We start from the raw sequence: 57,671 nt of genomic DNA on the forward strand, positions 1-57,671 counted from the left end.
GGATATGGAGTAGCAATACCTACGCTAGGAATACTTATAGGTGCTGTGTTCATAAAGGTTGCTGTTGTTGTAACAGGAGGAGGCGGAGGAGGCGCACCACCACCATCATCAGTAATGGTTAGAGAAAAACCACCTGCAATACTGCCACCATCAAGAGTAACTGTATCAAAAACATATAAACTCCACACACCATTAGGGCTTTGACCGTTAAATTGAGCCATCATTGTTGCATAAGGAGCAGGAGGTGCTGGAGCAGGTAGAGAAAGTGTAGTTATTAAAGAAGTAGGCTTAAATGTGCCTGATACTACTTGAGTGCCAGATACAGACATTGCAGCATCATCATCAAGTGTTAAATTCACGTTGGTAGCAGGGTTAATACCACCTACAGCTGAAATAAGAGCTACCTTTTGGCCTGTTGGAGATACTAAGATTACATCTATGTCAGATACAAAAGTATGGCTAAGGTTAGTTAATGTAGCTGTTACTTTAGTTATATTACCTGTAAAACCACTAACATTAACAGTTGCTGGATATGGTGTAGCTATACCTGAAGTAGGAATACTAATATTTGCATTGTTGCTAAATGACATTGTTACGCTGTTAGGATATTCCTCAACAGGTGAAAGGCTAGATTTAGTATTTTTTCGGGCTAGTTCTACTACAGGATCTTCAATAGCTACGTCTTCACCTGTCAGCCCTTGTTCTAGCTCTGATAGAGCCGTGCTGTTGCTAGCAAAGTTATCTGGTTTTTGAGGAACAGCAGCTTCTTTTTGTCGTTGAATCTCGGCTCTAGATTGTTTTTGTCCTTGTTGTGTGCTTCCTTTATCAGCACTAACTATGGATAATTTTGTACTTAATGGGAGAAAACCTGTTGCTGAAAACAACAAGGCTAAAGCAAAAAAAGTTATGGCAAACTTAGTAAGTCGCCAGGGCAATTTAGTCTTCAAAGAGAACCTCCTAATTTTAGTAATGTATAGATTTATTTATTATAGATTGTTAGAGTTTAACCCAACAAAGTCATAGAGTTAGTTTAGTTATTTTTCGATAAAATCCTATTAGAGACACACTTAGACTAGAAACTAAGTTTTGAGTCTGATATTTTTTTTACATTGGAAAAGATTTAGGTTCAGAAAAATTTAACACAATTTTAATATAATTTTAATTTTTAGCAATGTATTGTTATTAAAAATTAGGATAATTTTATCTAATAGCAATTTTATTATTAAAAAATTATTAAAAAGTAGTATAGATTTTGTTTGTTTAGAACTTTGCTTAGTAGTAAAAACGTAGCATAGAATGACTACTTTAAGTTTTTAATTTGCCTTTAAGTATTACATAGCTAATTAGTAAAATATCTAGCTATATTTACTTTATAGCATTAATTAAAATTAGAGATGTAAAGCATTTATTTTGAAATATTTAGTAAGCAATTCAATATTATTAAAGGGTGAACACATAAAGCTTTTAAGTAAACTAAAACTCTTGGGCATAAATCCTATCTTTATCTATCTTTATCTAACTTTTATTAAAAGCTAAATTAATGGAAAACTATTAGACAAAATAAGAGCAATATGCTAAAAATCTCTGATCCAACTTATTTAAGATACTGCTAAATTTACTAAACTAAATATATAACCAATTATATAACCAAAATAGGTTGTCTTACTTATTTGGATTAAGTTAAGTCTTTATAAATAATCACAAATAAAAACAATAAATGCACCTAGGCAATTAGAGTAGTAGCAAATCTGCTGCTATATAATTTGGAGTTATAGTTTTACAAATAATTTCTTAAAATACTTACTTATAATGTTAGGCATTAGTAGTTTTTCTGGAATTAAACATTTTTTGATATTGAAAATTTTTATTGGATTAGAAAAGATTTTAGGAGGCTTTTATGAGTTTGAAAAAGAAATACATTGCAAGTTTTGTCGTTTTTGCAATGTTAATGTTTTTAGGTACTTTAGTACCACAAAGTTTAGAAAACTTTTTTGTTTCTGGAACAAAAGTAGCGGCTCAAAGTCAATCCAAACAAGCTACCTTGGATCAAATGAGAACCCTACAACAATCTATTAATTCACTTAAACAACAAGCTTCTAAAGATGCTAGTGTAAAACCACAATTAGAATCTTTAATAGATCAATATAACGCGCTAAAAGCTAGTTTAGGTGGTGATGAGCCTGTAGCAGTAGGCCCTAGCCCTAAAGTAGGTACTATTCCTAGAAATGAAGCGGCTCCAGCTTGTGATGGTGTTGTAACTACCAATTTTCCTAACAATACACCTGTAACTATTCCTACAGGCCCGGCTGTTGTTACTTCCACAATTACTGTTAGCGGTGCTGCTCCATATCTTTTTGATGTTGACCTAACAACATTTATTACACACACATTTAATGGAGACTTAGACATCACATTAACATCACCATCAGGAACAGTAGTAACAATAACTACTGATAATGGTGGTGGTAGTGATAATGTATTCAATGGGACACTTTTTGATGATGATGCTAACCCTATGGGTCAAGTTCCTTATACAATAAATAATGGTGTTACTACAGATCATTCTTATGTAAATTTAGTTACAGCTACTCCTTTAACTCCTGAAGAACCATTAGCCGCCTTTATAGGAGAAAATCCAAATGGTGTTTGGACTTTAACCATTTCTGATGATGCTGCTGGTGATGGCGGTGCATTAAATAGTTGGAATCTAGATATTTCTACGTTGCCTGCTACACCAACACCAACAACTACATCTTTTACCAACAATACACCAACAAACATATTAGATGTAAATACAGTAACTTCAACAATTAATGTTACTGGTGCTGGTACAACTGTTGGTAAATTAACTTTGCAACCATTTATTACACATACATTTCCAGGAGATTTAGACATTACATTAACATCCCCATCAGGAACAGTAGTAACAGTAACTACTGATAATGCTGGTACTAGTGACAATGTATTTAACGGCACACTTTTTGATGATGATGCAAACCCAATGGGTCAAGTTCCTTATCTAAATAATAGCACTGTTACTTCAGGCCCAGGTATTGTTACAGATCAACTATACGCACTCAATGTAGTTGTAAATAACTTAACACCTGAAGAACCATTTGGAGCCTTTATTGGAGAAGATCCAAATGGAACTTGGACTTTAACCATCTCTGATGACTTAGGTGGTGATATTGGTGTATTAAATAGCTGGATGTTAAATATCACTACCATTGACGTTAATTGTGGTGGTGCAACACTTGAGCATTTAACAGTATATGCAGCAGATACATTAAATAACAGGATACAAAGAACACTTGATGATGGAATGAGTTGGCAAGCAGTAGGCTTTGGCCCAGGTGTTGGATTAGGTCAATTTAATGCACCTCAAGGTGTTTCTTCTGATTCAACAGATATGTTGATTTTTGTTGCTGATACAAATAATAACCGCGTTCAACGTTCAACCGATGGTGGAATGAGTTGGCAAGTAATAGCTGGCCCAGGTACTGCTGTAGGTACAGTAAATGCACCTCAAGGTGTAGCTTATGATGAACAAAACGATGTTTTATATGTAGCTGATACATTAAATAATAGAATCCAAATGGCTACTTCTGCTAGCACAACTCCTTTATTTGGAGTATATGCTGGTGCAACAGTTGGAACAGCTTTAGGTAAAGTCAATCGTCCTGCTGCTGTTGCAATAGATATAAATGGTGGAGTTTATGTAGCAGATACAAATAACAACCGTATCCAATTTAATACTACTGGGGCACCAACAGGTTGGGCAATATTTGCTGGTGCAACTGCTGGTACTGCATTAGGTAAAGTTAATAGTCCACGTGGTATTTATGTTGATACTGCTGGCAATGTTTATATTGCTGATACACTTAACAACCGTATTCAAATGAATGTTGGCGGTACAGCTATGGGTTGGATGACATTTATGGCACCTGGTACTACATTAGGCACTGTCAACGCTCCTCAAGGTGTTGTACTTGCTGCTTCTGGTAATGTCTTTATTGGCGATACTAAGAATAACCGTATGCAGAAAAAACCTTTAATGGGTGGCCCTGCTACTTTAGTTGGCGCACCTGGTACAGGCATTGGTAACTTCAATGGGCCAACAGGCGTTAGATAAAAACTAACTAATTAACAAAATTCTCTTCTAAAACTAAAGCTAGTAGACACTTAAAATGTTTGCTAGCTTTTTCTTATTATGGCAAAACTAGATGTAGTTGTAGCTTGTAAACCAAGCTTTATTACTATTAAAAGTCTACAAAACTTAACTAATACCAGATCGAAGTAGTACAATCGCATCAACAAATATATAACTGATTGTAATAAAATAAGTTATATGTAATTTTGTGTAGCTAGCCTAATCCAATCTGGTATAACTATGTTCTAATGGTAGAAGTTTTATCCCACAGTACATCTAATTTTGACCAAGAAGGCTTGTTTGCCTAGTTATTCCAAGAAATTAAAAACATTTTGTCATCAATAGAATCTTTAGAAAAAATTCCTAATATTCTATAATCCACCTTTTAGAAAATACCCGCAAAAATTCCCTATTTTTATTTATCAGTTTTAAGGAGACAATATTTTTATGAATGGTTTAATGATGGACATTCAATTGTCTGTGCCTATGATGTTGGAAAGGGCCAAACAATTTTTTCCTAAAAGAGAAATTATTACTCGTCAAGCAAATGGAGTACATCGCTACACTTATCAAGATTTTTATCAACGTGTCTTACAATTAGCTTCACTATTGCAAAAAATGGGTATCAAACCAGGTGATAGAGTAGCTACTTTTGCATGGCACAATTACCGACATTTAGAGCTTTATTTTGCTATTCCTTGTATTGGTGCAGTTGTTCACACTGTCAATATTCGTTTAGCTGCTGATCAAATCACCTACATTATTAACCATGCTGAAGACCAAGCCTTATTTTTTGATCCTTCATTAACACCACTTGTAAAACAATTTGCTCCACATTTAACAACTGTAAAACATTTTGTTGTAATGTGTGAAAATGCACTTGAAGAACTCAATGCTGATTCATATGAAAAGTTGTTAGCTGAGCAGCCAAAAGATTTTGTTTTGCCTAAAATAGAGAATGAAAATATGGCGGCAGGGCTTTGTTATACTTCTGGAACTACAGGACATCCAAAAGGGTGCTTTATTCACATCGTTCTGTTTACCTACATTCAATGGCTATTGCAATGGCTGATAATATGGGACTATGTGAAAGAGATGTTGTTTTTCCTGTTGTTCCAATGTTTCATGCTAATGCTTGGGGGCTTCCATATGCCGCTACTATGGTAGGGGCAAGTCAAGTTTTCCCAAATCACTTTATGCAGCCCCGTGATATTATTCAATTAATTTCAGAAGAAAAAGTGTCTCTTACCGCAGGAGTCCCTACTATTTGGCTAGGGATAATGGCAATACTTGACCATGAAAAATTTAATTTAGAAAACCTGCGTTGTATTGTAATAGGTGGTTCTGCTGTCCCTGCTTCAATGATTGAATATTTCCAACATAATTACAATATACCTGTTATACAAGCTTGGGGTATGACAGAGCTTTCTCCTCTAGGCTCAATGGCTAAACTAAAAAGCAGTTTGTTAAGCTTATCGCCAGAACAACAAATGAGTTATAGAACTAAACAGGGTATTCCGTCTGCTTGTGTTGAAATTCGTGCTGTAGATGATGATGGAAAAGTTGTTCCTGGGATGGAGAAACACGGGGCGAACTCCAAGTTAAAGGCCCTTGGGTAGCAAAAACTTATTATGAAACTACTGAACGAGCAGAAGCTTTTGTTGATGGTTGGTTCTCAACTGGCGATGTAGTGACAATTGACCAAGAAGGCTATATTGCTATTGTAGATAGAACTAAAGATTTAATTAAAAGTGGGGGTGAATGGATTTCTAGCGTTGACCTAGAAAATGCTCTACTTGGACACCCTAAAATTCAAGAAGCTGCCGTTATTGCTGTAGCTCATGAAAAATGGGTTGAACGGCCTTTAGCCTGTGTTGTTCCTAAACCCGCTTTTGCGCAAGATTTTGATACAAATGAGGTAATTAGCTATTTAAAAGAAAGATTTGCTCCTTGGTGGATACCAAATGCTGTAGAAATTATTAAGGAAATACCTAAAACTAGTGTAGGTAAATTTGATAAAAAACGTTTAAGAGTAATGTATCAAGATTTCCAATGGCCTGAAGGAAAATAGCCTTTTATGGCAAAGAAAAAAGGTATAACTCAAGTAGAGAGTTATGATAATGATAGTGTATGGAAAGAAATATTAGAAAAATTCTTAAAAGAGTTTGTGGAATATCTCTTTCCAGAAGCTTATTTGCAAGTAGATTGTGGAAAGGGTATGAAAGGTATTTATTAAAGCGAAGACTTATTACAACGTAAACAAAGTTTTTTGACATTTTTATTTCTTAAAGCCCCAACGGGGCGATAGATATGTAGTCTACGGTTTCAACCCCATGTATTATTAATTATTTTGTTTACAAAGTATTTATTAAAATAACAGAACTAGACCAATTAAAAATGTTACGTAGAAAAGCTATTTAAATTGCATCACTAAGAGAATTTTATAAGCAAATTCCAAAAGATCAATAATTTACGAAATAACTAGTAAAACTTATGGCACAAGAAATATATATAAGTACGGATGTAGAAACAGATGGGCCAATACCAGGTGTTAATTCAATGCTTAGTTTTGGTTCAGCCGCTTATTTAGCAAATAAAACTTTAATTTCAACTTTTACGGCTAATTTAGAAACCTTGCCTGGTGCAGTTGCAGACCCTAACACTATGGCTTGGTGGCAGACACAGACAGAAGCTTGGGAGGCTTGCCGCAAAAATTTACAAAAGGCTGAAATAGCGATGAAAAACTATCTTGGCTGGTTAAAGAATTTGCCCGGTAAACCTGTTTTTGTTTCTTACCCTGTTGCTTTTGATTTTATGTTTGTTTATTGGTATTTGATTAGATTTACTGGAGAAAGCCCATTTTCCCATTCTGCACTAGATATAAAAACTTATGCTATGGCGATGTTAAAGAAAAATTATCGGGACTCTACTAAACGTAATATGCCAAAAAACTGGTTTGATAGGCTTCCTCATACCCATCAAGCCTTAGATGATGCTATTGAACAAGGTGCTTTGTTTTGCAATATGCTAGCAGAAAATATTAAGCATAAATAAAAACAGCCTCAAGGTTTGAGGCTGTTTTGCTAAATACAAATTTTAATTATATTAACAAATAGTTATTTATTTGGGTTTCGAGGATTTTTAGGCAAATCTTTGATTAATTCTTGACGCTGCCTTATTAAAGCTTCTCGTTGTTGTTTAAACATTTCATTCATTGTTTTTATATTCTCAGCATTTATCTTTTTGTTACGTTCTTGATCTTCTGCTGTTTCTCCTAATACTTGGTTTCCATTTGGAGAAGCACCAGCAGTATTTGCTTCATTTAAGTTAACTAGAGTAGGGTTATTTACATTATTTAGCTCATCATATTGAGCTTGTTGGTAAGCATTATTTTGATAAGCATTACTATTTGCGTAAGAAACACTAACTCCACTTGCACTTTCTTCTTTCATTTTTACGGGCCAACGTACTCCTAAAGCTTGTTTAACATCTTCTAGTTCCATTGTTCCCTTATTGATGGAAATTACTTTCCACTTATTAAAAATAGTGTCATCAACTTTAGCTATAGTAGTTTTAGGGTTATTTGGATTACCACCATTTTCTGCTAACACTGTAGCAGGGTTGCCTTTTGGATCAGTAAAATGACCTATAATCTTAAACAATCGATTAGGATCTTCTGGCTCAAGTACACTAATTTCTAAGGGCTTGGAGAAAAACGATACTTCTTGCCCAGGAACTTTTAGTTCAAAACGTAGCCGCCCAGCCCTATCAAAATAATTCGCTGGAACTAGAGCTTTTATTTCTGAATCGCTAACCAAAATTGTTTGAGCAAAGTTTGGGTTTCCGTTTAAGTACAAGCGCATATTTAATGAAAAATTACTACCACGTACTACAACTTCAAAAGGTTTAGTTTTTGCATAAACAGATGTTGGGCTAACAGAATTTAATACTATTGTTGGTGGCGGTGGTGGCGGTATGGGTGGTGGTGGTGGTGGTGGTGGATAATCAAAAAGATTACGTCCTACTTCTGAACCAGAATTAAGTTTATTTGCTAGAGCATCAACATCTAATGAGACAGGTACATAACCAGCAGTGCTAGCATTTTTATCTTTAGGATTTTGTTCTGTTAAGACTTGATTCCAAGGAACACGCTTAGACTTGTCAGTTTGTGCTGTTGTAGTTGCTTTTTCTGTATTTGGTGCGATGCTAGATGCTGCAAAGAAATATTGATAAGCTAAAATTAAAACTACTGCACCACAAAGAATGCCCAAAACTTTAAGCTTTTTTTGAACATCTTGTTCAGCAGAGGGTTGATTTTTTTTTGATACGCTCATAATTTTTGATTATTGCAATGGTTTTATTTGATTAATATAAAGTTATAGTTATTTGATAATAACTATCTAGATTAGTAACTGCAACTGATTTGTTCTTTGGTCTTGCACGCAATAAAGCTTTGTAAGTTCCAAAAAAGATCTAACTTTAAGCTTAAAAATCATTGTTTACAACACTCCATGCAAGGACATAGCAAACGTAAGTGTTTCCATGTATAAATACCTGTGCTGTGATTATCGCTAAAATAAAACTGCACTCCATATCTACCAACATGTTTTGCATTGTTGATGGATATATCTAAAGGAATTGTTTCTTCGCGGATAATGCGTTTTCCTGTTACTTCATCAATACAACCTGCACAAGTACATTCAAAGCGTAAATATTTAATAGGGAATATACTTATGTGATTATCATCCCAATAAATAGTTAGTTCGGTAGGAGAAGATTTTTTAATTTCTGTTGGTATAGACATATTTTTCCTAAATATTTGCTATTAAAGCTATTTATTTGCTCTGGAAGTAACAATTTCATTTGCTGCTGCCCATTGGTTAATATCTTGACGGTTAATTACTGCTGCCATTAAATCAGGAAATAAGTCTGGAGTACAAGCAAAAGACGGTACACCAAGCCCAGCCATAATTTCAGCCGTTTTATGATCATAATAAGGCGCACCCTGATCATTTAATGCCAGCAATGCAACAAATTGTGTTCCTGCACCAACAATATTTGCTACACGTTTTAGCATCTCTTGTTGGTTTCCTCCCTCATAAAGATCGCTAATTAAAATTAAAATGGTTTCTTCAGGTCTACGGATTAGGGTTTGACAATAGCCTAAAGCCTTGTTTATGTCTGTTCCTCCGCCTAATTGTACACCAAATAAAATGTCTACAGGATCTTGTAAATTATCAGATAGGTCAACTACTGCTGTGTCAAACACTATCATTTTAGTTTGTATCGCAGGAAGCGAGGCTAGAACTGCTCCAAAAATCCCAGAATAAACGACTGATGTTCCCATTGAGCCGCTTTGATCAACACAAAGAATAATATCACGTAAGGAATTACGCTTGCGGCTATAGCCAATGCGAGTTTCTGGAATGATAGTTTTATAGTCTTTTTGATAATTTTTTAGATTATTTCGGATAGTGCGATTCCAATCAATTTCGCTATGACGAGGGCGACGATTACGACTAGAACGGTTAAGGCTTCCCATCACAGCTTGACGCATATTATTAGCTAGTTTGCGTTCTAATTCTTCAACTACACGACGAACAACTACGCGAGCAGTTTCTTTGGTTTTGCCTGGCATAACATTTTTTAGTGCAAGTAAATTAGCTACTAAATCAACATCAGGTTCAACACCTTCTAATAGCTCAGGCTCAAGTAGCAATTGTGTTAAATTTAGTCTTTCTAGTGCATCTTTTTGCATTACTTTAACCACACTAGATGGAAAATACTGACGGATATCACCTAGCCAACGAGCAACTTTTGGAGAGGATGAGCCTAAGCCGCCTTGACGCTCTGAGTCATATAGAGCGTCTAAAGCTTTGTCCATACCAAGATCCTCTGCTCCTAAAGGGCAATCCGTTCCATCTGCCTCATTACCGCCTAAAATTAACCGCCAGCGTCTTAATTTTTCGTCAGTTTGTTGCATAAAATCCTTTTATTTATAAACCTAATAATTTAGCAATTAAAGGTAGAACGCTTTCTGCTCTAGCTTGGTCAAAGTTCGTTGGAGACTCTATTTTTAGCTTAACTTGTTGGGGAGACGTTCCTTTTTTAGCTAATTCTCCTATTTGCCTACGTTCTGCTTTGGGGAAAGTTGAAAAAGTGCGTCTTAGAAGTGGCAAAAGCTGGGTAAAAGTATCTGTATTTAGCGAACAAACCCAAGCGTCTAGCACTGCCCAAAGTTTTGAGTCATGAATTAAGAGTAAACCGCTATCTTTTAAGAAACCTTCTACCCAAGCAGCGGCTTGTACAGGGTCACTTGCTCTAGAAAGAGCTAAATTCATATATTGGGCTGTTTGGTCAGCGGCTATTTCCCTCGCTTCGTAGAGCAGACGACAACATCGCCCAGCTAATAAACCGTGTAAAGAGCGTTTATTAGCTAATTGTTTTAGTACATCATGCCAAATTTTTGTGTGTTCTTTATTTTGCAATAAGTTAATTGTTTGGTTGACTTTAACTATATGCTCAAACATTGCTACTGCTGCATCGTCGTTAAGCGATGAGCAAGCATTAGGTAGACCGATGCAAATTCGGCTAATTAGTCCATCAACTATGTGAGAAACACTGTCCGAGTCGGTTTTGCGAACATTTCCATAGCGCATTACTTGAGCAAGTGCTGGCAATGCTCCCATTAAATGAGTAACATCACTAGTTAAAGAAGCCTTGTCTTCAAGATTTTTAAGCACCTGCTCAACTGCTAAAGGTAGATCGGCTAGGAGTGTATGATCTACTAATTTAGTAAGCTCTACTAGATCGCTAGCTTTGCTAGCTTGGTCACAAACATAAGCATTAGCCGCATTGCTAACAGTATTTCCCCAAACACCTACTTCAATTAGTCGAACTGTAAATTCAGGTTGCCATTCTAGCTTCCAAAGTTCGTGGAATGTCCCTTTTTTGTTGTATTTATTATTTTGTATTTGACCCCAACCAATATTTAGCATTGATAAACGGTGCAATAAATGACTACGGGCTAGGTCTATTTCTTTACGTAGGTCTAGGTCTAAATCTTTACTTGAAGCTTGCATAGCTAAACGCAGACGTTTTTGTTCTTTTAGCAAGTCTTGCTGAATTGGCACCATTGGAGTTTCTGCTGGAATTTCTCCAAGCTGTTCCCCAATTATTAATTGTTTTTGAATTAAATTAAGTGGTAAATCACTCCCAAAACAAAATATGGCTTGGATTGCTTCACCAATCTCCAGAAGGCTAGGCAATGGTCGATCTCTCATTGATGAAAGGGCTTCAGCTAAACGGACGGCTTCAATAACATGTGCTGCGGAAACATCTAAATCTTCTTTTCTTAGCAAATGAGCAACTTTTGTTAACCAACGAATAGTTACTTGAGTTGGAGAAAGCTTGTCAGACATCCATAAATGATGATACCAGCCAGGCGACTCAATCCCTGCACCATAACCAGAATGATAAGAAAGCCGTCCATGTGTCCAAGGTATCCAAGTAGCCTGTACTTTTACTTTAGGTAAACCTTTTAAGAGCGCAGCATCTTCTTTAGAGTTTTTAGCTATTTTAGGATTGTCTAAGTCTTTTAATGCTGGAGCATGCCAGGCACCACAGACAACAGCAATTTTTTTAAAGCCTTCTTTTTGTGCTGTGCGGATGGTTTGACGCATATAAGCTTCCCGATGTTCTTCACCCATTACTAAGGGTGGGGGAGTTGTAGAAGATTCATTAGGAGGTTTTTCACTTTTAACTTGGTTTTGGTTGTCGGCTTCTTTTATTTCTAATGGGTTTTCTGTTGGGCAAGTTGCGACTTCTTCTATGAATTTAGAATTGCGCATTTCAGTCATAGCTTCTAGTACAGCCTCAAAAATATCATTGCTACTATCTCGGCGATGCTCAACCATATGTTCCCACCAACGCTCACCATCTGAATAGCCTGCGGCTTGAGCTAGCCAGCCTAACGGATCATGCCGTATTGTGGATAAAGTAGCTAAAAGTTGCTCTACAGGTGCGACGGCTAAACGATGTGTTTGAGGTAAATCCATAAAACGTAGAGGAATAGTATGTTCTAAGCCATAATTTATAGCTTGCCATTCAGGGGAAAATACTGCAAAAGGGTAATAGACAGCTTTGCTAAGTTCTTCAGGCACATAGATTAAGATAGCCGCTGGAGGCTTCATGTCTTTATGTGCTGCTAAATGTAGGACTTCTTCGGCATCTGGTGGGCCTTCAACTAAAATTATGTCTGGCTGCAAGGTATTTAAGGAGTTTAACAAACTACGTGCTGACCCTGGGCCATGATGACGAATGCCAAAAATATGCAAACTCATTGAAAAAATCCCCTAATCAAAATTTAGGAAATGTCCCGACAGGCTCTATAAAGGTCTGTCCATCCGTCACGCTCTTTTACAACCGTTTCTAAATATTCTAACCAAACAACTTGGTCTTGGACGGGATCCTTTACAACTGCACCAAGTAGCCCTGCTGCAACATCGTTTGACTGCATTTGTCCATCGCCAAAATGAGCCGCTAGAGCCAGTCCACCGTTAACAACAGAAATTGCTTCTGCTGTACTCATTGTTCCACTAGGCGTTTTAAGCTTGGTTTTACCATCAATGGTTTTTCCGTCTCGGAGTTCTCGAAAAACCGTAACTATTCGGCGGATTTCTGACAGCGCAGGAGCTTCGGCAGGAAGTTCTAAGGCTCGCCCAATGCTTTCAACGCGACGTTGGACTATTTCAGCCTCTTCTTCAACTGTTTCTGGCACAGGTAAAACAACCGTATTAAAGCGACGTTTTAACGCGCTAGAAAGCTCATTAACTCCACGATCCCGATTATTTGCCGTTGCAATAACATTAAATCCTTTGTTGGCTTGTACTTCTTCATTAAGTTCTGGGATTGGCAAAGTTTTTTCTGACAAAACGGTTATTAAAGTGTCTTGAACATCGGCTGGAATACGGGTTAATTCTTCAATTCGGGCGATTCTTCCTTGCTCCATTGCTCTGACTAGCGGGCTTTCAACAAGTGCAGCGCGAGAAGGGCCTTCAGAAAGTAGCTTGGCATAATTCCAACCATAGCGAATAGATTCTTCGCTTGTGCCAGCCGTGCCTTGAATTAGTAACGTAGAATCACCTGATACAGCAGCAGAAATATGCTCAGAAACCCAAGATTTTGCTGTCCCCGGAACACCTATTAACAATAATGCTCGGTCAGTAGCTAAAGTTGCTACAGCAATTTCCATTAGGCGACGACTTCCAATATATTTAGGAGAAACTTCAAAACCGTTTTCTAATTTGCCGCCTAAAAGATAAGTAGTAACGGCCCAGGGAGAAAGTTTCCAGTTAGGTGGACGTGGGCGTTTATCAGCTTTTGCTAGGGCAGTTAATTCTTCAGCAAATTGTTGTTCTGCATGTTGACGTAAGACATTAGTCATAAGTTAAACTCCTTAAACATATTGAGACGAAATTCTAAAATGTCCTTAAATTCTTCTATAGCTTTTCCCCAAGCTTTCCATTCTTTATCAAATATTTCATGTTTAAATAGCTCGGATGCTTCCCTAGATGATTTGGTAGGAGGTAAATAAATAGCATAGGTATTAAACCAGTGTAGCAAAGCATAACTGGGTTTTTCATTTTCTCTAACGGCTGCTAGTGTAGCTCCTAGTAGTTTTTTTGATAAATCTTCACTCCAATAAGTACCAGGTTTAGGTGTTAGCAAATTAATAAGGAAAATATTTTCATCTCCAATCACAGGAATATGATCTAACACAAAAATAAGAACAGTTTCTTTTTCTTCATTTGATAAGTTTGAAAAAGTGTTTTGATGAATAGAACGATTAATATTTTTTTTCTTTGTGAAAAGATATTTTAAGTGGGTGGTTAGCAAATCTAAATTTGGATGGTCGCTTAATGCCTGCAACAGGCCACTTTCCATTTGATGGTGCCAATCGCTTTTTTCCATCAAATTCATTAATTCTAGCCAGGAAACATTCCATTCTTTACACCAAAAATCAGGAATAACTTTAGTAAATAGAGAATTTAGCAAAGTTCCTTTGCTATTGTTATCTTCAATATGGGGAAAATCTCGTGTTAGTTCCTTGGTTATGGGAGGGACTTCTATATCTAGGACGGTTTTTTTCTTTTGAACTTTTAGTTGTATAAAAGAGCGAGCATATTGCTGCATACGGCCTTGAAATTGGGAGTTTGGCAGACAGGCAAGTAGTTGAGTTGCTTTAACACGAACATCTTTGCTACGGTCGTCTAAAGCAGATTCTAAAAATTGTTCATCGTCATCACTTAGATTTGTTTCTAGTATGGAAATAAACTTTGCTCTAGTATTTGCAGACTCTTTTGACCAGGTAGTTAAAAGTAGTTCACGGGCTTGCTTAGGGTTATTTTTACGCAAAGTTTCTAATAGTTCCGTTCTAGTGTTTTGATCTCCTGTTTTCCAAATTTCTTCTGTGTTATTTTCAGCTAAATTTCTTTGTTGGGCATATTCCCAATTAGGGTTAAATTGGGCTAACCATTGACCACGTTTACCTATTATTTGACGAATAATAGAGTAAAAATCCTTTGAGTACCTAGCATAATCTAACAAGGGAAATAATATATCTGGTGGGACTCGCTTACCAAGTTTTACTAGTAGATTTATAGCTTCTGGAAATACATTTCTATATTTTCCTCCAAGTGCTGGTAGCAAAAGTTCATAAGCAGCTTTACATACAGGCAAATCGTCTAAATCAGCAGGTTCAAGCTTATTTAAGGTAGTTTTAGTAGGTAGTTGACCAACTTTTTGATAAATAGAAAGAGTTGCGGCTAAGGAAAGCAATTTTTGCTCAGTATCATTGCTAGAATTAATTTGAGTAAGAAGGGAATTTAAGTTTTCACTACTAGAATTAATAGATATTTCGTTTTGGTGTCTTTGAGTTCCAATAAGTGCTGTTGATATAAGATCTTGCCACATTTTATAAACTCCTTAGCCAACAAAATAAATTTGATTTTCTGCCCAAACGCTTAAAGGCCAAATTCTATCTTTATACCATTCCCCAAAAACTTTGACGGGATGACCACCACTAATTGCTAGTAAAAACCAAATATTGCCATAAATTTTATTAATACTTAATTCATAGCCTAAATTATCACAAAATAGCCATTCATCTTCTTTAGGTAAAAGAGTTAGATTTTCTATTGCACAAGGAAAACGTTCTAGCCAAGGGTTTTTCGCTAAAGCATCAGCCCAACTATTAGTAAATTCTAAAATATTAGAAAATAGTTTAATTTCACTTGATGAAATAAAGGTTTGGCGGTTTTTAATTAAAGCTCTTAATGGGAATGCTCCAGGAAAAAACACTAGTTCAGCAGGTAAAATTGTCCCAGAAATAAAGCTAGTGTCTATAGGTTGATTACCAAAAACAAAGTTTAGTATTAAGGCAAACTGATTAGTTTGTTCACCTTTTAACCAAATACGCTGTGATCTAAGCGTAGGGGTTAAAGAATCGCTTTCTACTCTTTGACCAAGTATTAGCCAATTATCAAAAACTCCTGGTTGATTAAGCAATTCTTCTTGGTTTTGCGTCCAACCAATTAGGGAGCGAATATCTTGCTGATTAGCAAGGGGTAGGTTTTCTATATTTTTATAACCTTCAATAATTAAATGTAAGAGAGATAATTTTTCTAATAAACGTTCTTGCCAGGCCACACCTGAAGTGGGAATATTTGCCATTTCTCGAAGCATTCTAGCTAGTCCTGGGGCTTGAGCATCTACCATTCTAGCTGCTGGAGTATCCCAAAAAGAATATTTTTGGCTCTGAGTAATGCTTAATCCTTGACGGATAAGGTCTTTTAGCCAAAGCTCTAGTTCTTGAATACCAGCTTTTACTTTTGCCTCGCGTTCGGCAGCACGAGCAGCTTGCTTTTCAGGGTCAGGAGCTTTTTTTGGTTCTGTAGTCTGTTTTTCAACCTTTTTAGATTGTTTTTCAGCCTTTTTAGTGCGCGATTCTATCCATTCTTTTACCCAAAGAGGTTGTTCTTTTTCAGTAAAAGAACTTTCCTGGCTAATAAGCATTAAAAATAGGCCTAAACAATGTTTACAAGGGAATTTATGACTAGGACAACTACACTTAAAAGCAGGTTCGCTTAAATTAATTTGCACTTTATAAGGAGCTTTGCCGCTTCCTTTACATTCACCCCAAGCAAAAAGCTCGTCATAACCTAAAGTTTCCCATTTGCTTTTGTTGGTTAATCCCTGTCCAGCTTTTGTTGAGCTTGCATCAGGGCTAAGTGCAATAACTTGATCTTTAGTCCAATTTATCGCCATTATTTCTCCATAGTTTTGCTAGCAAATATCGCTAGCTATCATACACCATTAAACTACCAAATAAAAACAAAATTTTAGCTTAAACCAGAAAATTATTTTGTTTATATTTTGTGAAATTAAAAAAGGAAAAATTAGGGAATTTTTGTTTGACAATAAAAATTTAGCGAGTATTATGTATGAAATTGATTTTGATTTTCAATATCATAACTAATGAAGAGATCTTAAATTAATTCAGCAGACATTATTTTTGATTTTCCTTAGTTTTCCTCCAGATTAGCTCTAAATATACAAGTCAAGCCATCACAAGCAAGTGATGGCTTTTATTTTGTTTATAAAAGTTAAAAGGATAACAGTTACTCGCCAAAATATTTCTAGCTAGTTATAATAAGCCGTCTAAATATTTATCTATAAAAAATCACTAAAAACTAAGAACTTGAGGGCCATATTTATGCGATTGCTAGCATTTTTACTGTCTATTATTTTAATTAGTAATATTATTTTAGTTACTACTGATATTTCAGTTAAAGCAGATGAAAAGAAATTAAGCAAAGATTATGCAAAGACAGCTTCACAAATCATTGGTAGTGCTTTGGTTGAAGGCCAGGCTTATGAAAAATTAGAGTATTTAAGCGATAGTATTGGACATCGTTTAAGTGGTTCACCAGAGCTTAACCAAGCAATAGCGTGGGCTGTTAAAGCAATGAAAGCAGATGGACTAGATAATGTCTACACAGAAAAAGTAATGGTGCCTCATTGGGTACGCGGTGCGGAATCAGCCGAAATAATAGCTCCGGCTAAGCATAAACTAACTATTTTGGGGCTTGGTGGAACTGTGGGAACGCCTAGCGAAGGCATTACGGGTGAAGTAGTTGTAGTAAGAAATTTTGAAGAGCTAGACAAGTTAGGAACACAAGTTAAGGGAAAAATTGTTTTGTATAACTTTCCTATGCGTAAAGATTTGCCTACAGGTCAAGCCTATGGTGAAGCTGTAAGATATCGTGGGAACGGAGCTATAAACGCTGCTAAATATGGCGCGATTGCAACACTTGTAAGGTCTGTTACTACAGTTAGCTTAAATACTCCTCATACAGGAGCAATGCGTTATCAAGATGACGTAACCAAGATACCTGCTGCCGCTGTTACTATTGAAAATGCTGAGCTTATGCAAAGACTCTTTTTACGTGGTGAAAAAATTGTTGTTAACTTAAAACTTGGAGCGCAAACTTTACCAGATGCTGAGTCTGCTAATGTAATAGGTGAAATAAAAGGATCTGAAAAGCCAGATGAAGTAATTTTAATTAGCGGACATTTAGATTCTTGGGATGTTGGGACAGGCTCAAATGATGATGGTGCAGGTTGTGTAATTGTTATGGAAGCTGCACGCATTCTAGCACGGTTGGGTTTACGTCCTCGCCGGACAATCAGAGTTGTCCTTTATACTAATGAGGAAAATGGCTTAAATGGTGGAGTTGCTTATGGAGATGCACATAAGCAAGAGTTTGATAAACATATTGTGGCAATGGAAGCTGATTCTGGTGGAACTCGTCCGTTAGGCTTTTCTTTTCAGGGTAAAGACGAAGCTTTTAATATTATTCAAGATATTGCTGGACTTTTATATAATATTAAGTCTGATAATGTTCGACGTAGTCAAGGAGTAGGAGCAGATATTTCTGTTTTGACTGGTGCTGGTGTACCTGGGCTAGGGTTATCTAATGATAGTAGCCATTATTTTGACATTCACCATACACAAGCAGATACATTTGAAAAAATGGATAGAACAGATTTAGCCTTAAATGTTGCTACAGTGGCAGTTATGGCTTATGTTTTAGCCGATATGCCAAATGCGCTACCACGATAATTTTTTATGAATGTTACTTCAGCAAAAATTAAGCAAAAAGCTTATGAATTAGGGCTTACAAAAATTGGTATTGTACCTGCTCAAAGGCTAGAAAAAGAAGGTAGTTTATTGGATGAATGGCTGAGTCGTGGCTATCATGGGAAGATGGGCTATTTAGCTAGAAATGCAGAAAAATCAACTGATCCTAAGTTGTTACTTCCTACAGTTGAAAGTATTATTGCAGTAGCCTTAAATTATTATACTCCTGATAAGCATAGTGACGATGTTAACGTAGGAAAGATTTCTCGTTATGCTTGGGGAGATGACTACCATGATGTGTTAGGCGAAAAGTTAAAATTGCTTTTAGAATGGATTAAGTCAGTAGAACCAAGTGCAGAGGGAAGATATTTTGTTGATGCCGGGCCAATGATGGACAAGGTTTGGGCGGTAAAGGCTGGAATAGGATGGCTAGGCAAACATACCAATGTAATTACTAAGGATTATGGTTCTTGGGTTTTTTTAGGTGAAATTTTAATTAACTTAAAGTTAGACTATGAAGAAATGCAAATTCCTGATTTTTGTGGTACTTGTACACGTTGTATAGATGCTTGTCCAACAGGTGCAATAGTTGAGCCATATTTAGTAGATGGAAGTCTTTGTATTTCTTATGGGACGATAGAGCTAAAAGATCCTATTTTGCCAAAACAAATAGCTAATAATCTGCAAAACTGGATTTTTGGTTGTGATATTTGCCAAGATGTATGTCCTTGGAATCGGTTTTCTAAAGAAACTAGTACAAAAGAATTTTATCCAAGAGATGGTAATGTCTCGCCACTTTTATCAGAATTAGCAGAGCTTACAGCAGTGGAATTTAAAGAACTCTTTAAGGCAAGCCCAATTGTAAGGCCAAAACATGCTGGATTTTTACGTAATATAAAAGCTGTAGAAGAAAATAATAAAAAGCACGAAAGCTAGGGGATAAATTTTTGTCTAAGGAAAATAAATGAAAAGTTTATCTATTTATTTGATTTTGTTTAGTTTAATAAGTTTTCTACTGGTTACTCCAAATGTTTTAGCAAGTGGAGAAGACAAAACAGATATTGTTGCTCTTAGCAACAGCCAAGTTACAGATATAAACGGCAATCAGGTTTTGTTAGGTAGCATTTGGCAAGAAAAGCCTATAGTTTTAGTTTTTATTCGTCATTTTGGTTGACTGCTTTGTCGTGAACAAGTCACGCAGTTGCGTGAAAAAGTAGATGAAATTCATAAATTAGGTGCAGAGTTAGTTATTGTTGGTAATGGGCGAGTAGAATTTGCTACAGCTTTTCAAAAGAAATTAAAATTAGAGACACCTCTTTATGTTGATCCTTCTTTAGCTTCTTATAATGCTGCTGGATTAAAACGAGGGAAGTTAGCAACAATAGGCCCACGCAATTTTCTACCAGCATTAAAAGCTTTATTTACAGGTAATTTTCAAGGACGTGTTCAAGGTGATCCATATCAACAAGGTGAGCCTTTATAATTTTGCCTAGTAATAAACTAGTCTACTCTTATATTAGTAAACGTTCTAGTGATAGGCCACCAATAAAGAAAATTCTGAAAAATTAGAGGAGGAGAAGCGAAAAACAGTTAATTAACCTTAATTCTTCAATATTAATCAAGGATGTTTGCGTAAGTTAATTTCTCCATGATGAGAATTAATATTTAGCATTGCACCTCCGCCAGCATATTTTCCTGATATACGCCTTTCGTGTGGGACGGAATCTGTTAGGCTAAAGCCACCTAAATGAACTTTTCCTGGTGAAGCTGTAGCTGAAAGAGTAAAAGAATTACTAGCAGGAATAGTAATGTTGATAGAATTTTCTATTGAAGAAAAATTATAAATGCCTTTTTTATCCAAGATACCTTTGTAAGAAATAACACCTCTAGTAGTTTTAGCAACGATATTATTGCTAGTTAAGTCCTGAAGGGTTATTTCGCCTTCTGTAGTTTGTGCAGATATTGGGCCTGAAACAGACCAAACTTCAATAGGCCCATTTAAGCATGTAAGATCTAATGTACATTCTTGAGGGATATTAACTTCAAAGCGGGCTTGGCCTATTTTAGCACAATGGACTTCAATTTCGATGCTGCTACCTTGTTGACGTTCTGATACTTCTACATGTTCATCTAAAAAGGCTGAAAGCTTTATTTCAGCCTTTTCCCAAGTTGTTACTTTAATAGAACCTGTTGGATTATAAATATCGAGAGAAGCATTTTGAGGAGAAACCTTAAAATGCTTTGAGTAACTCTTAAATGTAGTAGCAGAAATATCTGGAGAAAATAACACTACTACTAACAACCCGCTAAAGAACACAATTGTAGTTATGTTACTAATAATATTAGATTTCTTACTCATTGCCTTCTACTTATGTAAAAATAGAAATTGTTCTAAAAGTCTTATTTTTTCTTGGTATGCTGTAACCATTAATTCATGCACAATAGGATCTGATGGATTTTTTTGTGCTAATTGGCGACATTCTTCTATAGATTGGTCAATTGCTTCTAAATTACGATCATAAAGCTTTTGTACTTGAGGATCCCAATCTTTATAACGTTCTGTAATTGTGTGAGACAATCTATCTATTTTACCAGTCAACTCCATTTCTGTAGTATTACTAGTATAAGTTGTAGGTTTTGCTATAACAGTACCTTGAGAAGGAGTACTTGCAAGGTTTTGAGGGGAATAAACAAAATTACTTGCTAGTAATACTATTGTTGCTAAACCTGCCAAAGAGCCTGTTAATTGTGGTACAGAGATACTAAATTGGAATCTGTGGTTCCAAAATTTTGACCAAGCACTTTGTGTTTTAGGAGCAGTTGGAAGAGAAAGTTCTTTAATTTCTTTTTCTATATTTTTCCAAAGGTCTGTTTTTGGGACTAATAAAGGAAGTTGTTGACTAATACCAACAATTTGTTTTAAGTCTTGATAAGTCAAACTACATTCTTGACAATCTTTTAAGTGATCGCTAACCAGAGGTCTTTTATTTGGTTTGAGATCCCCATCAATATATTCTGAAAGTAAATCTTGACAGTCTAAACAGTTCATCTTACACCTTTTTTGAGAGTAGTGACCGTAATTTCATTCTTGCTTTATGAAGCTGTGATTTTGATGTACCAACCGTGATATTTAATAATTTAGCAATTTCCTCATGTTCGTAACCTTCAACATCATGTAGTACAAATATTGTGCGATAGCCAGGTGGTAGTTCTTTGATAGAACGCTCTAGTGCAATTGAATCTATAAAAGGAGGAGTTGCTAAACTACCACTATTTTGTTCAACATCAATAGGTAACTCTCCATCAGAAGTAGTAGTTTCTAGTTTGATATCTTTTTTGCGCAACCTCATCAATACCTGATTAACAGTCAATCGATGTAACCAAGTTGAGAAGGCTGCTTCTCCTCGATAACTACCAATACGACGAAAGAGTTGAATAAAAACATCTTGAGTTAAATCTTCTGCTTCGGTTGAGTTGCTAGTCATTCGCAAACATAAACTATATACACGTCGATGATGACGTTGATAGATTTCTTCAAATGCAGCAGTATCTCCAAGAGCGGCTGCACGAGCTAGATCAAAATCCGAAGTCAGTTGGTGAGTATTTGTCACAGGTTTGTTCTAGTCAACCTGCCCCTGAAAGATATACTTACTAACCGCACAAACCTGTGATGCTCACTTTTACAGGGATGGTTGCCTATTATAAAAAAGTCTTGGAATTTCTGATCAGTATTTTAATCCTTAAATACTTTCAAAATCAATGTATTGTCCATTTTATTATTGTAGATAGTTAAAACCTGCAAGCTGTTTTCCAAAATAGCTTACAAGTTTAATCAATATATCACCTATTTGAATCTACTAGGTTTACTAATTATCATTATCTCTTTCTTCTCTACTAGATTTATTAGGTATATTATCCTGGCTATTAATAATAATAGGTTTTGTAATTTCTATGCGTAAAATAGTACCAGGAAAGAGTTTAATATCATTTCCTTTACTAAGAAGCACCCCAGCTAAAGCACCTCCTAAAGGCGCAGAAGCGGCAGCACCTAAAGAGCCAGTGCCAACTAAAATAGCAGGATAAGTTGCACCTCCAAGAATAACCCCTCTAGTTGCATTATCAACGCTTCTACCTCCTGCACGTCCACCTTTTACAGTTCCTTCATCATTAGCACTTAATTTACTTTCATTAGCATAATCATCTATTGCTTTTATTAGTGTAGCTACTTCTTGTTCTCCATCAGCAACAACTATTTTATCAAAAACAATTGCTAAAGAGGCTTGACGTTGACCACGTTTAGCCGGGGATATTTGGGTTATTTTGCCACGAAATTCTGTCCCTCGTTTTAGAGCTAATTGACCATTAATAAAAATGGAGTTTACAAGCCTAGCTGATACTTCATCCCCTACTTCGTTAAGTTTAGAACTAATAGGGGTATCTAGTTCTAGTTTAGTTAAAGTTCCAGCAGAAACCGTAACTGCATTGTTAACAGAAGTGTTGTTGTTAGTTCCTGATTGGGCAAAGGTTGTAAATGAGAGTAATAAAGCTAAAATTAAAACCTTAAGTAATTTCATAATTAACCCCTAGTTAAGTTTATTTATCTGGACTTTCGCGCAACATACTAGCTGTTTGTCTAATTCGGTGTTTATCTAGTAGGTGACGTAAGCTTCTAACAGACATCCCTAATAACTCTGCTGCACGGGTTTGGTTCCCATTAGTGCGCCGCAGTGCCTCCAAAATAAAAGATTTTTCTATTTCATTAATATAAGTTTCTAAATTTATCCCATCTTCAGGCAGTTCTAAAAAAGATTGTATTCTGACAGGGCTATACTTAAGAATTTCTTCTCTTAATCTTTCTGTCTGTACTTGTTTAGTAGGTTCTAATGCTACAGCTCTTTCTATAACGCTTTCTAGCTCACGAACATTTCCTGGCCAATGATAATTCATTAAATAGCTCATTGCTTCTTCAGTAATAGTTTCAATTTGACGGCCCGCTAAACGGTTAAATTTAGCTAAAAAGTGTTGTGCAAGTGTAGGAATATCTTCCTTTCTTTCTCTTAAGGGAGGAAGCTTAAGCATAATAACATTAATACGATAGTAAAGGTCTAGACGAAAAGATTTCTCCTCTACCATTTGCATTAAATCTCGGTTGGTGGCTGCTACTACACGAGTGTCAATAGAGATTTCTTCTGTGCCTCCTACACGTCTTACAGCATGTGCTTGCAATACTCTTAAAAGTTTAACTTGCATTGTAGGGCTAGTTTCTGAGATTTCATCTAGAAAAATAGTTCCACTATGAGCAGACTCAAAAAGCCCTTTTTTGTTGGCCTGCGCACCAGTAAAAGCTCCTTTTACATGACCAAAAAGTTCTGATTCTAAAAGAGGTTCTGTTAAAGCTCCACAATTAATTGAAACAAAAGGAGCATTAGCACGACGGCTATTATTATGAATAGCACGAGCAACTAATTCTTTTCCTGTTCCTGATTCGCCTTGAATTAACACTGTACTAGCAGTAGGGGCAATGTCCATAATCATTTTATAGACTTCCTGCATACAACGTGAATGACCAATAATATTATCTAGTCGGCCTTTTTCCCTAAGCTCACGTTTTAATAATGCGTTTTCTTGTTGCAGTTTACTTTTTTCTAAAGCTTTTTTAACAACAAGTTTTAACTCATCTATATCAAAAGGCTTTTCAACAAAATCATCTGCACCTAACTTAAAAGCTTCACGAGCCTTATCAATAGTGGCATAGGCTGTCATTAAAATTACCATAGTGTCAGGTGAGGTTTCTCGGCATTGCATCAGCAATTCCATCCCACCTAGATTAGGCATTTTTACATCAGAGATTACTAGATCAAAATAATTAGTGCGTATTAATTCTAAGGCACGTATCCCGTTTTCAGCTACACTAACATTATAGCCTTCCCTACGGAAAACTCTTTCTAATAACTCTCGCATGCTTAGTTCGTCGTCAACTATTAATATTTTTGGCATAAGAGAAATTATAGCCTTTCTAATAACTATTGTGAACGTAGAAACTAGAGGATTAATCTAAATTAGGATTAAATTTACCGCTAGATGAAAATATATTTTGTTGTGGTAATAAATCAATAGGTATTTTATTAGTTATATTTTGTGGTAAGGTTATAGTAATTTTAGCTCCTTGATTAGGGTGGCTTACTACGTCTATTTTACCATTATGGTCGGAAATTATTTGATAGACAATTGCCATTCCTAGACCAGTACCACCAGGACGATTAGAATTAAAAGGTTCAAAAATTCTTTCCATTTCTTCTTCAGACATACCAACGCCTGTATCAGTAAAAGTAAGTATTATATCTTTCTCTTTATTTTGGTTTAGTTCAATAATTAACTTTCCACCTTCAGGCATTGCTTGTAGGGAGTTTCTTGCCAAATTCCATATTATTTGACGTAGTTGGTTAGAATCAGCAACAATTGAAATAGATGTTTCAGGACATTCAACTAAGATTTCATGCTTAGCTGAAGATTCATTACTATAACGAATTAAGGCAACAGTTTCTTTAATCCAATTAACTAAATCAAATTCTGCAAGTTTAGCAGGGCTGGGCCTGGCATAGGCTAAAAAATCACTAACAATTTTATCTAATCGGTCAGACTCTCTTAAAACAATTTGCATTAGTTGTGCTTGATCTTCCGATAAGTCTAATTCACTACGTAAAACTTGGATAGAGCCGCGCATAGCTGCTAAGGGGTTACGTATTTCATGAGCAATTCCAGCGGCCATTTTACCCATAGCTGCTAAACGGTCACGGCGGCGAATTTCTTGCTCTAATTTAATGATTTCTGTTAAATCTTGGAAAGAAAAAACTAAACCATTAGGCTTGCCATCTTCACCTGATAAAGGTGAGGCTGTAATCCCTAAATACATCTGTCTACCTGTGGCAGATAAACAACTAGAAGTAAAACGAATAGGTTTAGAAGTATTAAGTAGTTCTGGAGTAAAATTTAAGTAATTTGATAGATCTCCAAAAACTTCAAAAAAGGTACGTTTGATTACCTGATTGGCTTTGTGTTGTGTGATTTCTTCAGCAGCACGATTAAATGATAAGATATTGCCTGTTATATCAGTAGTAACTAAACCGCTATGAATGCTTTCAATAATTCTTTCATTAAAAGCTTGTAGATTAGCTAAGTTTTGTGTTGCTTGAGTTAATGCTAAATGACTAAGTTGAAGGCGTTCAGCTATTTGGCCTCCTAAAATACCTATTACTAAAATTGCTAAAATATAAAGAGGCACACTTTGATCAGGGCTTAGTGATGGTAAATTACTGTTAAATATTTGATAGTATAATATGCTAGTGACAGTTATATAAGAAATTACACATAATACAGATGTGATTAACACGGCTAAACGCGGTAGAACAGTGCTTGCAGCCAATACAATTACTAGATAAAGAGCAGCAAAAGATTTTTCTGTTAAAGATGTTTCATAAACTACCCACCTAACTAAGGCAATATCCGTAAATATTTGTATGTAGGCTTGTAATGTATAACGGGAGGAAAATTTTACTAGGAAGCTATATATTATTGAAAGTAGGGATACTACTAAAGTAGCCTTAACGAAAACCTTAACAATTAATACCGATGGTGAAACAATATTAATAATTGCTGCTGTACCAAGAAGTATTAATATTACTGTAAGACGAGAGGCGATTAACCAAGTTAATCTATTACGCATCTGAACATACATTTCAAGTAAAAAGTAGTAGTTAGTAAAACTTTTTATTAACTACTACTTTATAAGTCATTTAATTAGTGTTTACCTGCTAGTTTACCAATCAAGACAAAGAGTGGTAAATACATAGATATAACAATACCACCAATAGTTACACCTAGGAAAACAATCATTATAGGTTCAAGCAAAGTTAATAGATTAGCAATAGCAGCATCGACTTCTTGTTCATAAAAGTCTGCAATTTTACTTAACATTGCGTCTAATGCACCTGTTTGCTCACCAACGCCTATCATTTGTGCAACCATAGGAGGGAATATTCCTGCTGCTTTTAGAGGTTCAACAATAGTTTGTCCTTGTTCAATACCAGCACGAATCTTCATAATTCCTTCTTGAATTATTACATTACCTGCCGTACGTGCAGTAATATCTAAAGATTCTAAGATAGGTACACCTGAAGAAAGTAGTGTGGCTAAGGTACGTGAAAATCTTGCTACACCGACTTTTCTTAAAATATCACCAAAGAGTGGAAACTTAAGCAACATATTGTCTATTACACGACGACCATTAGTAGTTTCATAGTAGGATTTAGTAGCATAGGAAATACCCCCAATAACTATTAATATTACCCACCAATAGCCAGCCATAAAGTCACTAATAGATATAACAATTTCTGTTGGAAGAGGTAAAGATTCACCCGGGCCAAGTAAGCCTTCAAATATGTTTTTGAAAGCAGGTATTACCACTACCATAATAATTGCTACTACTACTACAGCCAAGCCTATTACAGCTAAAGGGTAGATTGAAGCTGAGATAATATCACTTTTTAATTTAACAATTTTTTCAATATAAATGGCTAAACGTTGTAATATTAAGTCCAAAATACCGCCGGTTTCACCTGCTGCCACCATGTTAACATAAAGTGTTTCAAATACTTTTGGATGACGTGAAAGCGATTCTGCCAGTGTCATACCAGCTTCTACATCTGAGCGCACTTGCAAAATAGTTTGCTTAAAAAAATTGTTAGTTTGTTGATTACCTAAAATGTCCAAACATTGTACTAATGGTAGTCCAGCATCAATCATTACAGAAAACTGTCGGGTAAAAATAGCTAATTCTTTAGCATTTACTTTTTGTCTTTTACCTAACTTAGGTATAGCTACTTCTTTACCTTTTTCCTTAATACTATTAACAACAATTTGTTCACGTCTAAGGAGGTTTTCTAGTGTTTGCCGGTCAGGTGCAAAGCGTTCGCCCACCACCACTTCGTTACTTCGGTTACGTCCTTTGAAGGCATAAACTGGCATAATTTTTAATACTCCTTTTTTCTATGGTTAATATGATGGAGCAGCAATTTTATTAACCATCAACTAGTGTTTAAGCTAAAAATTTTACCTGACAGGTGGTCGCCCCATTGGCGGCATAGGCCTGCCGGGAGGTTGTCCTGGTACACCGGGACGTTGTGGGCCACCTGATTGTGGGCCACCTGCATGAATTAATCCAGTACCACGGTTAATTAATTCTTGTAATTCATCTTGGTTATGTGAGCGTTGCATTGCCATTTCCAAAGTAATTTGACGTTGAAAATAGGCTGTTGCAAGAGCTTGATTAAAAGTTTGCATCCCGTATTTTTCTTGTCCGGTTTGCATCATAGAATATATTTGATGGATTTTATCTTCACGAATAAGATTACGAATAGCAGCATTAGGAATTAGTATTTCCATTGCCATCGCACGTCCTGCTCCAGAGGCTTTTGGCAGTAATGACTGACAAAGTATGCCTTCTATAACTAAACTAAGCTGTGTTCTCACCTGCGATTGTTGGTGTGCAGGGAAAATATCAATTACCCGGTTAATTGTTGAATAAGCAGAATTAGTATGTAGTGTTGCAAAAGTTAAGTGTCCTGTTTCTGCAATACGTAATGCAGTTTCTACAGTTTCTAAGTCTCTTAACTCACCAATTAATACTACGTCAGGATCTTCGCGTAAGCTAGCTCTTAAGGCATTACCAAATGAATGTGTATCAGAGTGAACTTCTCGTTGATTAACAAGACAGTTTTTATGCGGATGGAGAAATTCTATAGGGTCTTCTATGGTAATGATATGTTCATGGCGATCTTGATTAACTTTGTCAATCATAGCTGCCAAAGTAGTAGATTTTCCAGACCCAGTAGGCCCAGTTACTAGAATAAGACCACGAGGTTTTTCACAGAGCTTTCTTACTACAGGGGGTAAACCTAAAGCATCAAAACTTTTAATTTCATAAGGGATAGCACGAAAAACTGCTCCAACTGCTCCCCGTTGATTAAATAAATTGGCCCGGAAACGGGATAGACCTTTAATACCAAAGGAAAAATCTAGCTCTAATGTTTCTTCAAATCGATGTTTTTGAGCGTCTGTTAGTACAGAATAAGCTAGTTGCTTGGTATCAGCAGGGGTTAACTCACCATAATCTAAAGGCCGTAAATGACCATCAACTCTTACTTGAGGAGGGGAATTAGTAGTGATATGTAAGTCAGATCCCCCTAATTCAGTCATTTTCTTTAAAAGTTCACTGAGGACTAGGTTCGCCATAATATTTTCTCCAAATATTTTCCTCTAATTTTTAGCTATTAGGACAGTTAAAGTTTTTTATTTTAAGAGACAAGAAACTATTATGAGTTTTAAGAAATGATAACTACTTAATAGTAACTATTTATTGTTATAAAATTTTGGGGTGTCCCCAAATTATAGCAAAACATTGATGAATTAAGTTTATGAGAATTATTTAACTTTACAACTAAATAATAAATTAAGTAAAGATGCTTATAATTTATATAAAAGTATTAACATTACTTAACAGTTTCTCTAACTACTTCTTCAATAGTAGTGATTCCTTGACGAATTTTACATAAACCACTACCTCTTAAGGTAATCATTCCATCTTCAATAGCTTTTTTCCTTAATTCTAAAGCAGAAGCACCGACTAAGATAAGTTCTCTTAGTTCATCAGTAACTTCCATTACTTCATAAAGACCTACACGGCCTTTATAACCTGTGCTATTGCAAACGCCACAACCTACACCACGATAAACTTTTATTTCACTAGCTTCATCAGGAGAAAAGCCAATATCTATTAGGGCTTGGGGTGGAGTGGATACTTCTTCTTTACATTCCTTACAAATGCGACGTATTAGACGTTGGGCTTGAATTAAGTTAACCGAAGTTGCAACTAAAAAGGGTTCAATACCCATATTCATCAAGCGGCTAACGGTTGAAGGAGCGTCATTAGTATGAAGTGTAGATAAAACTAAGTGACCAGTTAAAGAAGCTTTAACTGCAATTTCTGCTGTTTCAAAGTCTCGAATTTCTCCTACAAGGATAGTATTTGGGTCTTGACGAAGGAATGAACGAAGTGCAGCAGCAAAATTTAGCCCTATTTGTTCTTTCATTTGTACTTGGTTAATGCCAGGTAAGTTAAATTCTACAGGGTCTTCTGCTGTCATAATATTTGTATCAGGTGTATTTAATGAGGATAGAGCAGAATAAAGAGTATTAGTTTTACCTGAACCCGTTGGGCCTGTTACAAGAACCATACCATAAGGTTTACTAATTTGGCGTTTGAAGCGATCTAAACTTTCGGGTTCAAAACCAAGTTTGGTCATATCCAACATCAGTTTATCTTTGTCTAGCAATCTAAGAACGATTTTTTCGCCCCATAAAACTGGTAAAGTGGAGACACGGAAATCTAGTTCTCTAGAACGTCCATCAAGTTTTACTTTAATTTTGATCCGACCATCTTGAGGAAGACGTTTTTCGGCAATGTCTAATTTAGACATAATCTTAACACGTGAAGTGATAGCATCACGCATTTTCATAGGTGGACGCATAATGTCATAAAGAATTCCGTCAATTCTAAAACGTACACGAAATTCTTTTTCATAAGGCTCTATATGAATATCCGAAGCACCTCGGCGTAGAGAGTCAACTAAAAAAACATTAACTAGTTTAACTACTGGAGCATCAGAAGAGGCTCTTTCTAGGTCATCCAGGTCGATTTCTTCTTGTTCTTCTAAAAGCTCTAGGTCATCAGAATCATCAAAGCTTACTTTTTGTGAGTCTTTGACAATATCTTCCATTACTGCACTAAAGATATCTAATGATTTTGCTGAACCATAATATTTTTCCATTGCTTCTTGCATTGCTGCCTCAGAAACAACTACAGGTTCAACCCCAAAGCCTGTCATAAACTTAATATCGTCAATAGCAAAAACATTAGTAGGATCAACCATTGCTAGGGTTAGAGTTGCACCGACCCTAGAAAGAGGTAAGACCATATATTTTTGTGCTACTTCTTGAGGGATTAGTTTAACGGCAGATTCATCTATTTCAAAAAGAGATAAATTAACTGAAGGCACACCATATTGTCTTGATAATACAGCAGTGATTTCTTCATCGCTCAAGAATCCTAGCTTAACTAAAGTTGAACCAAGCCGGCCACCATTAGTTCGTTGATAATCTAATGCTTCTTTAAGTTGTTGAGGCGTGATTAAATTTTCTCTGAGAAGAGTTTCTCCTAATTTAGCTGACATTGTTGTAACTTTACCCCCGATCACTAGTCAGGATCGATTGTTGATTAGATATTGGAGATTAAATTTTGGAATAATTGAAAACCAAACTGAGCAGATTCTAACCTATTCTTTAATTTCAAGCAATGTCTATTAAGTTGAAGATTAAAATAAGGATGGTTAACAAATAGCAGGAAGGAAATTTTAATAAAATAAAGTCAATAAAAGCTAAATAAGTGAGGAGAAATACTCTCCTCACTTATAAACTTAAAACTATTTACCTTTTTTACCTTTATCTTTATCTTTGCCTTTTTTAGGTGGTTCGATCTTCATTGTATCTTGAAGATAAGCAATATAACCATTAACTTCTGTTTTTTCTGCTCCTTCTGGGAGTTTATCTACAATTTGTTGATAGATAGACATTGCTTCTTCTAAACGGGATTTATCTTGAGGGGTAGCAATGGAAGTAGTAGTAGCTAAAATAATATTAGCTTTTCCTTTTAGTGCTTCTGTATTGTTAGCATCTGTTGCTAATACTTTTTCATAGGTAGAAGTAGCTTTATCCATATCTCCTTGAGAGTAATAAATATCTGCCACACGGTTAATCATTTTAGTTTTTTTCGCAACATCTGCTTCTAAATTTGAGCCATTAGTATAAGCACTAATAGCTTTGTCTGCATATTCAGTACCACGAAATTGCTTAAAGAGGATATGACAAGAATCAGCATATATTTTTAAGTAGGAAGCATTATCTGGAGCTAATTGAGTAGCTTTTTCCGCATATTGTACAGATTCTTTGAAACAACTTTGGGCTTCATCTCTCTTTTTAGCATTAAAGCGAACTGCACCAAGATTAAAAAGTGCTTGAGCTAGTTGGGCATAGACTACAGATTGAGCATCATCTATAGCCATTGCTTCCTTAAATTCTTTAATTGCATTTTCATAATCGCTTTTTTGTGAGAATGCAGCACCAGCTTCTACGTGTTTTTTGACGCTTTCAAAATCAGCTTTGATTTTGGCATTTTCTTTTTCAACTTTAGCAACTTCTTCTTGTTGTTTTTTTAATTCTTCTTCAGAAGCTTTGCGGTTAGGTGTGCCGCCGCCTGCGGCAGCAAAAGTTCCACCCTTTTTGCCAACTTCAATGGCTTCGGATTGAGCTAATCTACGACCATCACCAGGTACTAATTCAAAGTTTTGATCTAAAGGTTGATCTGCAGTTATTCTAAATTTACCTGAAGTAATAGCACCAAGTTCAGGGCCAGATACAGAAATTATATAATCACCAAAAGCTGGTAGTGAGTGGTAGTATTCCCCTTTTTTATCTGTTTTAGTTTGAAACTTGCTAGAAATATCAATTCGGTAAATATCTACAATTAGTCCTTCTGTAGGTTCTGATGGGCCGCTAGCCGTTTTTTTAACTTTTACTACTCCTTTTACCGCCCCTTGTTGAGCAAGAGCAAAAGTGCTGACAACCAATAGAAAAGCTATTGCTGAAATACATTTAGCAATTTTGGAAACCATTATTAAAACCTCCAAAAATATTGAAAAAATTGGCTTGTATGTGAGATTAAAGTGATTTTTAATTGGCAGTCTAACTAGTTCTTAAGTTAGTGTCAATCTTGATTATCTCTTTGAAAACATTACTCAAATATCATCACGACGCGTTGTTATACGACATGGAGGAAGGCTAGCTAAAAATAACCTTCCATAGTTTTTAGTTCTTAAACGTGGGTCAAGTATAGAAAGTACCCCACGATCTTCCCGGCTACGAATTAAACGCCCAAGACCTTGCTTAAGCTTAATGATTGCTTGAGGAACAGAGTAGTCAAAAAATGAGTTTCCACCTTGTTCATCAATATATTTTTGTCTAGCTAGCACAACAGGATCAGAAGGCACGGCAAAGGGTAATTTATCAATAATTACACAAGAAAGAGCTTCTCCTTGAACATCAACGCCTTGCCAAAAGCTACTAACTGCAAAAAGTACACAGTTTGGAGTTGATCGAAAACGTGCTAATAATCCAGCCTTTGAACTTTGTCCTTGTATTAGTGTAGGAAATGGGATTTGAGGTTGTACTCTTTGATAAACTTCCCTCATTTGGTTAGTGCTTGTAAATAAAACAAAAGCTCTGCCTTGAGTTAAATGCAAAATTTCTACTATTTCGTTAGTTATTGCATCAGTAAACTTAAAATTATTTGGGTCTGGCATTCCTGATGGCAAATATAATAGGGCTTGAGAAGCATAATCAAAGTGTGAATCTATTTTTAATTCTTGTGCTGGCCCAGTTCCTAAACGACTACGAATAAAATCAAAACTATTATTTGAGGTTAAAGTAGCAGAAGTAAGAATTACAGAGTCCACTTCTGCAAAAAGTCGCTCAGAAAGGATAGTGGAAACATCTATTGGAGTTGCTTGTAAAAAAATTCCTCGTCCACGTCTTTCATACCAGTAAACATAAGTAGGGTCATTTCTGCTAACAATATATTCTAGGGCAAAACGAAGCTCTTCAGAACGTCTTACTAAAGTATCACGTTCTGGAGGAGGATCTTTAATATTAAGTAATGTAGCTATTAGACGTTCTAAGGCATTGTCTAAAGCGATAAAGCTTTCTCCTGCATCTGTAGGCTGTTTAGTTCCTGTAGTGGTTTCCTTAACAAAAAATTCTAAGGGGAAACTTTGACGGCTTTCTTCTGGAGTTTTACGATAAAATACTGTCCAAAACTTCTCTGCTTGTTCTGCTAGCCTAGACATAGCTTTAAGCAAGCTACCAGCATTGTCATGATCGGTGACAGGAAGTTTTTGTAAATCTGTAATTAAATCATTGAAACTATAATTACTTACTCCTGTGCCAAAATATTCTGCTGCAATTTCTTCTATCTCATGTGCTTCATCAAAAATAACAATAGAGTAATCTGGTAAGATACTACCATAATCATTATTTCGTAATGCTAAATCAGCAAAAAAGAGATGATGATTGACTATAATAATGTCTGATTCTTGAGCTTTTTGGCGTGCTTTTGTAATAAAACAAGATTCAAAGTCAGGGCATTTTTGACCAATACAAATATCGCTACGTGCGTCTAAATGATGCCAAAAATTAACATTTTCTGGTAAATCTACTAGCTCAGCGCGGTCACCTGTTTCAGTATCTAATGCCCAGCGACGAATCCCATCAAATAAATCTAATTCTTCTAATCCTTGTAAAATAGGGGTTTGTTCTGCTCTTTTTAGTCGATATAAACAAAGATAATTAGAACGACCTTTTAAGTAACTAACCTTTAATTTACGTCCCAGGGTTTTTTCTAGGAAGGGAATATCTTTGTAATAAAGTTGCTCTTGTAAGTTTTTTGTTGCAGTGGAAATAACTACTTTTTTATTTAATGCAAGTGCTGGTACAAGATAGGCTAAGGTTTTACCTGTTCCTGTTCCAGCTTCGCTTAGCAGACATTTGCCTTTATTCATTGCTGAAAAAATAGCTTTTGCCATAGTAACTTGACTAGGGCGGTATTCATAATTGGGATGATATTTAGCAATTAAACCTTGTGGGCCAAAAATTTCTTCCATAATTTATACTACTAAAATATACTATAATAGGGTTTTAGAAAGTTCTCCAAAAAATTTTGTGACTAATAATAGCATTAGAAAGAAAATTTGGGGATAGTTTGGACGAAAGATAGAAGAAAATTTATGATATTGACTCATCAGAAAAACTATCCAAAATTACCCAGCTAGGTATACCACGTTTTTGTATTAGCTCTATTATCAGAAAACCTGTTAAAAGACGGCAAGTTTCAAAAGAATTTAGTTTGCTTACCAAACAAATATCTCGAATTGTAATGCCTGGCTCAACTGCATGAAAAATTTCTAACTCATTACGAGTTAGTTTTAATTGTGACAAACGTTTTTCCCAATCTTCTGAACGTTCTAGTTCTTCATCTAATGAATCCACTTCTTTACGTATATGATCCCAACTACGGATTAATTTAACACCTTGTAAGACAATATCTAGTGTAGAAATGCCTAGATTTGGTAAATCTTTGGGTGGGAGTTTACCATCAGCAAATTCAAAATGGCCTGTTTGCCAACGAAAAAGACTATAAATAATGCCTAATACTTGGTAAGTCATTTGTTGGCTTAATTGTGTTTCGGTAATTTTATTAGTTTCTAAAAGTATTTGTCCAAATCGCTTTCCTTGTCTAACCTGTACTTGTGTATCAAGATATTCTTCTACAGTAATAGTACCTGATCTAAGTAAGACTTCTCCTAAACTGTCTTCTCTAACATTTGAGTAGGCAGAAATAATTTGACCATTATCAAATAAAATCGCTTTGCGTATTTCATTTAATGTGATCATTAATGTTCCAACAGCATTGTTAGAATGGAGTTGGTAAAGCAATTGTGGTAACTGACGATCTTTAAGGGTTCCAATTAGCACAAGCTATCCTAAGCATTTTGTGGATTTTTTATTTGCGGGCAAACAATAATAGATAACACTTTTTTTATTACTAATTCAAGTCTGAGTAGGAAATAAATATCTTAAGTACATAAAAAGTATTACTCCATATTACTAGATACTCTTAAAGATAAGAAAAATAGCATAATTGCACTTACGCAATAATAAGAGTGAGTTTCAAACCATTGGTGTAGTTGACTACCAACAATAGGTTGTATTGTTAAGCTAGTGAGAAGAAAAAAAACTAACAGCCCTATTATTGAAAAAGTTCTATCAAGTTTTGATTGGGAAAAAGTCTTTTCTCCTAGAATGGCTAAAGGTATTGTCAATAAAATAAAATGTGCCTTCCAGCTTAAATTAGAAAGTAGCAGCATTAAAGAACAGCAAGCAGCTATTTCAGCTATAATAATTTCTTGTTTTTGCTTTAGTATTTTATAACTATAGTAGCTTAGTAAGCTAATAGCTAGAACAAGAAAAATTAAACTTGTTTGATTTTTGCTTAAATCAAAGTAGTTTACATTAGGGTAATAACTAGATTCTGTGTTAGTACTAGTAAAAAGTCTTTCTATAGCACCTCTTAAAGACTGATTTCCAGCATATGCCCAGTTAAAGCCTTCTGCATTTAAGATAGTTCGTTTAAACCAGCCTATTAATAAAGGTTTAGACTGATTTCCCAACGGTATCAAAGAGATAGAGGTTAAAATTAAAAAACAAATTATTAGATGAATTAAATCTCTCCAACGACGTTTTAATACTAAGTAAAAGGCTAATAAGGCAGGGGTTATTTTAATTGCAATTGCTGTAGCTAAAGCTAGTTCACCCCACCAGGCTAAGTTTTTCTTTTTAGCTAATATCCAAAATAAAATAAGCAATGTTACTAGTATATTAACTTGTCCCCAAAGTAAATTATCTAAAATAAGTCTTGCTAAAGCAATTAATAGCAAAGAGCTAATAATAATTTGTTTATTAAGGTCAGAAGATACTAGCTTACTACTAATAAAAATTACTGATAGAGAAAATAAAATATTAAGCCAATACCAAATAGTAGCAGCTAAAGGTAGAGGGAGTATTGCTAATGGAATAAGTAAAAAAGCAAATAATGGTAAGTATAAATAAGGGGTTTTGATTGCTATTGGATGATTATAAGGGTCGCCAAAATTACATAAATTTTTTGATGCAGCATAAAAAACCGTAAAATCATTTCCATATAGGTTATCACTATAACCTGCTTTAGCTATTATATTTGTACTAAGTAGAATTGATAGTATAAGAAAAGAAGCAACAATAAAAAAGAAGGTAAATTTAGAAGGAAAGTTTTTCATAAAACAAAAGATCCGTGAACAGGTTTCTGCACGGATCTTTCAATTTTTGAGGTGTTATTTTTAACGACGACGAGCGCGGTAACTGCTCTTATACTTAGCTTTAGAGGATTTGCTCTAAGAAGATTTACCATAAGATTTCTTTTTTGTAGATGTCTAACTTTATACTGACCACCGCGGCGAGCAGAATGCTTGACATAGCGAGCTTTATAACGAGATGACATTTCATCGCCATCAGGTGAGCCAGGACGCAAATAATTTTCTACAGGTAGCTGGCTAAAAGCTACTTCAAATTCACTTAAAGAGCCTTTTGGAAGTTTTAGGGAAAAACCCTCTGATGGGGTGACACCTCTTTTTAATTCTGGGTTTAAGTCACGAATAGTTTCATAAGGGACATTAACTAATGAAGCTGCTACACGCAAATCTAAAGCAGCTGTTAAGTCAAAAGTGTCATAAGATAATTCTATTTCTGGTTCAACATTAAAACCATATTTGGCAGGATTTTTAGCAATAGTCATAACTGCTAAAATTGCAGGTACATAATTACGGGTTTCTTGTGGTAGAAGTCCTCTATCATAAACTTCCCAAAAATCAGCATATCCACAACGACCAATAGCGCGATCCATACCATTTTCACCGCAATTATAAGCTCCCATTGCGAGTAGCCAATCACCTGCAAAGAAGTTATTTAAGAATTTTAAGTAGCGGGCTGCTGCACGGGTGGCTTTTTCTGGTGCAACGCGCTCATCCATAAGAGCAGTTTGGCGTAGTCCAAAGCGTTCTCCAGTTGATGGAATAAATTGCCAAATTCCTTTTGCTGCTGCTGTTGAGAGTGCTTGAGGTGTCCAAACAGATTCTACTTGAGCTAACCAAATAATATCTAGTGGTACGCCTTCTTCTTTAAAGATTCGTTCTGCCATTGTACGATAACGACCAGAACGACGAAGGCCAATTTCCATAGTATTTCGACCTTTACCTTGAGTAAAGAAGTTAATGAATTGTACTACAGAAGGATGAGAAGTAAATTGAAAGTCAAAACCTTTAATATCAATATTTTCGCCTAAGCTAGAAACACCTTCAGAATCTAAATCTATTTTTGATAGTTCATCTAATGGGGAAGGTTCATATAATTGATAGTTAAAACCTAGGTCTGAGCTTTGGCAAGCAATTAATTGATGTTTGTAAACACGTTCTACTAATTCTAAATAAAAGGCGCGGAAGTTTTGGTCATTATGTGCGCCACTATTGGCTGTAAGCATTATGTCTACAGCATGGTCAAAAGCTAGACGAGCTTGCTCATATTGTTTGGTGGCTAATAGCTCTTCTCCCAAGCGATATTGTTGTTCAGCGGAATTAATAATTTTTTGAATTTCAGGGTTTATAGATTTTATTTCTACAGTCTTTTTTAATTGGATAGGAGAATTTGTTATGTTGTTGGTTTGAGCTAGGGAGTTTGTAGAAAATGCTCCTAGCGTCAAAAAAGTAGCACCGAACAAAAAGAGCTTCTTAAATAGCATTGCAGATTTCCCCTTATTTTGAACTTCTTAAGTTTTACTGTAAAAAAGTTGTGGCTTTAGAAGTAGTTTGACGACTACTAGCCTATGCGGTTGGGTATTCTGCTTATAACATAGCAAAATAACCTTTGTCAAACTTAAATTTGCAGGTCAGATGTCTAGTTTTCTACTAAAGTTTGCCCTAACTTTAATAAAATCAAAAAATTATTTCTAAAACACGTTTTCCAGATTTTTGGAAAATTCAAAATTTTGGAGAAATAAAAAATTCTAACAGGTAGATCTTATTAAAATGTTTTTAACTTAAGTTAGAAAATTTTTAATTGCTATAGCTAATTTAATTGCTCGGCTAACGCAATCTCCTAAAGATACACCTTGAAGATAATTACTAGCTAAATATAACCCTGGTTTACTATTAAGCTCTGATTCAATGGTGGATAATCTAGTTAAATGACCTAGAGTATATTGTGGTATTGCTTTTTGGTATTTATAGACATTAATTATTTTAGGAGTATTTTTAAGATTTAAGATAGATTTTATTTCTTGACTAACAATTTGTCCTAGTTCTTTATCTGTTAATTCTATAGCCTTTTCATCATGTGAGCCGCCAATAAAATTTGTTAAAAGTATTTCTTTATTTAGAGAGCGGTTTGGAAAAAGGCTTGAATTCCAGATAGATCCTAATAATCTAATACCTTGATTTCTTGGGACTAAAAAGCCAAAACCATTTAGATCTATTTCTAGAGGTAAACTTAAATGTACAACGGCAATAGGGGCATATTTAATTGCTAAAAGTTCATTAGCTAAAGCAGGAATATTACTTAGCCATTTTGCGGAAATATAAGCTGGTGTTGCTAGAACCACACATTTACTAATAATCTCAGTAACTACATTGTTTTGCTTATATTTAACAATATAATCTCCTTTATTTACATTTATAGATAAAATTTCACAACTAGTTTTTAAGCTATCTTTTAAGTAATTAGCTAGGGTTTGGGGCAAAGTGGCTAAACCATCAGCAAAGGAGCAAAGACGTTTAGCTATAGGCTTTTTTCCAGAAGCTTTATTATTACGTGCTGTTTTTATAGCTCCTATCAAAAGAGAACCATAATTATTTTCTAATGTTGCAAGAGTAGGAAAGCTTGCTGCTAAGCTTAGTTCTTCTGTATTTCCTGCATATATTCCCGATACAAAAGGAGCAACCAAACGATCATGGACTTGGGGGCCAAGTCTACGTTTTACAAAACTAGCTATAGATTCTTCTTTTGCTTCTTTGGGCTTACTAATTATTGGCTCGGCTAAAATACGTAATTTACCGCTTAAACTTAATAATTTAGAAGAAATTAAAGCAGGTGGGCTTAAAGGTACGGCTTGGAGTTTACCATTAAGATAAACATAGCGGGGCATTTTGGGGTTGGCAGTAACTAGCTCAGCATTTAGGTTTAGCTCAGAAATTAATTGATTAACTTCATCTGATTCTTGAAAGCTATTTGGCCCATATTCAAGTAAATAACCATTGACCCTGGAGCTATTTATTACTCCTCCCACTCTAGTATTTTGCTCTAAAATAGTTAATCTAATATTTTGTTTAGTCAATTGATAAGCAGTTACTAAACCTGTAATTCCTGCACCAACAATTACAACATCTTGATAATTGCTCATTGTATTTGTTGCTCCAATAGCTAAGTTTTAGCTGTTATTTACACTTACTTTTTCTGATAATAATTGTAGTTGTTTATCTAGCATTAGCAAAATATCTCTCATGCCTTGAATAATTTCCATAATTTCATTTGCATCTAAGGAGACTTGAGTAGGTAGAGTGGATAGATTTTCATCTTTATTAGGTCTTTCAATAACGCTTGCTAGTGCTTGATCGGCTGCTGTTATTCGCTGAATACCACCAGATTCTTGTTGACTTAAAAAGGAAGTAAGCCGGGATTGTTCTGCTAAGAAAAGATCTTGGAAAACATTGTGTAGACTAACATTTAAGGCAACTATTTCTGATAAAATTATAGGTTGGAAAAATGTATCACCTAAATCATTCTTTATTCTGCGTAGCTTTAATAAAACTTGCTTTTCTAGCATTTCACGTAGTGATCGAATGGTTAAGAGGCGTTTTCTTTCTTCTACAATTAAAGAAACTGTGGCAGTTAGTTTATCTTCTGTTAAAGTTTGCAATTGAAAAGTTGTAAAAATATTTTCTAAGTGACTTTTTAGTTCTGGAGGAGGTAGTAAAAAAGTTTCACTTTCACGGGTTTGAAAAGCTGTTCTACCTAATCTAGTAACTACAAGGTCTGTTTTGTCCCTATCTTCTGTAGATTTACTAGTTTTAGTTAAGTAAAAAGTAAGTAAATGTTCTAGGGGTAGAATAGAAAGTGAGTCTGCTTCTTCAAATAAAAGTCTTAATTTGCTAACAGGGGTTTCTGCGTCAAATTTTTCTAAAACTTGCCTCCAAACAGCAAGACGAGCATTTATATCCTGGGTCTTTTCTTCATCAAAGTTAGCTAGATTGCTATAAATATCGCTTTCTAAAAGCGATAAATCAAAAGTAAGATCTAAAGGGATTTTCTTTTCTTTGTCTAAAGTAGCAAAGATATCATTAACACTTGCTAATAACTTATAATCATTTAAGTAATTACGTGTACTTGTAGGAGATGACGAACTAATTATTTGTGTCATTATATATATGTCTCCAAATTAATAATTATTTAGGATAAGGATAACTTCTGAGTCTATTTAATTTATTGTTTATTAGCAACATCAATGGGCTAGAAGCATTTGCATACTTTGCTAGAGTTAAAATTAAAATGGAGATTGTTGCCAAGAAAACAGCTAGCGTGTATATTAGTTGAGGTTTTTAATAACATTAGAAGTGAGTTCCAAGTAGAAAAAATTATGGCCCGAACTGTTTCACCAGAAAATGAAGCCATCAGACGACAACAAATTGTCTCTGCTGCTCATAGCGTTTTTATTAAAAAAGATTTTTCCAAAGTGCGCATTGAGGATATTGCTAAACAAGCAAAATTATCTAAAGGAGCGGTACTTTATTATTTTGAAACAAAAGAAGATGTCTTTTTAGCTCTTTTTGAATGGCTTACTCAATTAGTTGCTCAACGTTTTGAAATGGCAGTAAATACTAGCAAAGATCCTTTAGTACAACTTAATAATGTAGTAGATCAAGCCTTTGATTCTGTTAAATTACATCGAGCTTTTTTCCGTATCTATCTTGATTGTTTAGGTCAGGGAAGCCGAAAAGAAGAATATGCACGGATTAATCGAGCCTTCTATCAAGCCTGTCATGAGCATTACCGTAAAATTATTGAAAATGGTCAACGTTGCGCACTATTTCGAGATATAGATATTAATGATGCCTCGCTTGTAATGCGTGCAATTATTGAAGGTCTTGGGATTCAATGGCTATTTATGGGAACAGATCAGGATTTAAAACATTATGGCAAACTAGCTAGAGAAGCTATTTTGCGCTATCACGGAATTGAACCAAGGGAGCTAGAACTAAAAAAGCTAGCTAATAAAGTAAATAATGAGGCTAAAACAGAGGAAATTATTGATATGCCCCTAGTTGTTAGCTAAAGTTAGTTAAAACAAATAAACTTAACAAAACCTCGTTTTATGCAATTAAATGCCCAGTTCTATCACGATTTATTTAATAAGCGTATTCAACAAGCATCATCCTTAATTGTAAAAGAAGGATGGGCTAGTTCTAGTAATTTAATGGAGTTAGTAAAAAAACTTCAGGAAGACGCTAATGCTAGACATGTTTTTATTATTGAGCGTAGTGGCAAAGATTCTATTTCTTATGGTGATTTAGGAAATATTCATACTACAGACCTAGTAGCTTTAATTGTAGGAAAAACTTTAGTCTGTGATGCTTTAGCAAATTTAGTTAATGGAAATAACTTTTCTGCTCTTTCTGTAGAGGGTAAACGCTGGGGCGCGCATATGTCAGCATTAGGAGAAAGGGCCATTTTAATTGTAATTTTTGACCAGCAAACAAATATTGATCGTGTAGGGCTTCGTGTAAGACGTGCAGCAAAAGAATTAGCAGAAACCTTAGCTTTAGTAAATCAGCTTATATAAGGTTTTACTAAACCCCTCTTTGGTCTGCTGCCCAAACATATTTATGTAGTTGTAGTTGAAATCTTACAGGCAAATTGTCCGTTAATATCCATTCTACTAAATCTTGAGGCTGCATTTTTCCATACACTGGAGAGGCTAAAAGGCGAAATCTTCCAAGGTTATATTTGTTGATAATGTCTTTAACCCATTCATAATCTGAACGATCAGCAATAACAAATTTAATTTCATCTTGTGGGGTTAAATGGTCTAAATTAGACCATAGGTTTTTTTCACTCTCTCTACTAGCAGGACATTTAATATCCATTATCTTAATTACTCTAGTATCTAAAACAGACACATCTCGATGTCCACCAGTTTCAATCATAACCGTATAACCTAATTCAAGTAATTGATAGGCTAGAATAGGAATATCTTTTTGTAATAAAGGCTCTCCCCCAGTAAGTTCTACTAGTTTAATAGGAAAGCTCTGTATTTTTTTTATAATTTGCTCTAAAGAAAGTTTTTTACCCCCATAAAAAGCAAATTCGCTGTCACACCAACTACAGCGCAAGTCACAACCTGTTGTGCGTACAAAAATACAGGGCAAACCAGCAAACGATGATTCCCCTTGAATACTTTGGTATATTTCTGTAATTCTCATAAATTTTATTGTAATTATTTTTAGGATAACAAAGTCCTAAAAGCTCCAAGAACACGCCAAAACTTAACAACTGGTTGATAAAAAAGACTTTCTACTAAAGAAGCTAACACTAAGTTAACTATTTCTGCTAGTGAATGTTGATATCTTAGAGAAAACTCATCTGCAATTATTCCACTTAAGCTAACTAATAATGAAAAAGTGATAAAAGCGATAAAATAAAGCACAGTTAATTCTAAAGATATAGCACCAATTAAAAAAGCTATTGGAGCTAAAATAATTCCTAATAATGTCAGTATAGGGTTAAATATTTCTAAAATAAGTAAACAAGAAGCTAAAAGAGATTGTGTTGACGTAAAATTAAATAATAACTTAATATTACTAACAATTGCTGTTAGTATGTTTGCTTGCCAGTTACTATGTGATTCAAAAGCATTTTGTGGCTCTAATAAGTTATTCTCCCAGCAAAGAACATCAGGAATATAAGAAAATCTATAGTTTTGTTTTTTAGTACTTAATAATTGCTGAAGCTTAAGATTAAGTAGTAAATCTGAAAGATCTGAAATAGAAAAACCTCCTATCTCAATTAATTCATTTTTCTTAACTAATTTAACAGCATTTTTATTAGCAGTTACTAAACAAAAATTATCTCTAATAATTAGGCTACTATGGAAAAAATGTTTTCTTTCAATAACTTGTAGGTTTTCTCTTAAAGATACATCCTCAATATTAACTCTTTTTTCTCCTAAACCAACCGTCATAATTGTTGTTGAAGGGTATTCAATAAAAGGTTTTGCTAGCAGTAGTAAAGCATCGCGTGTAAGCAAATGATTAGGCTCAATAACACATATTAAAGGAGCTTTGGCTAAATTAACCCCAATATTTAAGCAATCTGCTCTTCCTGTATAGGGCTTTTCTATTACAGTGATAATAGGGTATTTAGGGGAAGTATAAGTAGCTGTAATAGAACTAGCTGGAAGTGATCGGCGAAATATTCTATTAAGTGGTTGAAGCCCAAACTCTATTTCTAAAACCTCCATTGTATTATCTGTAGAACCATCATTAATAATTATAATTTCATAATCTGGATAATTAAGTGCTAGTAAGGCTTTGATTGTTTCTGTTAATCCATAGCCTTGGTTACGTACCCAAAGCAAAATAGAGACAGGTTGAGTTTTTGGGGAGTCAACTAAAGTAAAACGACTATTAAAACGCCGGCTAATTACATTATGCCGAGCAGTTTGTAAGGAAAATAAACTCTGTCCCAAATTAACTAAACTATTGATAATTAAATATGTTAATAGTAAAACAATTAATAAAGCTAATGCAGAGGTGAACGCTAAGATAACGTCTGATAAAGTGATTAGATAATAAACTACAAATAGAGAAAATACTAATAAAGGACTAATCAATAAGACTATGCCCAACAATTTATTGGTACTAGCTAATTGATTAGATTGAGGTTGTATTTTGGGGCTTTCAGATGTCAAACTTAGCCGCTCCATCTAACTGCAACTCCTCAAGAACTTGTTTAGCAATATCACGAGCAAAACGGTCAGGATTTAAGGTTTGGGTACGAAGTTCTGCCAAGCCATTAGTACCTAACATTGCAAGTGAATGTGCTGCATTATGGCGCACCCACCAAGCTTCATCAGTCAACGAACGAGTAAGAGCAGGAATAGATTGTTCTTGTTGTAATTGTCCAAGTGCTTTAGCCGCTACAGCGCGAACAGGCCAATCTTTGTCTGATAAACAATTTAAGATTAGATCTAACTCATCGTTAGTTTCTATTCCTACCGCAGCAATAGCACGAATAGCCCGCGCTCGCATATCAACAGAGTCATTACTTAAAAATTTTGTAGATGCTAAACGTGCTGCTCTTGCTCCTAAACGCTCACTGCCTCGATGACCAAAATCAGCAATTAACTCTAAAACTGTTTTCTGTGCAAGCTCTCTACGTTCTTTTACTGATCCAGATGCTTGTAGTAGGTCTAGTAAGGGTCGTGTTATATCTGCCTGCATATTAAGTAGTTTATCGGCTACTTGTAATACTTGCCAGCCATCTGCATCGGCAAGCGCGTAAATAATTGAGGGAACTGAACGTAAATCGCCAATGTCGGCTAATGCACATACAGCAGCTAAACGCACTTCTTTATTATCATCGCGTAGCAAAGCTGTAATAACTTCAATTGCGCTTGCACAATGAATGCGCCCTAATCTAATGGCAGCTTCAGACTTCTTTATCCAATTACCTTTTTGTAGTGTGTCAATATCTTTTTTTAAAAAACCTAATTGATCATAGGTTTCACGAATTTTGCTTATTTCTTCTTCGTAAAGTCCATTGGTATATTCTACTAAACAATCTCGCAGGCAATTTCTATCTTTTTTACTTATACTAAGCAAAGTACTAACTAAATCTTTGCTATCTATAGCTTCTAGCGAGCCAAATTGAACTATTTTTTGTTGAATTGTAGCTTGTAAACTAGCACGTAGCAGGGCGCGTCTACTTCGTTGAGCTACAGACAAATAACTATAAATCACCAAACCTAACACTAAAATGGCCCAAAGAAAAAGTAGAATTGCCAAGAAATAAAATAGCCATACCATGCACCACTCCGGGCGAAACTTTTAAATGGTTTTAAGTGCTAAAAATAACTCAGCTATGCTAACACATTTTTTTTTCTAGGGCTATGTTTGGCTAGGTTAAATATTCTACTCAAAAAAAATTAAACCGAGAAACTTTTAGTCTCTCGGTTTAATAAAGTTTTATTTTTATCAAAATAACTTTTTATTTTGCGCCAGCTTTTTTAAGCAAGCTGATTATTTCATGTTCCTGATTGTTATCTAGCTCATCTGCTCCAAATATTTCTTTAGCAATCAAGAAGGCTGTTTCACCTTCAGCATTTTTACTATTAACATCAGCACCTTTATTTAGTAGTAATTCAACAGCTTCTATATTTTCATTAGCTACAGCTATCATTAAAGCTGTAGTGCTTTCAGCGTCCTTTAAGTTAACATCAGCACCTTTATTTAATAATAATTCTAAAGTTTCTTTGTTGTCGTTATTAACAGCTATCATTAGGGCAAATTCACCATCAGCGTTTTTAGAATTAGGGTCAGCACCTTTTTCTAGCAATAATTGAACTAGCTCAAAATTATCATTTGCAACTAATTGAAGTAGAGGATAATCACCATCAGCAGTTTTAACATTAAGGTCAGCACCTTTTTCAAGTAAGAGCTTAGTAATATCAATATTTTCATTATTTAAAGCGTCAATTAACAATGTTTCACCATCAAGACTTTTACCATTAACATCAGCACCCTTTTCAAGTAAAAGTTTGGTAATATCTAAATCACTCATTGATACTGCTAAAGCTATGGCTGTGTTTCCATCATGATCTTTAGTGTTAATATCGACACCTTTTTCTAAAAGAAGTTTTACTAGGTCTAAATCGCCTTGTTGGACAGCAGAAATTAAAATTGGAGAGTTATTGCGGTCTTTAATATTTGGGTCAACACCTTTTTCTAAAAGAAGTTTGGTGATGTCTGTGCTATTAATTCTAATAGCTACAGTTAAAGGAGTATCTCCATCTTTATCTTTAATGTTGATGTCAGCACCATTTTCTATTAATAAATTGGTTACATCAATATGATCTTCTGCCACTGCATGTATAAGGGCAGTTTCTCCATTATTATTTTTGGCGTTTACTTCAATTCCCTTGTTTAAGAGTGTTTTGACTGTATCAAGATGCCCTGCAATAGAAGCAATAACTAGGGCATTATTACCTTTATTATCTTTAGCATTAAGCTCAGCACCTTTTTCAAGTAAAAATTTCACTGTGTCGCTATGCCCTTCAGATGCAGCCATTAACAAAGCAGAACGCTTATACTTGTCTCTATAATTTATATCCATCCCTTTTTCAAGTAACACTTTTACTTGGTCGGTGCGACCTGCTGCTGCTGCATTAATAAGGGCTGTTTTTTCAGCATTACTACGAGCAAAACCAGCCATCAAAGCAAAGATAATAATAAGAACGCCAAAAACTTTTTGGATTTTAGTCATAAAATGTTCCTCAAAATAAAACTTAGATTAATTATCTTATGATAATAGATTAATGGTATTTTAGATAATGTTTGGTGCTTGCTCATACGCAACTTTTTAAATATGGTTCAATAATTTCTCGGCTAAAAAATTTACCATGCTTACACTTATTACCTTACGATTATTCTATTAATTTTTGATATTCTGCAAGTGAAAATCCAAATAAAACCATATCGCCTTTAATAATAAATGGACGCTTAAAAAGATTAACTTCTTGAGCAAGTAAATTTATGGCTTCTTCTTCAGTTAAGTTTTTATCTTTTAGCCCAAGTGCTTTGTAAGGTGTGCTTTTTGGATTAATAAAACTAAAAATGTCTCGTCCGGCAACTAGCGCAGAAATTTCCACTTTTGTGAATGGTTTTTTAGCTAAATCGCGTTCTTTCATACTAACACCTGAAGTTAAGAGAAAATTTCTTGCATTTCTACAAGTGCTACAAGTCGATTTCCAATAAAACTCTATTGATGACATAAATTTACTTTCCTAAAAGTTAAAATAATTTGGGGTAATCATGCACAAACAAATTCATTTATTTCAAGTTGAATTTCAACCTATTTTTTACTTTTTCCTGTTTTTTATACTAGGAATATTACTAGCAAATATTTTAATTATTTATAAAACTTTAATAATAAGCTTTTTAATAATAAATCTGATTATTTTGTCTATTTTCTATTATTTAAGGAAGTATCAAAAACTAACAAGCTTACTTATTATGTTTGGCTTTTTAGTATCAGGTTTTTTATTAGCAACAATAGAAAAAGAGCAAAATAATTACACTGAACAAATTATTGATAAACAAATTTATTCTAACTGGACACAAGATCAAAGCGTTGAAATCTATGGAGAAATAACAGAATATCCAAAAATAGTAGATAACTATTTTTATTTAAGCGTTCGTACAGATTTCATTATAAGAAATAATAAAACCTTTAATTTATCTACTAAGGTAAAGCTACTATTTTGGTTAAATGATCAAAACTACAAAAAGGAAAATTTAACTCCTGGAACTATTGTGCAAGTATTGGCACAACTTCAAGCTAGACAAAGATTTCAAAACCCTGGAGGAATTGATACTAAAGAAATACTTAAGCTACAAGGATATGATTTTTCTGCAAGTGTAAAAAGCCCAGAAATGATAGCTGTATTAGTTAAGAAAAGCATTAACCCATTTATTTATTTAATTTATGAGCTACATCAACATATTAATAATGCTATAGAGAAAAATTTTACATTCCAAAGATCTGCTGTCTTAAAAGCTATTATTTTAGGAGATGATAATTTTATAAATGCAGAAATAGCTGAAAAATTTCGTGTTAGCGGACTTTATCATATTTTGGTAATTAGCGGCTCACATATAGCTTTTTTAACTTGGCTTCTTTATAAAATACTTAAACAAATTTCTGATAATAAATGGGTACATTTTATTATTATTACTTTATTTATATGGCTTTATAGCTTAGTAGCAGGAGCAGATCCACCAATAATGCGGGCAACGCTTATGGCTACAGTTATGTTGATAGGAACATTATTTTATCGACAAGCCCAGCCTTCTAATCTAATTGCTATAACAGGTTTAATTTTACTAGCTTATCGTCCAGTGACACTATTTGAAGCTAGTTTTCAACTAACATTTTTAGCAATTACTTTAATTTTATTAATAGTAATTCCTTTGGTAAAAAAACTAGAATATATAGCTAATTGGTATCCTAATAGTAAAAGTCCATTTCCGCCCCAATCACATAAAATTATTAAATGGTTAGCAGAGTTATTGTTTTGGAACGAAAAAAATTTTTTACAAAAACGAGCAGAGTCAAATATAAAATATAAGCTAGAAAAAAATCCTTGGGCAGCAAAATTAGAGAAATATTACTTACAAAAACCATTACAAATAGTAGTAATAATGCTAGTTACATCAATAATTGTTCAGTTAGGACTACTTCCACTTTCAATTATTTATTTTCATCGAATAGTTTTTATAGGAATTATCTTAAATATTCTAGCAGAGTTATTAATGAGTTTACTATTAACATGTTTTGTAATATTTATAATATTTGATAGTTTTATAAACACTTTATCTGGCTATTTAATATATATTATAAATTATCTAGTTGATCTATTTATTTATATTGCTTGGCCGCAAGTTTTAGAGTTAATCAACAAAAAAACGTTTTATTTAAGCTATAGAATTGCAGGATGGCATAGCTGGCAAACTATTTATTATATTGGCTATTGGCTAATTATTTTATTTTTACTAATAAGAATAGATAATTGGCAAGTGTTTGTTATACCAGTTAAGAAAACAGAAGAAAAAAGAAATAAAAAGAAAAGTTATACTATAAATATAATAATTATAACCTTATATTTATTTGCATTATTAATAATTAGTTTACCAAATAAATATTATTCAAATATTTTTAGTAATAAAAACCTAGGCTTAGAAATAGTATTTTTAGATGTTGGTCAAGGGGACGCAATTTTTATTCAATTTCCCCAGGGTACTACTATGATGATTGATAGTGGTGGTGAAATACCTATAAAAATTGCCAATCAAGTTATAGAGAAAAGATTTTCCATAGGTGAGCAAGTAGATTCTCCTTATCTTTGGTCAAGAGGTTTGGAACAGCTTGATTATATTGTAGTTACACACCCACATTTAGATCATATGCAAGGATTTAACGAAGTAATAAGCAATTTTGATATAAAACAAGCTATTTTACCTTATTCAAAGGGTTTGGAAACAGAGTGGATAGAATTTAAGCAAAAACTTGATAACAGTAATATTGCTAGTAATATTTGGTCAAGAGGGCAAACTTATTTTATTGATGGAGTAAAAATAGAAGTGCTTTGGCCTGATAGGGTTGCTAGAACAAACTTTAATGCAAATAATCAGTCTTTAGTTTTATACTTAAGCTATCAGAATTATAGTATTTTGCTTACAGGAGATATAGAAGGGAAAGTAGAATATATTTTAACAAATACAAATGACGATTTAGAAATAGATGTGCTAAAAGTGCCTCATCATGCTAGTAAAACTTCTAGTACAGAAGAGTTTTTAGAAAAAACATCACCTAAGTTTGCCATAATTTCTGCACCAGCTAAATCACGCTTCAATCATCCACATCCAGAGGTTTTAGAACGATATAAAGCGTTAGGAACAGAAATTTATCAAACAGGATTAAATGGAGCAGTTACTGTTTATATAAAAGATAACAAACTAGAAATCAAAAAATACAAATAAACTCAAACAATTAGTATTGTTTAAGAAAAAGACAAAGAGCCATTATTTATATTTAATGGCTCTATTTACCTAAGAGGAAAAACTAAACGCTAAAAGAGCTACCACAGCCACAACTACCAGAAGAATTTGGATTCTTAAATGTAAAGCCAGAACCCATAACGGTGCTAACATAATCAATTTCAACACCATCAAGTAGTTGTAAACTAAAAGAATCCACAAATAGTTTTAATCCGTTGGATTCAATAATTTTATCGCTTTGTGTTGGACTATCTTCTACATCTAAAGCATATTGATAGCCAGAACACCCACCAGGTAATACACGTACACGCAAACCGGCGTTAGCTATTTCCATGCCTTCGGCTGACATAAATTTTTTTACTTCACTGACTGCTGTTTCTGTAACATTAATCATAACTTAGAAATCTCCTAAAAAAACTTACAAATATTTTATTGATAAAATAAGAATAAGAAATAGTAATAGGCTAAAAAATAAGCAATTTTAATTTAATAACAAACTGTTTATGCAAATTTTTATTTAGGAATAATAACAAACAAAACAATTTATAACAGCTTGTATAAGCTAAAACTGCTTAATTTTTAACATTAAACTTAAAACTCAAAGACCTAGCTTAACTCTTTAAGTTAAGCTGCCCTAAAATCCGCAGAACTGCCAGTAGAACTATCGTCATGTATATCAACTTCTATCAAGCCTTCACGATAAAGTGCATAGCCACTAGAAGTAGAAGCAATGATTGCTGGAATACCACGTTTACCAAACCATTGTTGCCAAGTTTCTAAATCTTTATAAGCATCAGATTTTTTGCTTTTTACAAAAGTAGAAAAACGATTTGATTCAGTGACTTTTACTTTGTGTCCCATTAGATTTTCTTCACCCTCCGTCATATCTGTAATTTATTTAATTTAATTAATCAAAATTTAGTATTGGCAGCCTAGTGGGTTTTAACGCTCTGATATTTAGTTCTGTTGCTAGTGCCTCGGCTGCTTGACAAAATGCGTGTGCTTGAGGACTATCAGGCGCGCCAGCTACTATTGGCACTCCTAGATCGCCACCTTCACGAATACCTAAACTAATTGGGATTTTACCTAAAAGAGTAACTCCAAACTTTTCTGCTAGTTCTTCGCCTCCTCCAGAGCCAAATATTTCATGTTTTTCTAAACAATTAGGGCAAGTAAAGTAACTCATATTTTCAACAATACCTACTACATCAACACCAACTTGTTGGAACATGTTATGCGCTTTGCGTACATCAGCTAGTGCTACTTCTTGGGGAGTCGTGACAAGCACTGCACCAGAAACAGGTACAAGTTGCGCTAAACTTAACTGAACATCACCTGTTCCAGGAGGCATATCAACTAATAAATAATCAAGCTCGCTCCAATCTACATCACGTAAAAATTGCTCAATTAATCGATGTAGCATAGGGCCGCGCCAAACTACTGCTTGATCTCCTCGATTAAGTAAACCAACAGACATAAATTTCACGTTGTAAGCTTCTCTAGGTAAGATCTTTTTGCCTCGTACTTTAGGCTCTTCAATACTACCTAGCATAATTGGTACATTAGGCCCATAAATATCTGTGTCTAATAGACCTACCTTTGCACCCATAGAAGCTAATGCTACAGCTAAATTTACAGCTACAGTTGATTTACCTACACCACCTTTACCCGAGCTAACAGCGATAATATTTTTTACACCTACAACAGATTCACGATCTCCAATAGCTTTTCCTTTTGGAACATCTAATTCTGTGCGGATTTCAGCACGCTGGGCCCCGGGTACTTTTAATACAGCCTGGCGAGCTTGTTCTTCTAATTCTTGTTGTAATGTTTGTGAAGGGGTTGCTACAACTAAACGAAAACCAATTATCCCACCACAAATCCTTACATCTTTAACAAAATTTAAGCTAACAATATCTTTTTTTAATTTAGGTTCTTTAACTGACTTTAATGCTTCTAAAACTTGTTGTTCAGTAATTTTTTCTGACATTTTTTTACTTTCTATAAACTTAAAAAATAAATTTTGCTCAATCAAACTGAAAACTAGCTAAAAACTAGCTAACTTAAGTTTTGAGCAATCTAAGATCAAACCACTAAGACTAAATTTAAGGTTTTATCAAAAAATTTTAGTTTTTGTAAATAGTATAACTAAATTTTAGTTTGAATTTATTTGGTTTAGAGGATATTGTGTAACAACTATTTTGTCAATAAAAAAATTGAAAAAATACTTTAGCTAGCTAGGATAGGAATATATAAAAATACATGTAAACTTAGTTATATCAATTAATTGTAGGTAAGAAAAGAGATTTGAATTAAGTTGGGTTAGGGGATTTTAGAAATAAAATGCTTGACAAAATCAATGCCACTAACTATCCTCTAGCTAGTTAAACGGCTATTTAATTTAGAAATGATTTATTGAAGAAAATCTTTGTCAGATGAACTAATTTAAATAAGTTATTTTTTCTATTTTGTAAATACAAATTAGCATTTTTGATTTTTCTATCATTCATTATACTTTAATTTATGACTAAACCAGGTATTGCAAATAGTATTATTGACTTAATAGGTAATACACCATTACTACGATTAAACAGAGTAGTTGAACGCGACTGGGCCGAAATAATAGTTAAACTTGAGTCTCTTAACCCAATGTCATCAGTAAAAGATCGCATTGGGGCCGCTATGATTGAAGCAGCAGAAAAAGCAGGTTTAATAAAAGCTCAAGAAACTACTATTATTGAGCCAACTAGCGGTAATACAGGAATTGCACTAGCTCTTGTATGTGCTGCAAAAGGCTACCGTTGCATTATTGCAATGCCAGAAACTATGACAATAGAACGAGTTAGAACCCTTAAAGCTTTAGGAGCTAAAGTTGTTCTTACTCCAGGCTCGCAAGGAATGCGTGGAGCAATTCAAAAGGCAGAAGAACTAGTGCGTAGTACACCTAATTCTTTTATGCCTCAACAATTTAATAATCTGTCTAATCCAGAAGTTCACCGTAAAACTACAGCACTTGAAATTCTAAGAGATACTGAATCAGAATTTGATGCTTTTGTTGCTGGTGTTGGTACTGGTGGGACAGTTACAGGTTGTGCAGAAGTCTTTAAGGCACGCTTAAAAGAAGTTTTAGTTTGTGCTGTTGAACCAGCAGATTCTCCAGTGCTATCTGGTGGTAGCCCTGGGCCACATAGAATCCAAGGTATAGGTGCTGGGTTTATTCCTGAAGTGCTTAACCGTAGTATTATTGATAGAGTAGTTACTGTTTCTTATGAAAATGCCAAGCAAATGGCCCGACGTTTGGCTAGGGAAGAAGGTGTTTTTGTAGGAATTTCTTCTGGTGCAATTACTTGGGCTGCAACACAAATTGCTAAAGAATTAGGTGTTGGTAAGCGAGTTGTAGTTGTACTACCTAGTTTTGGTGAAAGATATCTTTCTACAGATTTATTTAACTTTGATGATGAAGAAAACGAAAAATTATAGGGGAAAATTATGAAACTCCCAATCTACATGGACTATCACGCTACAACGCCTGTAGATCCACGAGTATTTGAGGCAATGAAGCCATACTTTACAGAGATTTTTGGAAATGCAGCTAGCCGCAATCATAGTTTTGGCTGGCAGGCAGAAGAAGCTGTTGAAACAGCCCGAAAACAAGTTGCCCAACTTATTGGCGCGACAGCTAAAGAAATTGTCTTTACTAGCGGTGCTACAGAATCTAATAATCTTGCTATTAAAGGCGTTGCTGAAATGTATCAAGAAAAAGGTAATCATATTATTACCGTAGTGACAGAACATAAAGCAACTTTAGATTCTTGCAAACACTTAGAAAAACAAGGCTATCAAATAACTTATTTACCTGTTGACCAATATGGTTTGGTTGATCCTGAAGATATACGTAAGGCTATTACAGATAAAACTATTTTAGTTACAGTAATGTTAGCTAATAATGAAATAGGTGTAATTCAGCCAATAGCTGAAATAGGCAAAATAACTCGTGAAAAAGGTGTTGTGCTTCATACGGATGCAGTACAAGCAGCAGGAAAAATAGTAGTAGATGTAAACGCCTTAAATGTTGATTTGCTTTCTATTAGCGGTCATAAAATGTATGGCCCAAAAGGTGTTGGTGCCTTATACGTTAGAAGAAAAAATCCTCGTGTGATGCTTTCACCCATAATTGATGGTGGCGGACACGAACGAGGAATGAGATCAGGAACTCTTAATGTTACCGGTATTGTAGGCTTAGGTAAAGCTGCTGAAATTGCTCGTTTAGAAATGTCTGAAGAAATGGAAAGAATTTCTCGGCTTCGAGATAAATTGCAAAAATCGCTTTTTGACCAAATTCCAGAAGTTTATCTTAATGGACACCCTACTAAGCGATTGCCTAACAACTTAAATGTAAGTTTTGCTTATGTTGAAGGTGAATCATTGTTAATGGGTATAGGTGATATTGCTGTATCATCTGGGTCAGCTTGTACCTCAGCTAGTTTAGAGCCTTCTTATGTATTAAAAGCTTTAGGTGTTGGTGAAGAGTTGGCACATAGTTCATTGCGCTTTGGACTAGGGCGTTTTAATACTGAAGAAGAAGTTGATTTCACTATTGAGAAAGTTACTCAAGCTGTCAATAAACTTCGAGAGCTTTCTCCACTTTGGGAAATGGTACAAGAAGGAATTGACCTAAAGAGTGTTACTTGGGCAGCACATTAATTTTAATCTCTTATTTACGCTAAGGAGAAAAAGCCAAATGGCATACTCAGATAAAGTTATTGATCATTATAATAATCCTAGAAACGTTGGTAGTTTAGATAAAAATTCCCCTGAAGTTGGTACTGGCTTAGTTGGCGCGCCTGAATGCGGCGATGTTATGAAATTACAACTAAAAATTAACAAAGAAGGCGTGATTGAAGATGCTCGCTTTAAGACTTTTGGTTGTGGTTCGGCTATTGCTAGCTCTTCCTTAGCAACAGAATGGGTAAAAGGTAAAACTATTGATGAGGCATTAAAAATAAAAAATACTGACATTGTAAAAGAACTTAATCTACCCCCAATTAAAATTCATTGTTCAGTATTGGCTGAAGATGCGATCAAATCAGCAATTGCTGATTATAATAAAAAACAAGAAACCGTACAAAAAGAAGAAGTTTTGCAAGAAGTTAGCTAGGTAAAATCAGGCTAACACTAAGCAGGGATGTGTTAGCCTTTAATTTTATATTTTTTTAGAGGTTTTTAAATGTCTTTAGAACTAACTAATAGTGCTGCTGCACGAATCAAAGAAATTTTACACGAACAAAATCTTGCTGATGGTGGAATGCGAATAGGTGTTAAAAGTGGTGGTTGTTCAGGTTTAAGTTACATCTTAGATCTAGAAACTCAAGAACGTCCTGGAGATAAAATTTTTGAACGAGATGGAGCTAAAATCTTTGTTGATCTAAAAAGCTATTTATTTCTAAATGGAATGATTGTTGATTACAAGGATGAAGGCGGGTTGATGGGACGAGGATTTAAGTTTGTAAACCCTAATTCTGCTGGTGAATGTGGTTGCGGAGAATCTTTTACAGTTTAACAGTTTAATTTTAGTCAACTACTCTACTTTCTTTTAAGAACGAATCTTTAAAATTAAGTGTCGTTTCTACTTTCAGCCCAGTACACTTGTGCTGGGTTTTATCTTTTCAACTAACACTTTATTCTGGTTAATTTAGAGGTATTTTATTTTGCAAGAAGCAAGGTTATTAGAAAAAAAATGCTGGTATTGTACTACAACAACAGATGAGCATTTTTGTTTATCTTGTGATCGTATACAGATGGTAGATTTATCAACTAACTACTTTTCTTTCTTTAAGTTACCTATAAAATATCATCTTGATACAAATAATCTTGAAGCTAAGTTTTATGAATTAAACCGTAGGTTTCACCCAGATTTTTTTTCACAAGCTAGTGAAGTTGAGCGACGTTATAGTCTGGATCGAACTTCTATGCTTAATGATGCTTACCGCATACTTAAAGATCCTATTAAACGAGCCAACTATTTATTGACTCTACAAGGCTTTCAACCTAAAAAAGCGCAAACTCCACCAGATCTTTTAGAAGAAATATTTGAATTAAATGAACAAATAGAAGATCTACGTAATGCAAAAAAGGCTAGAGATAAGAATCAAACTTCACTTCTAAAAAATCAAGTTTTAGCTACAGAAGAAATGCTAAACGAGCGAGAAGAAGTCTTAAATAACCAGTTAAAACAAGTTTTTCAAAAATGGGATAATTTATCTGATGAAGTTTCTATTGTGGAAAAACAACAAATATTAGCTAAGGCTAGTGATTTGTTAGCGCAAATGAAGTATATAAATAATTTAATTAATGATATAGATGAAGAATTTAATGATTAAATAATAAAATAATGAGGTGTTTAAGTTTTTTATGCCAAAAGTTGTTGGTATTGACCTTGGAACAACTAATAGTTTAGTTGCTTATGTTGACAGTAATGGTAAACCGCAAGTGATTGCAAATAAAGAAGAAAGAAGATTAATTCCTTCTGTAGTACATTATAGTAAGGATAAAGGCTTGCTAGTTGGTGAAGCGGCTCGCGCTCAATTAATTCCTGACCCAATGAATACTATTTATTCAGTAAAAAGATTTATGGGTAAAGGTATTGCTGATGTTACAGAAGATTTATCAATGGTGCATTTTCAAGTAGCAGAAGGTAGCGAGCAAGTCATCCGATTTCGCTTAGCAGACAAAGAGTTTACCCCACCAGAAATTTCTGCTCTAGTCCTACGAGAATTAAAAAAACAGGCAGAAGATTTTTTTGGCGAAGAAGTTAAAAAAGCTGTTGTCACTGTACCAGCTTATTTTAATGATGCACAACGCCAAGCAACAAAAGATGCTGGTAAAATTGCTGGTCTAGAAGTCTTAAGAATAGTTAATGAACCTACAGCAGCTAGTTTAGCCTATGGTTTAGATAAAAAAGATTCAGGAACTATTGCTGTTTATGACCTTGGAGGCGGAACCTTTGATATTTCTATCCTAAAACTAAAAGGAGGGATTTTTGAAGTTTTAGCTACAAATGGCGATACTCATTTAGGTGGAGATGACTTTGACCAACGATTAATTAGCTTATTTATGAATGAGATCAAAGAGCAATTTGGTCTTACCCTACAAGGTAATGCTGAAGTGTTGCAAACTATCCGACGTTTTGCTATTGAGGTTAAGCATAGACTGTCTGACCAAGAAAAAGCTTCTATTGAAATTGATTTAGGCGAGTATGGTTGTTACAACCGCGAATTTAGCCGAGCAGAGTTTGAAGCGTTAATTGAAGATCTAGTTGATCGTTCAATTTCACCCTGTAAAAAAGCTCTTAAAGACGCTAACTTAAAAACAAGTGATATTGATGAGGTTGTTTTAGTAGGAGGCTCTACTAGAGTTCCTTTGGTGCGTAGTCGTGTTAAAGAACTCTTTAAGCGTGAACCTCATATAGATCTTAATCCTGATGAAGTTGTAGCACTTGGTGCAGCAATTCAAGCTGATATTATGACGGGTAGTCGTAAAGATATGCTTTTGCTGGATGTTACACCGCTTTCACTGGGAATTGAGACTATTGGCGGAGTGATGACTAAAATAATTCATCGTAATTCTACTATTCCAGCAAGTGCTAGCGAGATGTTTACAACCTATGTTGATGGGCAAACCG

General features: G+C 34.7%; 48 protein-coding genes and 1 pseudogene (2 of these 49 only partly in view). 17 read left to right on the forward strand and 32 right to left on the reverse strand.

What is annotated here, in order from left to right:
• Nucleotides 1-947: the start of a hypothetical protein gene (locus tag IPK14_05715; protein MBK7992918.1), read on the reverse strand. 1,645 nt of this gene lie to the left of the window's left edge; the window shows 947 of its 2,592 coding nt (coding positions 1-947); its start codon is at nt 945-947; the stop codon falls past the left edge of the window.
• Between the two features lie 950 nt (nt 948-1,897).
• Between IPK14_05715 and IPK14_05720 the strand changes: the two genes are divergently transcribed.
• The 4 genes and pseudogenes from IPK14_05720 (at nt 1,898) to IPK14_05735 (ending at nt 7,204) form a co-directional block, all read left to right on the forward strand.
• Nucleotides 1,898-4,132: a proprotein convertase P-domain-containing protein gene (locus IPK14_05720; protein MBK7992919.1), complete on the forward strand. Its 2,235-nt coding sequence runs from the start codon at nt 1,898-1,900 to the stop codon at nt 4,130-4,132.
• Between the two features lie 477 nt (nt 4,133-4,609).
• Nucleotides 4,610-6,221: pseudogene (locus IPK14_05725) on the forward strand (long-chain fatty acid--CoA ligase).
• A gap of 6 nt (nt 6,222-6,227) precedes the next feature.
• Nucleotides 6,228-6,386, forward strand: coding sequence for a hypothetical protein (locus IPK14_05730; GenBank protein MBK7992920.1), 159 nt, complete (start codon nt 6,228-6,230; stop codon nt 6,384-6,386).
• Between the two features lie 257 nt (nt 6,387-6,643).
• Nucleotides 6,644-7,204: an exonuclease gene (locus IPK14_05735; protein MBK7992921.1), complete on the forward strand. Its 561-nt coding sequence runs from the start codon at nt 6,644-6,646 to the stop codon at nt 7,202-7,204.
• Nucleotides 7,205-7,266: 62 nt separating this feature from the next.
• Here the strand turns inward: IPK14_05735 and IPK14_05740 are convergent, their stop codons facing one another.
• The 7 genes from IPK14_05740 to IPK14_05770 all read right to left on the reverse strand — a co-directional run bounded on the left by IPK14_05740 (nt 7,267) and on the right by IPK14_05770 (nt 16,477).
• Nucleotides 7,267-8,484 carry a hypothetical protein gene (locus tag IPK14_05740; GenBank protein MBK7992922.1) on the reverse strand — a complete coding sequence of 406 codons (1,218 nt, stop codon included), beginning with the start codon at nt 8,482-8,484 and terminating at the stop codon, nt 7,267-7,269.
• A gap of 158 nt (nt 8,485-8,642) precedes the next feature.
• A complete protein-coding gene (locus IPK14_05745; protein MBK7992923.1) occupies nt 8,643-8,954 on the reverse strand; it encodes a DUF971 domain-containing protein in 312 nt (103 codons plus the stop codon).
• Nucleotides 8,955-8,981: 27 nt separating this feature from the next.
• Nucleotides 8,982-10,133, reverse strand: a complete 1,152-nt coding sequence (locus tag IPK14_05750) for a VWA domain-containing protein (GenBank protein MBK7992924.1) — start codon at nt 10,131-10,133, stop codon at nt 8,982-8,984.
• A gap of 13 nt (nt 10,134-10,146) precedes the next feature.
• Complete coding sequence (locus IPK14_05755; protein ID MBK7992925.1) at nt 10,147-12,492, reverse strand: hypothetical protein; 2,346 nt, start codon at nt 12,490-12,492, stop codon at nt 10,147-10,149.
• A gap of 23 nt (nt 12,493-12,515) precedes the next feature.
• On the reverse strand, nt 12,516-13,595 hold the full coding sequence (locus tag IPK14_05760) for an AAA family ATPase (GenBank protein MBK7992926.1): 1,080 nt from the start codon (nt 13,593-13,595) through the stop codon (nt 12,516-12,518).
• Nucleotides 13,592-15,124, reverse strand: a complete 1,533-nt coding sequence (locus IPK14_05765) for a hypothetical protein (protein MBK7992927.1) — start codon at nt 15,122-15,124, stop codon at nt 13,592-13,594. The genes IPK14_05760 and IPK14_05765 overlap by 4 nt, the downstream gene beginning before the upstream one ends.
• 12 nt (nt 15,125-15,136) lie before the next feature.
• Entirely contained in the window at nt 15,137-16,477 is a 1,341-nt protein-coding gene (locus IPK14_05770; GenBank protein ID MBK7992928.1) for an SWIM zinc finger family protein, read from the reverse strand.
• Nucleotides 16,478-16,925: 448 nt separating this feature from the next.
• Here IPK14_05770 and IPK14_05775 point away from each other — a divergent pair, with 448 nt between their 5' ends.
• The 4 genes from IPK14_05775 to IPK14_05790 are packed head-to-tail and all read left to right on the forward strand — an operon-like array spanning nt 16,926 to nt 19,836.
• Nucleotides 16,926-18,335, forward strand: a complete 1,410-nt coding sequence (locus tag IPK14_05775) for a M20/M25/M40 family metallo-hydrolase (protein MBK7992929.1) — start codon at nt 16,926-16,928, stop codon at nt 18,333-18,335.
• A 6-nt stretch (nt 18,336-18,341) separates the two neighbouring features.
• Entirely contained in the window at nt 18,342-19,289 is a 948-nt protein-coding gene (gene queG, locus IPK14_05780) for a tRNA epoxyqueuosine(34) reductase QueG (protein MBK7992930.1), read from the forward strand.
• A 28-nt stretch (nt 19,290-19,317) separates the two neighbouring features.
• On the forward strand, nt 19,318-19,527 hold the full coding sequence (locus IPK14_05785; GenBank protein ID MBK7992931.1) for a hypothetical protein: 210 nt from the start codon (nt 19,318-19,320) through the stop codon (nt 19,525-19,527).
• 27 nt (nt 19,528-19,554) lie between these two features.
• On the forward strand, nt 19,555-19,836 hold the full coding sequence (locus tag IPK14_05790; protein MBK7992932.1) for an AhpC/TSA family protein: 282 nt from the start codon (nt 19,555-19,557) through the stop codon (nt 19,834-19,836).
• A 135-nt stretch (nt 19,837-19,971) separates the two neighbouring features.
• On the opposite strand, the gene IPK14_05795 is transcribed toward IPK14_05790, so the two are convergent.
• The 16 genes from IPK14_05795 to IPK14_05870 all read right to left on the reverse strand — a co-directional run bounded on the left by IPK14_05795 (nt 19,972) and on the right by IPK14_05870 (nt 40,578).
• Complete coding sequence (locus tag IPK14_05795) at nt 19,972-20,712, reverse strand: DUF4097 family beta strand repeat protein (protein ID MBK7992933.1); 741 nt, start codon at nt 20,710-20,712, stop codon at nt 19,972-19,974.
• A gap of 6 nt (nt 20,713-20,718) precedes the next feature.
• A complete protein-coding gene (locus IPK14_05800; GenBank protein ID MBK7992934.1) occupies nt 20,719-21,402 on the reverse strand; it encodes a zf-HC2 domain-containing protein in 684 nt (227 codons plus the stop codon).
• A gap of 1 nt (nt 21,403) precedes the next feature.
• Nucleotides 21,404-21,964 (reverse strand): sigma-70 family RNA polymerase sigma factor, encoded by a 561-nt coding sequence (locus tag IPK14_05805; GenBank protein MBK7992935.1) that lies wholly within the window; start codon nt 21,962-21,964, stop codon nt 21,404-21,406.
• A 255-nt stretch (nt 21,965-22,219) separates the two neighbouring features.
• Nucleotides 22,220-22,927 (reverse strand): hypothetical protein, encoded by a 708-nt coding sequence (locus IPK14_05810; GenBank protein ID MBK7992936.1) that lies wholly within the window; start codon nt 22,925-22,927, stop codon nt 22,220-22,222.
• A gap of 19 nt (nt 22,928-22,946) precedes the next feature.
• Nucleotides 22,947-24,350: a sigma-54-dependent Fis family transcriptional regulator gene (locus IPK14_05815; GenBank protein ID MBK7992937.1), complete on the reverse strand. Its 1,404-nt coding sequence runs from the start codon at nt 24,348-24,350 to the stop codon at nt 22,947-22,949.
• 52 nt (nt 24,351-24,402) lie between these two features.
• Nucleotides 24,403-26,076, reverse strand: a complete 1,674-nt coding sequence (locus IPK14_05820) for a PAS domain S-box protein (protein ID MBK7992938.1) — start codon at nt 26,074-26,076, stop codon at nt 24,403-24,405.
• Between the two features lie 74 nt (nt 26,077-26,150).
• Nucleotides 26,151-27,377: a type II secretion system F family protein gene (locus tag IPK14_05825; protein ID MBK7992939.1), complete on the reverse strand. Its 1,227-nt coding sequence runs from the start codon at nt 27,375-27,377 to the stop codon at nt 26,151-26,153.
• An 84-nt stretch (nt 27,378-27,461) separates the two neighbouring features.
• Nucleotides 27,462-28,643 carry a type IV pilus twitching motility protein PilT gene (locus IPK14_05830; GenBank protein ID MBK7992940.1) on the reverse strand — a complete coding sequence of 394 codons (1,182 nt, stop codon included), beginning with the start codon at nt 28,641-28,643 and terminating at the stop codon, nt 27,462-27,464.
• Between the two features lie 257 nt (nt 28,644-28,900).
• Complete coding sequence (pilB, locus tag IPK14_05835) at nt 28,901-30,640, reverse strand: type IV-A pilus assembly ATPase PilB (GenBank protein ID MBK7992941.1); 1,740 nt, start codon at nt 30,638-30,640, stop codon at nt 28,901-28,903.
• Nucleotides 30,641-30,889: 249 nt separating this feature from the next.
• Complete coding sequence (locus tag IPK14_05840; protein ID MBK7992942.1) at nt 30,890-32,137, reverse strand: tetratricopeptide repeat protein; 1,248 nt, start codon at nt 32,135-32,137, stop codon at nt 30,890-30,892.
• A 123-nt stretch (nt 32,138-32,260) separates the two neighbouring features.
• Nucleotides 32,261-34,180, reverse strand: a complete 1,920-nt coding sequence (locus IPK14_05845) for an ATP-dependent DNA helicase (GenBank protein ID MBK7992943.1) — start codon at nt 34,178-34,180, stop codon at nt 32,261-32,263.
• Nucleotides 34,181-34,301: 121 nt separating this feature from the next.
• Nucleotides 34,302-35,051 carry a DUF4388 domain-containing protein gene (locus IPK14_05850; GenBank protein ID MBK7992944.1) on the reverse strand — a complete coding sequence of 250 codons (750 nt, stop codon included), beginning with the start codon at nt 35,049-35,051 and terminating at the stop codon, nt 34,302-34,304.
• Between the two features lie 119 nt (nt 35,052-35,170).
• A complete protein-coding gene (locus IPK14_05855) occupies nt 35,171-36,391 on the reverse strand; it encodes a DUF2029 domain-containing protein (protein MBK7992945.1) in 1,221 nt (406 codons plus the stop codon).
• Nucleotides 36,388-37,905: a transglycosylase SLT domain-containing protein gene (locus IPK14_05860; GenBank protein MBK7992946.1), complete on the reverse strand. Its 1,518-nt coding sequence runs from the start codon at nt 37,903-37,905 to the stop codon at nt 36,388-36,390. Before IPK14_05860 ends, IPK14_05855 begins: the two co-directional genes overlap by 4 nt.
• Before the next feature lie 297 nt (nt 37,906-38,202).
• A complete protein-coding gene (hemG, locus tag IPK14_05865; protein MBK7992947.1) occupies nt 38,203-39,561 on the reverse strand; it encodes a protoporphyrinogen oxidase in 1,359 nt (452 codons plus the stop codon).
• A 27-nt stretch (nt 39,562-39,588) separates the two neighbouring features.
• Entirely contained in the window at nt 39,589-40,578 is a 990-nt protein-coding gene (locus IPK14_05870; GenBank protein MBK7992948.1) for a hypothetical protein, read from the reverse strand.
• A gap of 216 nt (nt 40,579-40,794) precedes the next feature.
• Between IPK14_05870 and IPK14_05875 the strand changes: the two genes are divergently transcribed.
• Entirely contained in the window at nt 40,795-41,490 is a 696-nt protein-coding gene (locus IPK14_05875; protein ID MBK7992949.1) for a TetR/AcrR family transcriptional regulator, read from the forward strand.
• Between the two features lie 39 nt (nt 41,491-41,529).
• Nucleotides 41,530-41,997 carry a roadblock/LC7 domain-containing protein gene (locus IPK14_05880; protein MBK7992950.1) on the forward strand — a complete coding sequence of 156 codons (468 nt, stop codon included), beginning with the start codon at nt 41,530-41,532 and terminating at the stop codon, nt 41,995-41,997.
• Between the two features lie 7 nt (nt 41,998-42,004).
• Here IPK14_05880 and IPK14_05885 read toward each other — a convergent pair whose 3' ends face one another.
• The 5 genes from IPK14_05885 to IPK14_05905 all read right to left on the reverse strand — a co-directional run bounded on the left by IPK14_05885 (nt 42,005) and on the right by IPK14_05905 (nt 47,205).
• Nucleotides 42,005-42,637, reverse strand: a complete 633-nt coding sequence (locus IPK14_05885; protein ID MBK7992951.1) for a radical SAM protein — start codon at nt 42,635-42,637, stop codon at nt 42,005-42,007.
• A gap of 20 nt (nt 42,638-42,657) precedes the next feature.
• A complete protein-coding gene (locus tag IPK14_05890; protein ID MBK7992952.1) occupies nt 42,658-44,139 on the reverse strand; it encodes a glycosyltransferase in 1,482 nt (493 codons plus the stop codon).
• On the reverse strand, nt 44,114-45,241 hold the full coding sequence (locus IPK14_05895) for a HEAT repeat domain-containing protein (GenBank protein ID MBK7992953.1): 1,128 nt from the start codon (nt 45,239-45,241) through the stop codon (nt 44,114-44,116). The genes IPK14_05890 and IPK14_05895 overlap by 26 nt, the downstream gene beginning before the upstream one ends.
• Before the next feature lie 181 nt (nt 45,242-45,422).
• A complete protein-coding gene (locus IPK14_05900; GenBank protein MBK7992954.1) occupies nt 45,423-46,697 on the reverse strand; it encodes an ankyrin repeat domain-containing protein in 1,275 nt (424 codons plus the stop codon).
• 160 nt (nt 46,698-46,857) lie between these two features.
• The gene (locus IPK14_05905; GenBank protein MBK7992955.1) at nt 46,858-47,205 is read right to left on the reverse strand and encodes a Spx/MgsR family RNA polymerase-binding regulatory protein; all 348 of its coding nucleotides are present in this window, start codon (nt 47,203-47,205) and stop codon (nt 46,858-46,860) included.
• A gap of 40 nt (nt 47,206-47,245) precedes the next feature.
• On the opposite strand from IPK14_05905, the gene IPK14_05910 reads away from it, so the two are divergent.
• Complete coding sequence (locus IPK14_05910) at nt 47,246-49,972, forward strand: ComEC/Rec2 family competence protein (protein ID MBK7992956.1); 2,727 nt, start codon at nt 47,246-47,248, stop codon at nt 49,970-49,972.
• Between the two features lie 82 nt (nt 49,973-50,054).
• Here the strand turns inward: IPK14_05910 and IPK14_05915 are convergent, their stop codons facing one another.
• From IPK14_05915 to apbC, 3 genes are all read right to left on the reverse strand, one after another.
• Entirely contained in the window at nt 50,055-50,384 is a 330-nt protein-coding gene (locus tag IPK14_05915; GenBank protein ID MBK7992957.1) for an iron-sulfur cluster assembly accessory protein, read from the reverse strand.
• Nucleotides 50,385-50,614: 230 nt separating this feature from the next.
• The gene (locus IPK14_05920; GenBank protein MBK7992958.1) at nt 50,615-50,851 is read right to left on the reverse strand and encodes a hypothetical protein; all 237 of its coding nucleotides are present in this window, start codon (nt 50,849-50,851) and stop codon (nt 50,615-50,617) included.
• A gap of 46 nt (nt 50,852-50,897) precedes the next feature.
• The gene (gene apbC / locus IPK14_05925; GenBank protein ID MBK7992959.1) at nt 50,898-51,980 is read right to left on the reverse strand and encodes an iron-sulfur cluster carrier protein ApbC; all 1,083 of its coding nucleotides are present in this window, start codon (nt 51,978-51,980) and stop codon (nt 50,898-50,900) included.
• A gap of 533 nt (nt 51,981-52,513) precedes the next feature.
• On the opposite strand from apbC, the gene cysK reads away from it, so the two are divergent.
• The 6 genes from cysK to hscA form a co-directional block, all read left to right on the forward strand.
• Nucleotides 52,514-53,470: a cysteine synthase A gene (cysK, locus tag IPK14_05930; GenBank protein MBK7992960.1), complete on the forward strand. Its 957-nt coding sequence runs from the start codon at nt 52,514-52,516 to the stop codon at nt 53,468-53,470.
• Between the two features lie 9 nt (nt 53,471-53,479).
• Nucleotides 53,480-54,694, forward strand: coding sequence for an IscS subfamily cysteine desulfurase (locus tag IPK14_05935; GenBank protein ID MBK7992961.1), 1,215 nt, complete (start codon nt 53,480-53,482; stop codon nt 54,692-54,694).
• A gap of 37 nt (nt 54,695-54,731) precedes the next feature.
• Nucleotides 54,732-55,148 carry a Fe-S cluster assembly scaffold IscU gene (gene iscU, locus IPK14_05940; protein MBK7992962.1) on the forward strand — a complete coding sequence of 139 codons (417 nt, stop codon included), beginning with the start codon at nt 54,732-54,734 and terminating at the stop codon, nt 55,146-55,148.
• Nucleotides 55,149-55,217: 69 nt separating this feature from the next.
• Nucleotides 55,218-55,550: an iron-sulfur cluster assembly accessory protein gene (locus IPK14_05945; protein ID MBK7992963.1), complete on the forward strand. Its 333-nt coding sequence runs from the start codon at nt 55,218-55,220 to the stop codon at nt 55,548-55,550.
• Between the two features lie 148 nt (nt 55,551-55,698).
• Nucleotides 55,699-56,370: a Fe-S protein assembly co-chaperone HscB gene (hscB, locus tag IPK14_05950; protein ID MBK7992964.1), complete on the forward strand. Its 672-nt coding sequence runs from the start codon at nt 55,699-55,701 to the stop codon at nt 56,368-56,370.
• Nucleotides 56,371-56,401: 31 nt separating this feature from the next.
• Nucleotides 56,402-57,671 carry the 5' portion of a Fe-S protein assembly chaperone HscA gene (hscA, locus tag IPK14_05955; protein ID MBK7992965.1) on the forward strand. The gene runs 557 nt beyond the window's last position, so 1,270 of the gene's 1,827 nt are visible here — the first part of the coding sequence; it begins with the start codon at nt 56,402-56,404; its stop codon lies beyond the right edge, outside the window.

The organism is Blastocatellia bacterium, assembly GCA_016713405.1.
GTDB lineage: Bacteria > Acidobacteriota > Blastocatellia > Chloracidobacteriales > JADJPF01 > JADJPF01.

Coding starts and splice junctions, on each gene's coding strand:
- IPK14_05720 (MBK7992919.1), top strand. CDS start 1,898: ATGAGTTTGAAAAAGAAATACATTGCAAGTTTTGTCGTTTTTGCAATG.
- IPK14_05730 (MBK7992920.1), top strand. CDS start 6,228: ATGGCAAAGAAAAAAGGTATAACTCAAGTAGAGAGTTATGATAATGAT.
- IPK14_05735 (MBK7992921.1), top strand. CDS start 6,644: ATGGCACAAGAAATATATATAAGTACGGATGTAGAAACAGATGGGCCA.
- IPK14_05740 (MBK7992922.1), bottom strand. CDS start 8,484: ATGAGCGTATCAAAAAAAAATCAACCCTCTGCTGAACAAGATGTTCAA.
- IPK14_05745 (MBK7992923.1), bottom strand. CDS start 8,954: ATGTCTATACCAACAGAAATTAAAAAATCTTCTCCTACCGAACTAACT.
- IPK14_05750 (MBK7992924.1), bottom strand. CDS start 10,133: ATGCAACAAACTGACGAAAAATTAAGACGCTGGCGGTTAATTTTAGGC.
- IPK14_05755 (MBK7992925.1), bottom strand. CDS start 12,492: ATGAGTTTGCATATTTTTGGCATTCGTCATCATGGCCCAGGGTCAGCA.
- IPK14_05760 (MBK7992926.1), bottom strand. CDS start 13,595: ATGACTAATGTCTTACGTCAACATGCAGAACAACAATTTGCTGAAGAA.
- IPK14_05765 (MBK7992927.1), bottom strand. CDS start 15,124: ATGTGGCAAGATCTTATATCAACAGCACTTATTGGAACTCAAAGACAC.
- IPK14_05770 (MBK7992928.1), bottom strand. CDS start 16,477: ATGGCGATAAATTGGACTAAAGATCAAGTTATTGCACTTAGCCCTGAT.
- IPK14_05775 (MBK7992929.1), top strand. CDS start 16,926: ATGCGATTGCTAGCATTTTTACTGTCTATTATTTTAATTAGTAATATT.
- queG (MBK7992930.1), top strand. CDS start 18,342: ATGAATGTTACTTCAGCAAAAATTAAGCAAAAAGCTTATGAATTAGGG.
- IPK14_05785 (MBK7992931.1), top strand. CDS start 19,318: ATGAAAAGTTTATCTATTTATTTGATTTTGTTTAGTTTAATAAGTTTT.
- IPK14_05795 (MBK7992933.1), bottom strand. CDS start 20,712: ATGAGTAAGAAATCTAATATTATTAGTAACATAACTACAATTGTGTTC.
- IPK14_05800 (MBK7992934.1), bottom strand. CDS start 21,402: ATGAACTGTTTAGACTGTCAAGATTTACTTTCAGAATATATTGATGGG.
- IPK14_05810 (MBK7992936.1), bottom strand. CDS start 22,927: ATGAAATTACTTAAGGTTTTAATTTTAGCTTTATTACTCTCATTTACA.
- IPK14_05815 (MBK7992937.1), bottom strand. CDS start 24,350: ATGCCAAAAATATTAATAGTTGACGACGAACTAAGCATGCGAGAGTTA.
- IPK14_05820 (MBK7992938.1), bottom strand. CDS start 26,076: ATGCGTAATAGATTAACTTGGTTAATCGCCTCTCGTCTTACAGTAATA.
- IPK14_05825 (MBK7992939.1), bottom strand. CDS start 27,377: ATGCCAGTTTATGCCTTCAAAGGACGTAACCGAAGTAACGAAGTGGTG.
- IPK14_05830 (MBK7992940.1), bottom strand. CDS start 28,643: ATGGCGAACCTAGTCCTCAGTGAACTTTTAAAGAAAATGACTGAATTA.
- pilB (MBK7992941.1), bottom strand. CDS start 30,640: ATGTCAGCTAAATTAGGAGAAACTCTTCTCAGAGAAAATTTAATCACG.
- IPK14_05840 (MBK7992942.1), bottom strand. CDS start 32,137: ATGGTTTCCAAAATTGCTAAATGTATTTCAGCAATAGCTTTTCTATTG.
- IPK14_05845 (MBK7992943.1), bottom strand. CDS start 34,180: ATGGAAGAAATTTTTGGCCCACAAGGTTTAATTGCTAAATATCATCCC.
- IPK14_05855 (MBK7992945.1), bottom strand. CDS start 36,391: ATGAAAAACTTTCCTTCTAAATTTACCTTCTTTTTTATTGTTGCTTCT.
- IPK14_05860 (MBK7992946.1), bottom strand. CDS start 37,905: ATGCTATTTAAGAAGCTCTTTTTGTTCGGTGCTACTTTTTTGACGCTA.
- hemG (MBK7992947.1), bottom strand. CDS start 39,561: ATGAGCAATTATCAAGATGTTGTAATTGTTGGTGCAGGAATTACAGGT.
- IPK14_05870 (MBK7992948.1), bottom strand. CDS start 40,578: ATGACACAAATAATTAGTTCGTCATCTCCTACAAGTACACGTAATTAC.
- IPK14_05875 (MBK7992949.1), top strand. CDS start 40,795: ATGGCCCGAACTGTTTCACCAGAAAATGAAGCCATCAGACGACAACAA.
- IPK14_05880 (MBK7992950.1), top strand. CDS start 41,530: ATGCAATTAAATGCCCAGTTCTATCACGATTTATTTAATAAGCGTATT.
- IPK14_05885 (MBK7992951.1), bottom strand. CDS start 42,637: ATGAGAATTACAGAAATATACCAAAGTATTCAAGGGGAATCATCGTTT.
- IPK14_05890 (MBK7992952.1), bottom strand. CDS start 44,139: ATGGAGCGGCTAAGTTTGACATCTGAAAGCCCCAAAATACAACCTCAA.
- IPK14_05895 (MBK7992953.1), bottom strand. CDS start 45,241: ATGGTATGGCTATTTTATTTCTTGGCAATTCTACTTTTTCTTTGGGCC.
- IPK14_05900 (MBK7992954.1), bottom strand. CDS start 46,697: ATGACTAAAATCCAAAAAGTTTTTGGCGTTCTTATTATTATCTTTGCT.
- IPK14_05905 (MBK7992955.1), bottom strand. CDS start 47,205: ATGTCATCAATAGAGTTTTATTGGAAATCGACTTGTAGCACTTGTAGA.
- IPK14_05910 (MBK7992956.1), top strand. CDS start 47,246: ATGCACAAACAAATTCATTTATTTCAAGTTGAATTTCAACCTATTTTT.
- IPK14_05915 (MBK7992957.1), bottom strand. CDS start 50,384: ATGATTAATGTTACAGAAACAGCAGTCAGTGAAGTAAAAAAATTTATG.
- IPK14_05920 (MBK7992958.1), bottom strand. CDS start 50,851: ATGGGACACAAAGTAAAAGTCACTGAATCAAATCGTTTTTCTACTTTT.
- apbC (MBK7992959.1), bottom strand. CDS start 51,980: ATGTCAGAAAAAATTACTGAACAACAAGTTTTAGAAGCATTAAAGTCA.
- cysK (MBK7992960.1), top strand. CDS start 52,514: ATGACTAAACCAGGTATTGCAAATAGTATTATTGACTTAATAGGTAAT.
- IPK14_05935 (MBK7992961.1), top strand. CDS start 53,480: ATGAAACTCCCAATCTACATGGACTATCACGCTACAACGCCTGTAGAT.
- iscU (MBK7992962.1), top strand. CDS start 54,732: ATGGCATACTCAGATAAAGTTATTGATCATTATAATAATCCTAGAAAC.
- IPK14_05945 (MBK7992963.1), top strand. CDS start 55,218: ATGTCTTTAGAACTAACTAATAGTGCTGCTGCACGAATCAAAGAAATT.